Source organism: Candidatus Clostridium stratigraminis (assembly GCF_045310675.1).
In the GTDB taxonomy this organism is placed as follows: Bacteria; Bacillota; Clostridia; order Clostridiales; family Clostridiaceae; genus Clostridium_AT; species Clostridium_AT stratigraminis.
Map to the genome: position 1 here is coordinate 173,015 of NZ_JBJHZZ010000004.1, position 53,308 is coordinate 226,322.

65 protein-coding genes, 1 pseudogene, 1 riboswitch and 1 other annotated feature (1 of these 68 only partly in view) are annotated in these 53,308 nt (G+C 31.2%); of the genes and pseudogenes, 6 read left to right on the top strand and 60 right to left on the bottom strand.

Translation table 11 applies throughout. The annotated features are described in order from the left end of the window. The 35 genes from alaS to ACJDUG_RS09105 all read right to left on the bottom strand — a co-directional run. Nucleotides 1–1,298 carry the start of an alanine--tRNA ligase gene (gene alaS, locus ACJDUG_RS08935; protein ID WP_406769539.1) on the bottom strand. It extends 1,342 nt beyond the left edge of the window, so 1,298 of the gene's 2,640 nt are visible here — the first part of the coding sequence; its start codon is at nt 1,296–1,298; its stop codon lies beyond the left edge, outside the window. A gap of 127 nt (nt 1,299–1,425) precedes the next feature. Beyond that, nucleotides 1,426–1,599: a binding site (T-box leader), on the bottom strand. A 189-nt stretch (nt 1,600–1,788) separates the two neighbouring features. After that, a complete protein-coding gene (locus ACJDUG_RS08940) occupies nt 1,789–2,802 on the bottom strand; it encodes an AI-2E family transporter (protein WP_406769540.1) in 1,014 nt (337 codons plus the stop codon). Beyond that, the gene (locus ACJDUG_RS08945; RefSeq protein ID WP_406769541.1) at nt 2,786–3,295 is read right to left on the bottom strand and encodes a PRC-barrel domain-containing protein; all 510 of its coding nucleotides are present in this window, start codon (nt 3,293–3,295) and stop codon (nt 2,786–2,788) included. Before ACJDUG_RS08945 ends, ACJDUG_RS08940 begins: the two co-directional genes overlap by 17 nt. Nucleotides 3,296–3,428: 133 nt before the next feature. Then, a complete protein-coding gene (gene nifU / locus ACJDUG_RS08950; protein ID WP_406769542.1) occupies nt 3,429–3,854 on the bottom strand; it encodes a Fe-S cluster assembly scaffold protein NifU in 426 nt (141 codons plus the stop codon). A gap of 2 nt (nt 3,855–3,856) precedes the next feature. Then, nucleotides 3,857–5,041, bottom strand: coding sequence for a cysteine desulfurase NifS (gene nifS / locus ACJDUG_RS08955; RefSeq protein WP_406769543.1), 1,185 nt, complete (start codon nt 5,039–5,041; stop codon nt 3,857–3,859). Continuing rightward, the gene (locus tag ACJDUG_RS08960) at nt 5,034–5,480 is read right to left on the bottom strand and encodes an RrF2 family transcriptional regulator (RefSeq protein ID WP_406769612.1); all 447 of its coding nucleotides are present in this window, start codon (nt 5,478–5,480) and stop codon (nt 5,034–5,036) included. The genes nifS and ACJDUG_RS08960 overlap by 8 nt, the downstream gene beginning before the upstream one ends. A 152-nt stretch (nt 5,481–5,632) precedes the next feature. Then, on the bottom strand, nt 5,633–6,838 hold the full coding sequence (locus ACJDUG_RS08965; protein WP_406769544.1) for a hypothetical protein: 1,206 nt from the start codon (nt 6,836–6,838) through the stop codon (nt 5,633–5,635). A gap of 19 nt (nt 6,839–6,857) precedes the next feature. Continuing rightward, nucleotides 6,858–6,942, bottom strand: a riboswitch (cyclic di-GMP riboswitch). 66 nt (nt 6,943–7,008) lie between these two features. Continuing rightward, entirely contained in the window at nt 7,009–7,629 is a 621-nt protein-coding gene (locus ACJDUG_RS08970; RefSeq protein ID WP_406769545.1) for an HAD family hydrolase, read from the bottom strand. A 37-nt stretch (nt 7,630–7,666) separates the two neighbouring features. Further along, nucleotides 7,667–8,158 (bottom strand): Csac_0668 family 2Fe-2S cluster-binding (seleno)protein, encoded by a 492-nt coding sequence (locus tag ACJDUG_RS08975; protein WP_406769613.1) that lies wholly within the window; start codon nt 8,156–8,158, stop codon nt 7,667–7,669. A 122-nt stretch (nt 8,159–8,280) separates the two neighbouring features. Continuing rightward, nucleotides 8,281–8,751, bottom strand: a complete 471-nt coding sequence (locus ACJDUG_RS08980; protein ID WP_406769546.1) for a hypothetical protein — start codon at nt 8,749–8,751, stop codon at nt 8,281–8,283. A gap of 85 nt (nt 8,752–8,836) precedes the next feature. Further along, nucleotides 8,837–9,382 carry a PadR family transcriptional regulator gene (locus ACJDUG_RS08985; protein ID WP_406769547.1) on the bottom strand — a complete coding sequence of 182 codons (546 nt, stop codon included), beginning with the start codon at nt 9,380–9,382 and terminating at the stop codon, nt 8,837–8,839. Between the two features lie 12 nt (nt 9,383–9,394). Next, nucleotides 9,395–10,117 carry a 4Fe-4S binding protein gene (locus ACJDUG_RS08990; protein ID WP_406769548.1) on the bottom strand — a complete coding sequence of 241 codons (723 nt, stop codon included), beginning with the start codon at nt 10,115–10,117 and terminating at the stop codon, nt 9,395–9,397. A 158-nt stretch (nt 10,118–10,275) separates the two neighbouring features. Continuing rightward, the gene (locus ACJDUG_RS08995; protein ID WP_406769549.1) at nt 10,276–11,205 is read right to left on the bottom strand and encodes a hypothetical protein; all 930 of its coding nucleotides are present in this window, start codon (nt 11,203–11,205) and stop codon (nt 10,276–10,278) included. Between the two features lie 56 nt (nt 11,206–11,261). Next, a complete protein-coding gene (locus ACJDUG_RS09000; RefSeq protein ID WP_406769550.1) occupies nt 11,262–11,630 on the bottom strand; it encodes a hypothetical protein in 369 nt (122 codons plus the stop codon). Nucleotides 11,631–11,736: 106 nt separating this feature from the next. Then, nucleotides 11,737–12,105 (bottom strand): YkvA family protein, encoded by a 369-nt coding sequence (locus ACJDUG_RS09005; protein ID WP_406769551.1) that lies wholly within the window; start codon nt 12,103–12,105, stop codon nt 11,737–11,739. A 232-nt stretch (nt 12,106–12,337) separates the two neighbouring features. After that, nucleotides 12,338–12,484, bottom strand: coding sequence for a hypothetical protein (locus ACJDUG_RS09010; RefSeq protein WP_406769552.1), 147 nt, complete (start codon nt 12,482–12,484; stop codon nt 12,338–12,340). 57 nt (nt 12,485–12,541) lie between these two features. Beyond that, complete coding sequence (locus ACJDUG_RS09015; RefSeq protein WP_406769553.1) at nt 12,542–12,766, bottom strand: hypothetical protein; 225 nt, start codon at nt 12,764–12,766, stop codon at nt 12,542–12,544. Nucleotides 12,767–12,888: 122 nt separating this feature from the next. Then, complete coding sequence (locus ACJDUG_RS09020) at nt 12,889–13,398, bottom strand: hypothetical protein (protein WP_406769554.1); 510 nt, start codon at nt 13,396–13,398, stop codon at nt 12,889–12,891. 20 nt (nt 13,399–13,418) lie between these two features. Next, entirely contained in the window at nt 13,419–15,080 is a 1,662-nt protein-coding gene (locus ACJDUG_RS09025; protein ID WP_406769555.1) for a hypothetical protein, read from the bottom strand. Between the two features lie 107 nt (nt 15,081–15,187). Then, nucleotides 15,188–15,976 carry an ABC transporter ATP-binding protein gene (locus ACJDUG_RS09030; protein WP_406769556.1) on the bottom strand — a complete coding sequence of 263 codons (789 nt, stop codon included), beginning with the start codon at nt 15,974–15,976 and terminating at the stop codon, nt 15,188–15,190. 214 nt (nt 15,977–16,190) lie between these two features. Continuing rightward, nucleotides 16,191–16,757, bottom strand: a complete 567-nt coding sequence (locus ACJDUG_RS09035) for a methyltransferase family protein (protein ID WP_406769557.1) — start codon at nt 16,755–16,757, stop codon at nt 16,191–16,193. Nucleotides 16,758–17,035: 278 nt separating this feature from the next. After that, nucleotides 17,036–17,743: a B3/B4 domain-containing protein gene (locus ACJDUG_RS09040; protein WP_406769558.1), complete on the bottom strand. Its 708-nt coding sequence runs from the start codon at nt 17,741–17,743 to the stop codon at nt 17,036–17,038. 146 nt (nt 17,744–17,889) lie between these two features. Beyond that, entirely contained in the window at nt 17,890–18,057 is a 168-nt protein-coding gene (locus ACJDUG_RS09045) for a hypothetical protein (RefSeq protein WP_406769559.1), read from the bottom strand. Between the two features lie 498 nt (nt 18,058–18,555). Continuing rightward, nucleotides 18,556–19,860, bottom strand: coding sequence for a CitMHS family transporter (locus tag ACJDUG_RS09050; RefSeq protein ID WP_406769560.1), 1,305 nt, complete (start codon nt 19,858–19,860; stop codon nt 18,556–18,558). 380 nt (nt 19,861–20,240) lie between these two features. Then, nucleotides 20,241–20,630: a hypothetical protein gene (locus ACJDUG_RS09055; RefSeq protein ID WP_406769561.1), complete on the bottom strand. Its 390-nt coding sequence runs from the start codon at nt 20,628–20,630 to the stop codon at nt 20,241–20,243. A gap of 30 nt (nt 20,631–20,660) precedes the next feature. Next, on the bottom strand, nt 20,661–20,894 hold the full coding sequence (locus ACJDUG_RS09060; protein WP_406769562.1) for a hypothetical protein: 234 nt from the start codon (nt 20,892–20,894) through the stop codon (nt 20,661–20,663). A 31-nt stretch (nt 20,895–20,925) separates the two neighbouring features. After that, entirely contained in the window at nt 20,926–21,333 is a 408-nt protein-coding gene (locus tag ACJDUG_RS09065) for a DUF3997 domain-containing protein (RefSeq protein ID WP_406769563.1), read from the bottom strand. A gap of 44 nt (nt 21,334–21,377) precedes the next feature. Further along, nucleotides 21,378–21,896 (bottom strand): hypothetical protein, encoded by a 519-nt coding sequence (locus tag ACJDUG_RS09070; RefSeq protein WP_406769564.1) that lies wholly within the window; start codon nt 21,894–21,896, stop codon nt 21,378–21,380. Nucleotides 21,897–21,999: 103 nt separating this feature from the next. Further along, on the bottom strand, nt 22,000–22,611 hold the full coding sequence (locus ACJDUG_RS09075) for a LysE/ArgO family amino acid transporter (protein WP_406769565.1): 612 nt from the start codon (nt 22,609–22,611) through the stop codon (nt 22,000–22,002). A gap of 113 nt (nt 22,612–22,724) precedes the next feature. Next, entirely contained in the window at nt 22,725–23,309 is a 585-nt protein-coding gene (locus ACJDUG_RS09080) for an MBL fold metallo-hydrolase (protein ID WP_406769566.1), read from the bottom strand. Between the two features lie 62 nt (nt 23,310–23,371). Further along, complete coding sequence (locus ACJDUG_RS09085; protein ID WP_406769567.1) at nt 23,372–23,743, bottom strand: GNAT family N-acetyltransferase; 372 nt, start codon at nt 23,741–23,743, stop codon at nt 23,372–23,374. Beyond that, nucleotides 23,682–24,221: a GNAT family N-acetyltransferase gene (locus tag ACJDUG_RS09090; protein ID WP_406769568.1), complete on the bottom strand. Its 540-nt coding sequence runs from the start codon at nt 24,219–24,221 to the stop codon at nt 23,682–23,684. The genes ACJDUG_RS09085 and ACJDUG_RS09090 overlap by 62 nt, the downstream gene beginning before the upstream one ends. 183 nt (nt 24,222–24,404) lie before the next feature. After that, on the bottom strand, nt 24,405–25,151 hold the full coding sequence (locus ACJDUG_RS09095) for a FlxA-like family protein (protein ID WP_406769569.1): 747 nt from the start codon (nt 25,149–25,151) through the stop codon (nt 24,405–24,407). A 103-nt stretch (nt 25,152–25,254) separates the two neighbouring features. Then, nucleotides 25,255–25,869, bottom strand: coding sequence for a class I SAM-dependent methyltransferase (locus ACJDUG_RS09100; RefSeq protein WP_406769570.1), 615 nt, complete (start codon nt 25,867–25,869; stop codon nt 25,255–25,257). An 88-nt stretch (nt 25,870–25,957) separates the two neighbouring features. Then, the gene (locus tag ACJDUG_RS09105; protein WP_406769571.1) at nt 25,958–26,770 is read right to left on the bottom strand and encodes a hypothetical protein; all 813 of its coding nucleotides are present in this window, start codon (nt 26,768–26,770) and stop codon (nt 25,958–25,960) included. Between the two features lie 234 nt (nt 26,771–27,004). Between ACJDUG_RS09105 and ACJDUG_RS09110 the strand changes: the two genes are divergently transcribed. Continuing rightward, on the top strand, nt 27,005–27,724 hold the full coding sequence (locus ACJDUG_RS09110) for a hypothetical protein (RefSeq protein ID WP_406769572.1): 720 nt from the start codon (nt 27,005–27,007) through the stop codon (nt 27,722–27,724). 139 nt (nt 27,725–27,863) lie between these two features. On the opposite strand, the gene ACJDUG_RS09115 is transcribed toward ACJDUG_RS09110, so the two are convergent. From ACJDUG_RS09115 to ACJDUG_RS09140, 6 genes are all read right to left on the bottom strand, one after another. Next, nucleotides 27,864–28,781, bottom strand: a complete 918-nt coding sequence (locus ACJDUG_RS09115) for a serine hydrolase domain-containing protein (protein ID WP_406769573.1) — start codon at nt 28,779–28,781, stop codon at nt 27,864–27,866. 2 nt (nt 28,782–28,783) lie between these two features. Then, nucleotides 28,784–29,587: a DUF4046 domain-containing protein gene (locus ACJDUG_RS09120; protein ID WP_406769574.1), complete on the bottom strand. Its 804-nt coding sequence runs from the start codon at nt 29,585–29,587 to the stop codon at nt 28,784–28,786. Nucleotides 29,588–30,059: 472 nt separating this feature from the next. After that, a complete protein-coding gene (locus tag ACJDUG_RS09125) occupies nt 30,060–30,596 on the bottom strand; it encodes a hypothetical protein (RefSeq protein ID WP_406769575.1) in 537 nt (178 codons plus the stop codon). Nucleotides 30,597–30,687: 91 nt separating this feature from the next. After that, nucleotides 30,688–31,071: a hypothetical protein gene (locus ACJDUG_RS09130; protein ID WP_406769576.1), complete on the bottom strand. Its 384-nt coding sequence runs from the start codon at nt 31,069–31,071 to the stop codon at nt 30,688–30,690. Nucleotides 31,072–31,433: 362 nt separating this feature from the next. Continuing rightward, complete coding sequence (locus tag ACJDUG_RS09135; protein WP_406769577.1) at nt 31,434–32,345, bottom strand: hypothetical protein; 912 nt, start codon at nt 32,343–32,345, stop codon at nt 31,434–31,436. A 141-nt stretch (nt 32,346–32,486) separates the two neighbouring features. Then, entirely contained in the window at nt 32,487–32,702 is a 216-nt protein-coding gene (locus ACJDUG_RS09140; RefSeq protein WP_406769614.1) for a DUF4177 domain-containing protein, read from the bottom strand. Nucleotides 32,703–33,021: 319 nt separating this feature from the next. Here ACJDUG_RS09140 and ACJDUG_RS09145 point away from each other — a divergent pair, with 319 nt between their 5' ends. Then, a complete protein-coding gene (locus ACJDUG_RS09145; protein WP_406769578.1) occupies nt 33,022–33,153 on the top strand; it encodes a hypothetical protein in 132 nt (43 codons plus the stop codon). A gap of 143 nt (nt 33,154–33,296) precedes the next feature. Here ACJDUG_RS09145 and ACJDUG_RS09150 read toward each other — a convergent pair whose 3' ends face one another. The 7 genes from ACJDUG_RS09150 to ACJDUG_RS09180 form a co-directional block, all read right to left on the bottom strand. After that, a complete protein-coding gene (locus ACJDUG_RS09150; RefSeq protein ID WP_406769579.1) occupies nt 33,297–34,100 on the bottom strand; it encodes a hypothetical protein in 804 nt (267 codons plus the stop codon). A 79-nt stretch (nt 34,101–34,179) separates the two neighbouring features. Then, a complete protein-coding gene (gene cydC, locus ACJDUG_RS09155; protein ID WP_406769580.1) occupies nt 34,180–35,907 on the bottom strand; it encodes a thiol reductant ABC exporter subunit CydC in 1,728 nt (575 codons plus the stop codon). Continuing rightward, on the bottom strand, nt 35,907–37,622 hold the full coding sequence (cydD, locus tag ACJDUG_RS09160; protein WP_406769581.1) for a thiol reductant ABC exporter subunit CydD: 1,716 nt from the start codon (nt 37,620–37,622) through the stop codon (nt 35,907–35,909). The genes cydC and cydD overlap by 1 nt, the downstream gene beginning before the upstream one ends. Before the next feature lie 12 nt (nt 37,623–37,634). After that, the gene (gene cydB, locus ACJDUG_RS09165) at nt 37,635–38,639 is read right to left on the bottom strand and encodes a cytochrome d ubiquinol oxidase subunit II (RefSeq protein ID WP_406769582.1); all 1,005 of its coding nucleotides are present in this window, start codon (nt 38,637–38,639) and stop codon (nt 37,635–37,637) included. After that, on the bottom strand, nt 38,630–40,021 hold the full coding sequence (locus ACJDUG_RS09170) for a cytochrome ubiquinol oxidase subunit I (RefSeq protein WP_406769583.1): 1,392 nt from the start codon (nt 40,019–40,021) through the stop codon (nt 38,630–38,632). The genes cydB and ACJDUG_RS09170 overlap by 10 nt, the downstream gene beginning before the upstream one ends. Nucleotides 40,022–40,268: 247 nt before the next feature. Further along, the gene (locus ACJDUG_RS09175) at nt 40,269–40,805 is read right to left on the bottom strand and encodes a superoxide dismutase family protein (RefSeq protein ID WP_406769584.1); all 537 of its coding nucleotides are present in this window, start codon (nt 40,803–40,805) and stop codon (nt 40,269–40,271) included. Nucleotides 40,806–41,000: 195 nt separating this feature from the next. Then, nucleotides 41,001–41,681, bottom strand: a complete 681-nt coding sequence (locus ACJDUG_RS09180; RefSeq protein ID WP_406769585.1) for a YczE/YyaS/YitT family protein — start codon at nt 41,679–41,681, stop codon at nt 41,001–41,003. Nucleotides 41,682–42,075: 394 nt separating this feature from the next. Between ACJDUG_RS09180 and ACJDUG_RS09185 the strand changes: the two genes are divergently transcribed. Continuing rightward, nucleotides 42,076–42,810 carry a GntR family transcriptional regulator gene (locus ACJDUG_RS09185; RefSeq protein ID WP_406769586.1) on the top strand — a complete coding sequence of 245 codons (735 nt, stop codon included), beginning with the start codon at nt 42,076–42,078 and terminating at the stop codon, nt 42,808–42,810. Between the two features lie 118 nt (nt 42,811–42,928). Here ACJDUG_RS09185 and ACJDUG_RS09190 read toward each other — a convergent pair whose 3' ends face one another. Then, the gene (locus ACJDUG_RS09190; protein WP_406769587.1) at nt 42,929–43,300 is read right to left on the bottom strand and encodes a PH domain-containing protein; all 372 of its coding nucleotides are present in this window, start codon (nt 43,298–43,300) and stop codon (nt 42,929–42,931) included. Between the two features lie 352 nt (nt 43,301–43,652). Between ACJDUG_RS09190 and ACJDUG_RS09195 the strand changes: the two genes are divergently transcribed. After that, nucleotides 43,653–44,297, top strand: a complete 645-nt coding sequence (locus ACJDUG_RS09195; protein WP_406769588.1) for a hypothetical protein — start codon at nt 43,653–43,655, stop codon at nt 44,295–44,297. A 143-nt stretch (nt 44,298–44,440) separates the two neighbouring features. Here ACJDUG_RS09195 and ACJDUG_RS09200 read toward each other — a convergent pair whose 3' ends face one another. From ACJDUG_RS09200 to ACJDUG_RS09225, 6 genes and pseudogenes are all read right to left on the bottom strand, one after another. Beyond that, on the bottom strand, nt 44,441–44,848 hold the full coding sequence (locus ACJDUG_RS09200) for a hypothetical protein (RefSeq protein ID WP_406769589.1): 408 nt from the start codon (nt 44,846–44,848) through the stop codon (nt 44,441–44,443). 78 nt (nt 44,849–44,926) lie between these two features. Beyond that, nucleotides 44,927–44,986: pseudogene (locus ACJDUG_RS09205) on the bottom strand (hypothetical protein); the annotation flags it as partial. Continuing rightward, complete coding sequence (locus tag ACJDUG_RS09210; protein ID WP_406769590.1) at nt 44,976–45,344, bottom strand: G5 domain-containing protein; 369 nt, start codon at nt 45,342–45,344, stop codon at nt 44,976–44,978. The pseudogene ACJDUG_RS09205 and the gene ACJDUG_RS09210, both read right to left, overlap by 11 nt. A gap of 245 nt (nt 45,345–45,589) precedes the next feature. Next, nucleotides 45,590–46,507 (bottom strand): hypothetical protein, encoded by a 918-nt coding sequence (locus ACJDUG_RS09215; protein ID WP_406769591.1) that lies wholly within the window; start codon nt 46,505–46,507, stop codon nt 45,590–45,592. Then, a complete protein-coding gene (locus ACJDUG_RS09220) occupies nt 46,504–47,007 on the bottom strand; it encodes an SPASM domain-containing protein (protein ID WP_406769592.1) in 504 nt (167 codons plus the stop codon). The genes ACJDUG_RS09215 and ACJDUG_RS09220 overlap by 4 nt, the downstream gene beginning before the upstream one ends. A gap of 36 nt (nt 47,008–47,043) precedes the next feature. Further along, a complete protein-coding gene (locus tag ACJDUG_RS09225; RefSeq protein WP_406769593.1) occupies nt 47,044–47,889 on the bottom strand; it encodes a radical SAM protein in 846 nt (281 codons plus the stop codon). A gap of 324 nt (nt 47,890–48,213) precedes the next feature. Here ACJDUG_RS09225 and ACJDUG_RS09230 point away from each other — a divergent pair, with 324 nt between their 5' ends. Both ACJDUG_RS09230 and ACJDUG_RS09235 read left to right on the top strand, forming a co-directional pair. Next, nucleotides 48,214–49,341: a DEAD/DEAH box helicase gene (locus ACJDUG_RS09230; RefSeq protein WP_406769594.1), complete on the top strand. Its 1,128-nt coding sequence runs from the start codon at nt 48,214–48,216 to the stop codon at nt 49,339–49,341. After that, entirely contained in the window at nt 49,328–49,966 is a 639-nt protein-coding gene (locus ACJDUG_RS09235; RefSeq protein WP_406769595.1) for a pentapeptide repeat-containing protein, read from the top strand. Before ACJDUG_RS09230 ends, ACJDUG_RS09235 begins: the two co-directional genes overlap by 14 nt. 150 nt (nt 49,967–50,116) lie before the next feature. Here the strand turns inward: ACJDUG_RS09235 and ACJDUG_RS09240 are convergent, their stop codons facing one another. The 5 genes from ACJDUG_RS09240 to ACJDUG_RS09260 all read right to left on the bottom strand — a co-directional run bounded on the left by ACJDUG_RS09240 (nt 50,117) and on the right by ACJDUG_RS09260 (nt 53,244). Next, nucleotides 50,117–50,284, bottom strand: a complete 168-nt coding sequence (locus tag ACJDUG_RS09240; protein WP_406769596.1) for a hypothetical protein — start codon at nt 50,282–50,284, stop codon at nt 50,117–50,119. A 506-nt stretch (nt 50,285–50,790) separates the two neighbouring features. After that, nucleotides 50,791–51,132 (bottom strand): hypothetical protein, encoded by a 342-nt coding sequence (locus ACJDUG_RS09245; RefSeq protein WP_406769597.1) that lies wholly within the window; start codon nt 51,130–51,132, stop codon nt 50,791–50,793. A gap of 79 nt (nt 51,133–51,211) precedes the next feature. Beyond that, nucleotides 51,212–51,388 (bottom strand): hypothetical protein, encoded by a 177-nt coding sequence (locus ACJDUG_RS09250; protein ID WP_406769598.1) that lies wholly within the window; start codon nt 51,386–51,388, stop codon nt 51,212–51,214. Between the two features lie 837 nt (nt 51,389–52,225). Next, the gene (locus ACJDUG_RS09255; RefSeq protein WP_406769599.1) at nt 52,226–52,645 is read right to left on the bottom strand and encodes a hypothetical protein; all 420 of its coding nucleotides are present in this window, start codon (nt 52,643–52,645) and stop codon (nt 52,226–52,228) included. A gap of 224 nt (nt 52,646–52,869) precedes the next feature. After that, a complete protein-coding gene (locus ACJDUG_RS09260) occupies nt 52,870–53,244 on the bottom strand; it encodes a hypothetical protein (RefSeq protein ID WP_406769600.1) in 375 nt (124 codons plus the stop codon). Nucleotides 53,245–53,308 lie beyond the last annotated feature (64 nt).

Here is a 53,308-nt window from a genome sequence, read left to right on the forward strand (position 1 = left end):
GCCCTGGCTCTTTCTCTTTGACTCTTCATTTCTGAATTAAATTCTTCTATGGAAACTACCATCCCTTTTTCTTCTAATATTTCTAAAGTAAGCTCAAGTGGAAACCCATAGGTATCGTAAAGCTTAAATGCCTTGTCTCCAGGTAAAGTTTTGTTATGAGATTTCTCAAGGTCTATAATGTACTGCTTTAAAATTTCAATACCGCTGTCTATAGTTTCTTCAAATCTCTCTTCTTCCAGTTTAATTACCTTTTTAATGAAGTCTCTTCTTTCCATTAATTCTGGATATGCTTCTTTTGAGTTCTCAATAACTATATCGCAAAGTTCATGTAAGAATATATTGCTAATGCCAAGAAGTCTGCCGTGTCTAGCAGCCCTTCTTAATATTCTTCTTAGCACGTAACCCCTGCCTTCATTTGAAGGTAGTACTCCATCACTAATCATAAAGGTCATGCTTCTAATGTGATCTGTAATTATTCTTATAGAAATATTGTTTTTATCATCTGCTCCATAAGTAACCTTGGAAATTTTACATACATTATCTAGGATGTTTTTTATTGTATCAACTTCAAATATATTGTTTACGCCCTGCATAATAGTTGCAATTCTTTCAAGTCCCATTCCAGTATCAATATTAGGATTTGGAAGCAAGTTATAAACTCCGTTTTCATCCTTATCAAATTGTGTAAATACTAAGTTCCAAAATTCTACTATTCTATCTTCATCAGCAGCCTTTACGAAATCCTCTACAGTTGTAATAGGACCGTTTCCTCTATCAAAATGAATTTCAGAGCAAGGTCCGCAAGGTCCCTGGCCTATTTCCCAAAAGTTATCATCCTTGCCTAATCTGAAAATTCTAGATGGATCAACGTCAGTTTTAGTGCTCCAAATTTCATAAGCTTCATCATCTTCAAGATATATAGTTACAAACAATTTATCTTTTGGCAGGCCAAGAGTAACAGTAACAAACTCCCAAGCCCATGGAATTATTTCCTTTTTAAAATAATCTCCAAAGGAGAAATTTCCAAGCATCTCAAAAAATGTACCATGCCTTGAGGTTTTGCCTACATTTTCTATATCTCCTGTTCTAATACACTTTTGACAGGTAGTTACTCTTTTGCTTGGGGGAACTTCAAGACCTGTAAAATAAGGCTTTAAAGGAGCCATACCAGCATTTATCAGTAGTAAACTCTTATCATTTTGAGGTATAAGCGGAAAGCTTTTAAGTCTTAAATGCTCTTTACTTTCAAAAAAACTTAAATATTTTTCTCTTATTTCATTTAGTCCCATAGTTTTCATAATATTTCCTCCTTTAGTCGGAACACTGAGTAATTTAAGATTACTCGCTCCCGCTCGCAAATTACTCGTAAATGTCCATTTAGGACATTTACCTCCGTAAAATAAAATAAAAACAACCTTCAAATCCCAAAGGGACGAAAGTTGTTCGCGGTACCACCCTAATTATACAATGTAAATAATTGTATCACTTTAGCATAACATGGCTCAAAGACAGCTTCATAATATCTCCTAAGAAGTTTTCACCAGCCACTTCCTCTCTTAATACCTCAATATTATTACTCCTTCTTGTCATTACCATATATTAATTTAATAAAAATTATAAGTTAAATTGTACCACATGTCAATATTTGATTTTTAAGAAATTGCCTTAGTGTTTTTGAAAGCTTCAATCTTATTTAGTAAAAGCAGTAAAACAGTTAGCTATAGTTCCTTTATATAAGCCTATCTTTATTAAAACAAATAATGTTTAAATTCTAATAGTATATTTTTACTAAAATAGATAATAATTTAAATCCTCATAAATTATCTTTATAACAACTCCTATAGGAACAGCCAGCACCATACCTATAAAACCTCCTACTTTACCTCCAATTATAAGAAGAATTATTACAGTTAAGGGATGCATGCTAACACTATCCCCCGTAATCTTAGGCGAAATAATATTACCTTCAATTGTCTGTATGATATTTAAACAGATAAAAGTCCAAATACCAATCTTTGTAGATCCTAAGAAGGCAATAAGCACTGCAGGGATACCGCCTAAAAGAGGGCCAAAATAAGGAATTATATTAAATACAGCATTTAAAACTGATAAAAGTAAAGGATAATCTACGTGTAGGATTATAAGTACAATAAAGGTTAATATACCAACTATAATACATAAAATAAATTGGCTTACTATATATCTCCCTAGAATTTTATCTATATCTCCAATTATCTTTTTAACTATTGCTCTAATTTTAACAGGAAAAATAACAAGTATCTTATTGAAAATAATTTCACTATCAGCTAGAAAATAATAAACGATAATAGGAACAACGGATAAAGTTAGAAGATTTTCTCCAACATTTAAGGCAGCTTTAAAAATATTGTTAAGCATATCAGAAAGCATCTTATTAATATTTGAATTTATGCCATCGAATAAGATAAACATGGTCCTATTATTTTGTAGAGGTTTTAAGTTATTATAAATTCCTTCTAGATAGCTTTGAATTTTATGTAATGTATCACTTATATTTAAGCTTTCCTTAAATAAGGAGGGTATAATTACAATTATAAAAACTATAGTGAGCACAATAGCAAGTAAAATAATGCTTAAGGCAGCGAGCTTTCTGTTTATTCCCTTTTCTATCATTAAATTTATTATTGGTTTCAAGGAATAGGCTGCGATAAAAGACATTACTAATAGATATACCATTTCCTTAAAAAGGGCACTTTTAAACAAAACATAGATTATTAAAAGTAGGACTATAAGCATTAATAAAATTTTAAATACCTTCTTCATGACACTCTTCTTCCGTAAATATTTTATGAGGAACACTTAAGAAACTTATATCACTATCTAAGGAAGTACATAGTATACTTTCATCTCCAAGTATCAAACTTTTCATTAAAAGTATTCTCTTTCCTTTAAGAATATTTTTTAAAAAACCGGTAGAGACAATAAGTCCTGTTATTTTAAAGGAAAATTCATAGAATAAGATATCCTCAACCATTCCTATAATATCACCGTATCTATTTACTATATCCATATTTTTAATAGCTGAAAACTTAAGGAGGCTCTCTTTACTATAACTTGAGATAATCATTGCTTTATTAAAGGAAATAATATCCTCTTTTAAAACCGTTATTGTCTTTTGAGTTAGTTTATAAGTTGAAACAACAAAACCCCGTACTTCTCCTCTATGAAAATCAATAATTATATCCTTTACAAAGCCAACCTTTTTCCCCTTAATATCAACTACATCCATCATTTCAAAATCTTTTGTTCTAAACATAGTACCACCTAAATAATTTGCAGCATAATAATATATTATTTTTTCCCAAATAATTAAAATTATAACTAAAAAAAGAAGAACTTTTTGAGTATATTATAAAACTCTAAAGTTCTTCTTAATATAAAATTCTTAACTACTCTCCATGAACCTCATCATGAATATCATCATGTTCTTTATAGTCCCATGGTTCCAGTCCCTTACTAATTCTATAATTGTTTATTGCCTTATGGATTGCTTCCTCAGCAAGAACTGAGCAGTGCATTTTTACTGGTGGCAGACCATCTAGGGCTTCAGCTACAGCTTTGTTTGTAAGCTGCCATGCATCAGAAACTGATTTTCCCTTTATAAGCTCAGTAGCCATACTAGAGGATGCTATAGCAGATCCGCATCCAAAGGTTTTAAATTTTGCATCAGTTACTATTTCATTTTCTATTTTAAGATATACCTTCATTATATCTCCGCATTTTGCATTTCCAACTTCTCCCACACCATTGGCATCTGGAATATCTCCAACGTTTCTAGGGTTCATAAAATGGTCCATTACTTTTTCACTGTACATAATTATTTTTCTCCTTTCTTTAAAAAGTCATCCCACAATGGTGACATCTCTCTTAATCTAGTTACTACCTTGCCTACTGTTTCAATAGCGTAATCAATTTCCTCTTCTGTATTACCTGCCCCTAAGCTTAATCTTAAGGAGCCATGTGCTATTTCATGTGGAAGTCCTATTGCTAAAAGAACATGTGAGGGATCTAGAGAACCAGAAGTACATGCACTTCCGCTAGAAGCACATATTCCCATGCTGTCAAGTAAAAGAAGAATAGCTTCTCCTTCAATAAATCTAAAACAAATATTTGAATTTCCAGGTAATCTATTTTCCTTAACTGGTCCATTTAATCTGCTATATGGTATTTTTAATAATCCTTCAACCAATCTATCTCTAAGAGCTGCAAGTCTCTTTGTATTTTCTTCTAAATTAGAGGTAGCAAGTTCTATAGCTTTTCCAAGGCCAACTATACCTGCAATGTTTTCAGTTCCAGCTCTCCTTGCCCTTTCCTGGCCGCCGCCGTGAACTAAGTTATCTATTTTAACACCTTTTCTAATATAAAGGGCACCAGTTCCCTTTGGTCCATAGATTTTATGAGCAGCCATTGAAAGTAGATCAATGTTCATATCTTTAACATCAATTGGAACGCTTCCAACTGCCTGAACTGCATCTGTATGGAATATTATCTTCTTTTCTCTGCAGAGTTTACCAATTTCTTTAATTGGTTCAATAGTTCCTATTTCATTATTAGCAAACATTACTGAAACTAGTATTGTCTTATCAGTAATGGCATTCTCCAAATCCTTTAAGGAAATAAAACCATATTCATCAACTGGTAAATATGTAACTTCAAAGCCATGTTTTTCTAAATACTCACAGGTATGAAGTATAGCATGATGTTCAATTGTTGTAGTTATAATATGATTTCCCTTATTAAAATTAGCAAAGGCAACTCCTTTTAAAGCCCAGTTATCTGCTTCTGAGCCGCCAGCTGTAAAAAATATTTCATTAGAATCAGCATTTATTGCCTTAGATACTCTGTCACGAGCCTTATCAATAGCCTTTTTTGTTTCTCTTGATAAAGAGTAAATAGAAGATGGGTTACCAAACTTCTCTGTAAAATATGGAAGCATTTCTTCTAGTACCTCTGGCTTTACATAGGTAGTAGCAGAATAATCCATATAAATTGGTTTATTCATTTTTGTTCACTCCTTCTAAGTCGCTAGTATTAATATTCTTATAATCATTTATTATATCCTGAAGTGTAGTAGTTTTTGTTACACTATCAATACTATTTTTTATCTTTGCCCATAAAAGCCTAGTGGCACAGCAATCAGCATTGTCACAGCTCTTTTCATCCAAACAGTTAGATATTTCAATTGGACCTTCAAGCACTTCCATAATTTCATCTATAGTAATATCTTTCGGTGCCCTGCTTAAAGTATAACCACCTTGTGCTCCACGAATGCTATTAATTAAGCCTGCCTTTCTAAGTGGTGAGAAAAGCTGCTCCAAATAATATTCAGAAATATGCTGTCTTTCAGACACATTTTTAATAGAAACCGGTTCGCCGCCATAGCGCAGAGCTAAATCCACCATTGCTTTAACTCCATATCGTCCTTTAGTAGAAAGCTTCATATATTTCACTTCCTTATGTTCATCGTTATCATTCATACACATAATAGCAAATCAGAGTGAAATTGTCAACAATAGTGTTTATATAGCAGTAATGTAAAATGCCCCAAAATGTCCTTTGTGACGACATTTTGGAGCACTGCATAATTTTATAATTAATTATTTTTAGTATTATCTTCTAGTGAATCTGGCTCAACATATTTCAAGGTATAGTTTATTATTATTGTTTGGCCATTATAGGATGCACTATAAGTTAAGTCCTGACTGCCATATAAGCCTGATGAATTTTTAGTAAAGTTAGTAGTTAAATCCTCACTATAAAATACACCATTTATGTAAAAACTCAAGATGTATTTTTCTTGAACGTTTCCACCATTACCATGATTTCCAGTCCACATAGAGTCAATATTACTTACTACAACATCTGATATAACTGGGCCTACTGGCACAGGTGCTGCTGGTGCTGTGAAGTTAAAGCTTTGTGAAAATTCAGGTGATCTTCCATCCTTTGCAGTATAAGAGCAAGTAGCTAAAGGAGCTACACCTTCTGTAGCCACTGCAGCTGTTTCGGAACCACCGTTGCTTAAATTCTTAATTAAATCAAAGGTTAAATCATATTTTTTAGTAGCCTCATTATAGGTCCAAACTGGACTTTGTGTTTCAAAACTTCTAATATTTACTGGTGGAACTTCTGTACCTAATAATGCAATTCCACCATCATAGGTAGCATCAGCGCCTTGAATTATCACTGAATCTGTACCTGGAATAGCTCCTATTGTAGGATCCTGCATAACTTCTTTGCCATCATCCCAAACCTTTACAAGATTATAAGAATATGGGTACTCATTGTTTTGTCTGTCGTAAGCACCCCAGGTAAAATTAGTGTAATTAAAATGATCAACATAAGAAACATGAATTGTTTGAGTAGTAACTGGAGCTGTAGTATGAGTTTGCCCTGCATTCTTCCCATTAATATAAACTGTTTTTGCCTTTAAAGTATAATTTACGTAACCCTTAAAGGAAGATGGGTTTACAGTAATGGAATAATTATAAGTTTTATCATCAGCCTTTACATAGGTGATGTTGCTAGATGGAACCTCAGTACCGTTTGGTTCTAAAACAGTTAATACTAATTGAGGTCCGTCAATAATAATAGTTCCGGTAAGAGTTACTGAGTTTGTAACATTGTGATTTATTTGCTTAGTAACTACAGCAGGCAGAATAACTCCTGACTGATTACCTTGCTCCGTTCTCCCAGTAATAACTGTGTTTGCAGATGCAGGTGCTGCAAAGGCAATAGAAGCTGTGTTTAAAACCAAAAGACTTGAAAGTACTGCAACAAATGGTAATTTCTTGTTCATTAATATCTCCTCCTAGAGTTTGCTAAGAGGCCGGTTACACTACTAGCTCAATATAGTTTAAGTGTCCAATTTGCCAACTATATATCATTGCTTCCACTTTCCAATATTATACTATATATTTATAAAGAGGAAAAGGGGAATTTTAGTAATTTTATATTTTTTGAGCTAAACTAAAAAGAATTTAGTAATTCATCTATGCTATCGATAGCTAAATAACAGTCCTCAGGACTTCCAAAGCCATATTTTGCATATATAAATGGAATTTTAGTAAATACTGTTGCTTCATAATCACCTTGGGTATCCCCAACATATACAACATCTTCTAAATTATTTCTATCTATAACACCTTTGATATTTTCACCCTTACCTCTGCCAGTATTTCCATAGCATTCATAATCAGTAATATATTCCTTTACTCCGGCCTTTTCCATGAAGAGTTCTATATAACCTGACTGACAATTACTAACAATAAATAACCGGAAGCTCTTAGATAGCTTAATTAGAGTATCCTTTACATTGGGATATAACAGATTATCAGTAACCTCACTTAAAGCTTCTTCTTCGTATTTACAGCATAATTCAATTAACTTCACTTTTTTCTGTTTATCTACGTCGTAGAATAGATCCTCTGCTATTACTTCCATGGTTTTCCCAAACTCTTTTTTTAAAATCTCAGGAGAAATTATTGCAGAGGTGGCACCTATTTCTTTAACTGCTCTGCTCCAAGCCTTTGCAACAACTTCTGTAGTGTCCCATAATGTACCGTCAATATCAAATATAATATTTTTCATTAGTAATCCTGCTTTCTTAATAAGTACTATTTACCTTCTACTTTAACTTCAATGTTTTATTAATTGTTTCTTGAATAATTGGACTGCAGCATTTGCCTAAGGGATTATTTAATTCACAGTTACCGTTTTTCATTGCTCCGGTAAGTCTTATAATATCTTTTATATCTTTTGCTCCATCCTTTAATACACCATTTATAATTTGCTGCTCAGTAACTTGATTACAATAGCATATATATTTTGGGTTTGCATCTTTCTTATACCATATAGGGACTTTTATCTGCTGCTTATTATAGGCTTCATTTAACTCTGAGTTAAAATAGACTATATTGCATTCTTCATTCATGCAAATTAAATAAGAAGCTTCTTTAATTTCCTTCGAAAATTCCTCTTTAATTAAATGCTTAACAGTAATATTTTTTACCTGAACGCCTTTTCTATTACATTCAGGGCATAATATATTTCCTTCTACTGCACCAGTAGATTTCTGCTCACTTCCTCAACAGGACTTTTTTAAATCTCGAACATCCATTGTAAATAATCTCTCCATTTCTTATTTAATAATTAGCTGTGATCTATCAAACATTTCCTTAAAAAACATTTTAATTCTATTTTAATAATATCATAATACTTCATAGGAAATTCAAGATAATCCTATCTTATTGCTTTTAAGTGCTGAAGATGTATCCCAATATGTCCTATTCCAATAAGAATAGCTGACATAATGAGCCAAATTACCTTACCGTAAATTCCTAAAAGTAAAAAAGCCATAACAGGAAGGCTGGCACCAGGTACCGGAATGCCACAAAAGCTTCGGTAAAAGTTTTCTTCAGTAGGTTCATTTATAAAATACCTAATCCAATAAAACTCATATAAAAGCATCAATAAAAATGATAATACAAGCCACAAGCTCCATGGTGAAAAGGCTCTAATATTGAAATCGGAAAAAATAAGTATACTTAACGTACAGCATACTTGCCCAGCACGCTCAAAAAATAATAAAATTTTATTTTCCTTTGAAGTATCATAATCTACTGGCCTCCTCTTACTCCAAAAGGTATTAGGAATCCAAAGCATCAGTAAATATATGAAGCCAACATAGGAAAAGCCTAAATGACCTAACATTAAATATCCTCCTGAAAAATTAATATTACCTATCTTAAAAATATTATAAGTTTATAGGGTTAATTTAAGAAAATAGCAGTACTTACTATTCCCCTCTTTCCAAATTCTTTAAAATCTCCTCACACCAGTCTATATATAGCTTTGCTTGGCGTTTGCCGAGGTCTAATACTGAAAGAATCTGTCTATGATTGTTATGAAGCTCAATCATTTGTTCTAATTCTGAACTGAATAAATTAAACAGCTTTAGTTTTTCTTGGGATTGTTCCTTAAATTTAATTATATGTCTTCGCATTTCAGAATCATTTTTAGTAGTAGATAAAAATAACTTTAAAAGAAATTCAGACCTAACAGTATCCTTTTCATTTTCTTGCTCCATCCACTTTTTAAACTCATTTGCACCCTTAGGAGTTATTTTATAACTTATTTTCTCACGCTTTAGGTCTCCTTCTGGGTCCCTATTAGAAATCTCAACTAAGCCTTCAGCCGCCATTTTACTCAATTCAGGATATATTTGTCCATAGCTTTCCTGCCAGAAGAAGGACATTCTTATGTCTATAATTTTTTTTAACTCATATCCGCTTAAGTTTTCTTCTTGAAGTAATCCAAGTAGTACATACCTTGTTTTTTTCATTTACGTATCACCCTACTCTATTTTATAATTGATTGCCCTTTTAGGGCAGTTATCAATGCACGCCCCACATAATATACACTCATTGTCATACATGTTTCCCATTTTAACTTTCTCTGCTACCTTAAGACTCATAGGACAATGCTTGTCGCATATATGACAGTTTACACATGCATTTTCGTCTGCATATAACCTAAGTCTTTTAATATGCAGCTGGTTCCCTATTTTGCTTCCTATTACCATAAATGGAGCCATCCAGCAGAAATAATGGCATATGATTCTCTTACCGAATAATATACTTGGAGCAAAGAATAGTAGTACTACTCCATAATATATAACATAATCACTTATATTAGCTATAGATATTCCATGATCTGTCATACTGAAAAAATCTACAGTTAATTTTTGCTTACTAAATATAAAACAAACAATTATTATAATAATCCATATTAGCCAAGTTACATACTTTATATTGTTCTTCCAACCTTGTTTAGGACTTTTGTTATTAACATGCATTGCACATTCCTGTAAGCCGCCAGCAGGACATAAGTATCCGCAAAATAGCCTTCCAAAGAAAATTGAGCCTACAAGCATCGCTACAAATACAAGAAAGCTGCCAGTTACTATCCCTTCCATTGCCCCCTGAATAATAAGGGCTGGTGAAAAATAATAGATGGTAATTGGAAAAAGCAGCATTGCACTTAACAAAAGCAGCATTCTAAAATTTTGCCTCTTCATACTTATCCCCCTAATATATCTTTTAGATATGTATCTTATAGATATATTATCACATGCCATTTAATAATTCAAGGGATAAAAATAAAAGAGACGCAGTCGTCTCAAATATAATTGCAAGAGTTTATAAAAATTCTTTTTTTAAACACCTCTTTCCAATATTACTTTTCTATTCGATTATAGTTGTCTAAAATTTTCAAAATTTTTAAGGTTAAAACTCCCATCCATTCATTATAAGCTGGAGATAAGCTGCCTTGATAAAAACTATCTCCCCAAGGTGGATTTATGAGTTTATCTTCAGAGCCTTCTATTAAGTGTACATAATAATCAAGATTCTCATCTATTTTATCACTTCTTACTTCAAAGCTTTCCTTTTCAGGACTTGGAACAAAATCTAAGGGAAGCGGAACATACCCTTCCCATTTCTCACGGTCATATTCTATAACCTCAGAAATACCATAAGAAATTAGTTTCTTTAAGTTGCTTTTCAGTTCCTCCGGTAATACTTCATATAATTTTATATAACAAAACAGCTCATTTTCAGAATCGAAGATTCTTTTATTCTCAAGATAATGAATTGCATAATCAACTAGATAATTTATTTCTATTTTATTTAGATATTCCTTATATTTATATAGATATGCTAATATTTCAGCAGATGGATTTCCCCAGTTTTTATCTATTATAGTCATGCCTTTTTCATCATCATAATGCCACCATGGGGCATGAGGATAATTATTAACTTCTTTTGAAAGAGCATACCATCCGTTTCTTTTATTATTAAAGGCGAATTCCAAATATTTTAAAGCAGATTTTATAATGTCTCTTGTCTCTTTTGTTTCTTCTATTTCAGTTAAAATTCTTATTCCAATTGAGGTGGCCATAGGCGATGAATTAGGCAGCCTAAAATCTGATTCTAAAGCTTTACCAAATCCACTATCTGTATTTTGATATTTTTTTAATTCGTCAACAACATTTTCACTGCTTCCTGCTTCAAAATAATATTTATATAAAGATTTCTCTAAGGCTCTTGCTTCAATTTTTAGTAAACGACTTACTTTAAGAAAGGATGTATTAGATAACTTTAACACGTAATCACCCCTAATTTTATGGCTTTAACCATAATACTTTGGACAAAATTTACTTTTTAGCCTTTAAGTTTCTCTAAATCCCAATGCTTTTCTTCTTTTGGTTTTTCCTTTTTACTCTTTCTTTCTATAATTTTTAATATTATATAATTAAATGATAGAACTGCATAACCAATCACAAATGCAATAATATTTTGATTTTTTATTAATGCTATTTCGTTTGAAGACAAAAACATCAAATCAAGTTTTATTGCTCCAAAGCCACCAATGGCGCTGCAAAATATGCTTATTACAGCTAGTGTTATAACAAGTAAAATAATTGCTCCAGTATACCTATCATTGAATCCAATAATGAATTTTTTTACTAATAGTACCATTGCGGCTGTTGTTAGAAATATACTAAGTACATAGCTAATAGTTGTAAACAAAATACCCCACCACCTTAATAATTATCATAAAATATGGGTAAACATAAACATCTAATGTGTCTTAATAATTTGTAATAATCCTTCGCATATCTCAGGTAAATTTACATTATAAAATTACTAATTTAATAATAAAACATACTAATAGCACCCATATTAGTATAATTGGAATTGCATAATACCACTTTTTAGGCTTTCCATTATTCCATAAGTTCTCTGCTTCAACTCTACATTGCTTAAATATTTCTTCTGGTATAAATTTTATTGTTAAAGCAACAAATATTGGAACTAATATTATATCATCTATCATACCAATAACTGGGATAAAATCAGGTATAAAATCAATAGGTGATAATGCATATCCAATTGTAATTCCTGCAAATAGCTTTGCAATGATAGGCGTTTCTTTCTTTTTTAAAGCAATGAAAATTGCAGGTATATCTGATTTTAGTTTTTTAGCTCTATATCTTAAGTCCATGTATAAATCTCCTATGTTTTGTGTTTTATGTCAATAATGAATTAGCTTCTAATTAGTTTAAAATAAACTCCTCCACCGAATAAATTTTACTACTATTGTTCAATATTTTAAATTCTAGCAACTTTATCTCTAACTTAATTATAACGTTTCTTCACCAGCTGCAAAACATCTCTTTATTTATATTTATCAATTTTCTTTAACATAGTTGGCATATTTCATAAATAACTCTTTGCTATTTTTTATATGCTTCATATGCAAGATAGCCAACTGCAATAAACAAGCATATAGCAACTGCTACTATATTATATAGATATAAAAAACAACAAACAAGAATAAATACTACAATATTTAATATTCCATAAGGCTGCTTCTTCTGCATACTTATTTCACCTGCCTACATTTAATTTAATGATATAAAAGTAAGTAAAATGTATTATTAGAAAGTTGAGATTTGTCTTAATCCTACTGCAGCTTCTAAGGTTGCAACAAGATTTCCGTCCTTTTTACTAACATTTTTTATAATAAATTCATTTACTGCTTCTCTTGATGCGTCAATGAATATTAAGGATCTAATCTCTTGCATTTTATTTTTTAATGCTAGGCTCTTGTTATGACTATTTATTAATAATCTAATATCATTCTCGTTAATTAATAGCTCCATTTTAATGCTTTTTTATTTTCTCCTTGTAGACTGCGGAGAGTTTTTTTCTTTGTTTTGTAAAATAAACTTTTATATTATTATTAAATTCATAAATGGTAGTTTCCATAATATTATTCACTTCCTTAACTAATAGAAAGATTCTCTCCTTTTATTCTATTTTTAATAGCATCTTGAAGATTAAAGCTGCCATCATTACGAATTTTATTTAATACATTTCTTACATTTTTCGGAAAAAGTCTTTTCAAATCGATGCTACCTTCTTCTCCATCTCTAGGGTACTTATGCCCAATAATTTTTATTTTCCCATCATTAGTTTGAACGTTAAGAACCATGGGTGCAGAAACCCCGCCATTTTGAATCATTTCATTACCATGTTTTATAAATTCTTCTTTTAACATTAAAATATAAATTTTATTATCATCTGTCCCTAAAACAGTAAAAGCGCTATATAGCTTTCCTCCTAAGGGAGCAAGAATATCATTTGTTTTCGTATCTAGGTATTCTAGAATTATTTTCTCATCATCTTTTGAAATTTTTAAAGAGTTTGAAGAAGTTTTTGCAGTTAAATTATATAAGCCAAAAATTAAAATTATTACTAATAAAATTATTGAGGGCAGAACTACTTTCTTCATTATATTCCTCCTGAAATTTTTTACAGTTCAACTCTACTCCACCCAAAGTCAAAAGTATACTTCCACAATAAAATTAAGGCGCTTAAACATAATATACCTAAGATTAATGATCCGTAAGTAAAATGGCTTATGCCAAAATGAGTTAGTCCAACTGCTGCGACTATAGCCAAGGTTAAGAAGCCCTTACCTGTCTGGCCCTGACTAACAGTGAGCATTTCTTTACTAAAAGGCAGTTCTTTTTTATTGATATTTAATGATATTAATGTGATTAAAAACATATTTATTAAGATTACAATTATGTTAGGTAAAATACTGACTCCACAAAAGGCAATAAAGACAACTGACTGCAGTAAAAGAACAGGTATGGAGTATTTAACAATTACTGTCTTTACACCTGCCCTGTATATATCTGATGGACTAATAATAGGCGCCGTTCTATAAATCCAAGCAGCTTTGTAGCTCTCACTTCTTGTAATTATCGAAACATAACTTACATTAAATAATGCAGAAAGGTACATAAAAAAGTAAACCTTGCTGCCCCTAAGATTACTTATAGTATCAACAAGTGAGCCACTCATACTGGAGAAAGATATGAGCATTATCAAAGGAAATATAATACTCATCATCATTAAAGGATATATTTGAAGCTTAAGTTTTCTCTCACTTGAAAGCATATTAGTAATAAATCTAAAAAAAGCTTTTTCGATATTACTATGGCATAATAGTTGTACTTTCTTTTCTTCCCACCATTTCTTAATTCCTCCTTTTCTCCTTAAGCCGTAAGAAGAGCTCATTTTCAGAAGCTTGTGTTCGAAGGAAGGTGCTATTAACTTAACATAAAGAAGGAAAAGCACAAAAGGTATTAGAAGAAAACAAAGCATAAGATAAATATAGCTGTTATATTTTACACCTTCTTTAAGTATTGTAAGTGGTGACGCCATCCACATTGAAGGTAGAAAATAATGCCACCATCTAGGTGTATAACTCACCTTGCTGCCTGCCAAAGAAAATATTCTACTGGAAAATTGCTGTGCAATGAAAATTAGCATTGTAAAAACGATTTGAAAATAATTAATTATATCCTTAAGCTTTTCGCCATCGTATATGGATAGTATTACATAATAAAGAATGGAAGTAAAAAACACTACGAACAATGACATATATGCAAGCTCAAATATAAAAATAAGCGCAAAAACTATTCCAAATTTCACAGTTGTAATAATAATAGAGACTAGCGATAAGGCAAAAACTATACTTAACATATATACTGTTATATGAATTGTTTTTGCCATGTTTAAGGTTCTATTACTCACAGGTCTTGAGGATATTATGCTTCTATCCCTAATATCAAGCAGTACAGCTGAAAAATCTGATATCATGATAAGAGTTGTAAACAATAATATTACAGTGAATATGGTGGTCATTGTATAAAATATTGGCATAGGCAAAAGTGCAACCATTCCAAACATTAATCCATAAAATGCGTACATGAGTAAACTCATATTGAAGTTATTCTTGTATTCCTTCTGCTTAGCGTTGTTATTTATTATTGTAGTAGGCCTTCTTGTATCCATTGTTAGTTTCACCTGAAGAATAAGCCGCATTACTTTATAATCAACGCCTAAGCTTATAAAGATACCCTTAAAAATATCCAAAAACTTTAGCAACTTAAAGTCAATCATCTTCTATTCCTCCTTATAGTCGGAACACGGGGTAATTTAACCCACTCACTCCGTTCGTAAATTACCCGCTGAAGTCCATTTAGGACTTCAGCCTCCTCATTTAGGGCTTAAACCTCCGTTAGAGCTGCTATAAATTCTCCAGCTACCTGTTTTTGCTTATTAAAGCCTGTCAGTTGATTAAATATCTGCTCTAAAGAACCCTCGCTTGAGCTTCTTTGAAGCTCTTCAAAGGTACCGTCAGCTGCAATTTTACCATCATTGAGAAGTATTATTCTGCTGCTGATTCTTTCTACAACCTCCATTATATGGGATGAATAAAAGATAGTCTTTCCCTGCTGTGCTAGTTCACCGAGAAGCTCCTTAAAGACAATTACACTGTTTGCATCCATACCATTAATAGGCTCATCTAAAAATAGTATATCTGGATTATGAATCATACTAGCTATTATGAGCACCTTTTGTTTCATACCCTTAGAAAAAGAAGAAATTCTCGATGTATAAACCGCTTCCATATCAAATATTGACATTAGTCTTTTAGCTCTCTTGTCTGCAGTTATATGTTCAAGTCCATACAATTCTCCTACAAAGGTCAAATATTCCTGGGCAGTAAGGCTATCATATATATCAGCAATTTCAGGAACATAGCCTATTCTTCTTTTATAATCTATTAATGATTTTGCTATATCTTCACCCAATACTTTAACTGTTCCCTTATATCCAGTTACAAGCCCTAGAATTATTTTTACCGTAGTACTTTTACCTGCTCCATTTGGGCCTATATAACCTATAATTTCTCCCCTATGAACATCAAGATCGATTCCCTTAAGTACTTCTTTTGAACCAAAATTCATGGATAAGTCTCTGATTTGGACTATAACCTCATTTTGTTCTTCCACATAAACCCCTCCCCATGGTATTTCGAAATATTACTTTTTAATCATTTTAATTATTATTTGCAGTATTATTTATCATTCCGTATTATGTAAATTATACCATATATAACATCAATGTTATATATTTTGTTACTAATCTTATTAATAAAAAAGCAGACCTGCTACCTTCTAAAAGATAGGGACCTGCAATACTTTTTTATCATGTAATTCTTATCCATTAAAGATACCTATGGACCTTTTTAGAATATTCCATGTATTCCTTTCCATAAATCCTTTTTAAAGAATCTTCCTCACGAAGAACTTGCCGATTAAATAGCCATAGCCCCGCAATTAAGTACAACAATAATATCCAGTTTGCGAAAGTAAGAAATATACCAAGTAATACCAGTCCAAATGCAGTATAAATTGGATTGCGGCTAATTGCAAAAGCACCGGTAGTTATTAATGCACCTGGCTTATCTTCATCTATTCCCACTCTAAAACTTTTTCCAAATGAAATTAAGCTATATAAAAATAATAGTAGTCCAAACATACACAATACTACACCAATCCAACTGATAATCTCATTTCTAAGCAGATCAATACTCAGCCATTGTAACTTAAGTGTATTTGAAAATATTAAAAAGAAGAAAAGCAAAACAAATGGAATAATAATAAAATCTTTTTTGTCTATACCACCAAATTTCATAGCCTTAATACCCATTTTACGCAGCATAAAAACTCTAAATATAACCATTATCACAAGTAAGACTATTGTAATAGCTGCAAAATATCTTTGCATCATTTCACCCACCTTCTTCTACATATACTATTAACTTTAATCATACATTATTTTCCTTTTAGAAATCAATATAAATAGTTTTTTATTTACTTAGGAAAATGGAAAAGCTAGCGATGCAGCTTGCTTATGATATGGCTTTATAAAAAATTATTTATTTAAACTTTTATGTTTTATCACTATTAAATGCTTGTCAGCAAATTTGAAATTCCCCGAATCTTTCATTAGTTATACCAAATTTTTTCTTATATCTTTGAAACCACCCATCAAATTTTCACCTCAGATTAATCTATTGATACTTCTTTATTGTTAATATCAAGAATTGAGATCCTACAGGTTCCACCTAAATTTTCCTGTATTCCTTTTGCTAGATCTTGCAGCGCATTTTCAAAATCAGCTGTTCTTTTTTCATCAACTAATTCAATGCACATAAAGGCATTCTTTGTATTTTCAGTAAGCATTGTTCTTACTGATTCACGCCAATTCCAACACCTGCAGATTGCTCCTTCATTATCTTTATATACTATTTCACCTTCATATGGCGGTTCACTTTTATCCGTTCCATATGTAATAAAACCTTCATTTCCAGCTGCCTTAGTAAGTATTATATCTCCAACAAATTTATCTATATCCTCACCACCGCAGGGTAATGCATATCTTAAGGAAATAGAGTTATAAATATCAACTAAAGGGTTAATTGTTCCTAAGTGATTTCCATTATTCACTCGCTTTAGTAATGCTTCGATAGAGGACCTTGCCCCCTTCTTTGTTTTAAACTTTTGGAATGCTTCTCTCCATACTTTTATAACTTCATTACTGCTAAACTCCGGGTTCTGCAAGTACTTTAGTGCTTCCTTCTCTGAGGTTAAAATCTGTTCCTTAAACTTCTCCTCATCTTTTATGGAGTTATCTATACCATTACAAATAACAACTCCTATTCTAGCATTAGGAAATAGACTCCAAAAATAATCTTCAACTATAAAATTCTTCATTACTATTCCTCCTTGGTTATTATAAAAATTATTATCTTAATATTTTAATTTCAAATTTTACATTTAATAATTAATATTATCTTCTAGAAATAGGCATTAAGCCTATTATACATAAAAATTATAGTAAAAGAAATTTTCTATACTTATTAGTAAGTAATTATAAAAAAAGCCAATGGAAATACTATTAAAATATCTCCCAGGCTAAAAATATAATCTATATTGTTTTTCTTACAATACTTGATTAACTCATCTGTAAATTCTCTTGGATTAGTTATTGGATTATCTGGTTCAAAATAAAATGTGAACTTTTCCATTTACCCCAATCTCCCTTTATATAAAATATTAATATTTTTATTATACCGTATAATTCCATGATTTCTATAGATTTTTATTTTTTCTTTTTTCCATCTGAAATTTTTTTATTATCTGTATTATATAAATCAAAAAACCAGAGCAGCATTATAACAAATAGCCCTGAGAGAATATAGGAATATATAGCTGATGAGCCTGCTCCAATAAATCTTGAAACAAAAATTATAATTAAACCTAAAGTAAATATAATCCACTTATTTAAATTTATTTTTCGAAATAAAATATCTTTAAAAGTAAAAGTATGTAATATATGCCGCAAGAGAAACCAAAATAATAAGTCCAATGCCTCCTAAAGACATTTGAATCACCCTTCCTCTGAAAATAAAAAGTTTAAAATGAATAATAAGTAATAAGTCATATGGATGCCATTAAAAAACCCCTCAAAAATGAGGGGTTTAAGGTAAGGCCATGAGTAATCATAATATGTCATGTATAAGCCATTACAGAGGCAATGCACCTGTTAATGTTAATGTTACTACGTATATTACAAATAATACCATTGTAATTGGGAAGCAGAACTTCTGCCATTCGCCAAGGTCTTGATCTGTCAAATTTAATAGTAGGTATATTGATGCTACTAATGGGCTTAGTAAGTGAACTGCTTGTCCAGATAATGCAGCAATTCCAACCTGTAAATTGCTGAAGCCATAAGCTGAGCCTGCCTTTAAAAGTACAGGTAGTACACCGAAATAGTAAGCATCGTTTGATAAGAAGAATGTACCTGGTATACTTAACAAACTAGTAATTCCAAGGAAGTGTGACCCCATAGATGCTGGCACCATTCCAACGATTTGATTTCCAATAGCATCTGCCATTTTGGATTCTGTTAATATACCCATGAATACACCAGCTGCTAATATCATTCCTACTGTATGAATAATACTGTCAGCTTGAAGTGATATAGCTGCTCTTTGCTCTTTTAATGTTCTGAAGTTTATTACTAAAGCTAAAGCTGTACCTATTTCAAAAGCAACGTTAGCTGGAACCTTTTGTGAAAGAAGTGCAATTAGAACTAAAACTGTTATAATAAAATTTACTAATACAAGCTTTGGTCTCTTAAGTGCAAGTTCTTCTTCTGTTAATGTTGCTGCCATTTCACCATGTGATGCTTCATCAAGGATAGTAATTCCAAGACGCTTACGTTCCTTTAATCCTAAGTAGTAAGCAACTATCAATATCCATATTATGCCAACAACCATACCTGGAAGGAAAGGTTTCATTAAAACTGCACCATCGATTTTTGTAACTGCAGCAACACGGGCTGTTGGACCTCCCCAAGGAATGAGGTTAAGTATTGTATTCATAGTTATAACTAATGCTGCTAAGTACATTTTATTAATCTTAAGCTTGTTATAGATTGGAACTAATGCTGCGCATACGATTATATCTGTAGTTGCACCATCACCATCTAAAGAAACAATTGCTGCTAAAACAGCTGTTCCAATAAGTATTTTAAGTGGGTCACCTTTTACTATTTTTATTACCTTATTAACAAGAGGATCGAATAATCCTACTGTTAACATTATACCAAAGAAAAGAATTGCAAAGAATAACATATAGGATGTTGTTGCTACACCTTTAAGACCAGCTTGTATAAATGCTGGCAACTGACCAGTAAATCCACCAATCATAGCAAATATTATTGGTACAATAATAAGTGCTGTGAATGGACTTAATTTCTTAGTCATTATTAATACCATGAACACAATAACTGTTAAGTAACCTAACACAGCTAATAACGTCATAAAATTATTCCCCCTAAATTTCTTAATATAATTAAATGATATTGCGCGCATGATATCGTTTAATTTATCAGTTTAAAATACCATTTTCAGGTTTGTTTTAATTATATTAGCATAAAATAACGTTTTCAACTGGTTTTAAGCAGATTTCACGAAGTGGCAACATAAATTTTTTAAATATTAAAATGATTTTAAAATATTCTTAAAATAATCTTAGAAATTATGAATTTAATAATATTTAAATGGTTTCAAAACTGTTTTAAAATCTTTTTCTAAGAAAAGCTGCATAAAATTATTAATATAGCAAAGTAAATTTCATAAAAAAATTAGCACTAATTAAATAATTAATGCTAATTTTATGGTTAGTTTTATGCTTATATGTATTATTGACATAAGTTCCTTATATAAATCGTTAAGTCTTTTCCTGTTATTTTATAATGTTTGTTATTTACATAAACATATTGAAAGGATTGAGTGTTTCCTTGAATAGAAAGCTCTTTATTATCTTTCAATTGAAAAACAATATCTATTTCGGGTGTTGTATCCCCATCTTGGTAACTTCTTTTTGATCTATTATACATTGAGACAAGATTTTCTATTTCTACTCTATTATTAACAACATCCAGTTCTTTAATGGGAACTAGGCCCCTACTTATATTTACTGATTTTATATCATTAATGCTTAATTTAGGTAATCCATTTCTAGTTATTATAAAAAATACTGCAATTATTATTGCAATTGTTATTAAAAAATAAATTAATAACTTTTTCAAATGTTTCACCATCCTTGCTTATTATAATATCTACTTGTCTATGTTTTTCTCATACCATCTATCAGCAATTTTCACAGCAAAAAAGTTTAATACTAAAGCAATTACAAATATAATAACAAGGTTTAGTAAAGTATTCACTGAAATTATTTTTTTACCATATATGCCTAAAGCAGAGCTTATTCCGTTTCCAGTAAGAATAGCCATTATAGCTGCTACAGTCTCAAGCCTACCTCTAACCTTTCTATATTTTTCATACTTATCCATAAATTCCTCCATATTATGAATTTATTTATTTTTAAGAATTTACTTCTAATTTTTTTTCTAAGCTTTTATATTTTTCAGGAGCTTCTAATTTTAAGCTATTATCAACTTTTAATTCTGTTCTTCTTGAAGTAAAGTCTTTTTCATCAAGTGGGCCATATAGCTTTGGTGCTTGTACATCTACAATCCAGTAGTTCGTTTTGTTATTTTGTATTTGTCTTACTAATATAAAGTCGTTATTCCATGCTATTCCATTTACATTACCCTCTATGGCCTTTACACTGTCTTTGTTTATAAAGTTATCACCACCTGCATGAAACATGGAATATCCACCAGGTAAGTCATAGTTAAAATCAGCCATTCCAGGTCCAAAAAAATCACAACCAATAAAAGTAAGTGTTAATGCTATTATACAACCTAATATACTATATTTTTTTGGCATACATCTCCTCCTAATAAGTTATTTTATATCTATTAATAATATTTCTATTGGAAACTTTTCAAAATGTTTATAAGAGTATCCTTTTTCACATTTACCCATATATCATAAGCTCTGTCATTATTCGTAGGTATAATAGCATGTATTTCCTTCCATGTTTTAGGATTATTAGAAGCAGCAGGATTACTTAGTTCAAGAGTAAAAAGTTTGCCCTTTCCAAGACTGCTATCGATATTCTCTGTACTCAATATTTCACTGTGGTTAGGTAGTGAAGCACCATAATCACCATAATATCCTACTACTGAAATTCCCCCTACTGTTTGTTTATTTTCATTATCAAAAAATATCTCACTTTCATTTCCTCTTTTCACCCAGTTTGAAGGAAGTGTAAAATTAAGATTATTAAGGTTTATTTTATTATCAGCATCAATATTATTACCAGTTTCAGCTACAGTCTTTGGAACAGCAGTAACCATAATGCTTTTCTTCTCGCTGCATCCTGCTAATCCTAATATTAAAAGTCCAGAAATTGCCACCGTTAGAGTTCTTCTAAAGTTATACATCATTCAATCTTCCTTTCGATAATTGCTTTTCAATTTTTTATTAGCGTGTCTTAGATGAAATTAAAATATATTTTAATCCCTATGATAATAATAAAAATGTCATTTGCTACTTTATCAATTGAATAAAAGAGTATCCTAATTTTAACCCATAAAATATTAATATTCCTCCACAAGAGATATTAATCCATTTAATTATATTATTAAATTTACTTCGAAATTTAGAAACAAAAGTTGCCAAAAAATTAAACCACGTAAAAGATGCAATACAAACTCCTAATATGAAGTATTTTGACATTGAAAAAGGAAGTGAAGCACGAAATCCACCCAATAATAAAGATCCATCTATTATTGCTTGAGGATTAAGCCAAGTAACTGCAAAACTAGTAGCTATAGTTTTAATTAAAGATTGACCTACACTTTCATTATCAGTAATTTGTGAGGTAGAACGAATCAATCCAATTCCTATATAAGTTATAATTATTCCACCAATTAAAAGTATGATTTCTTTAAGTAATAAGAATCTCTCAATCAACAATCCTATTCCAAAGAAGCATGAAAGAGCAAGTGATATGTCAAAGAAAACAGTTATTTGTGCAACTTGATAGGTTTTTAATTTACTTTCACGTGCAGCTGTGTTTATTACATATAAATTTTGTGTTCCTATTGGTGCTACATAAGCAAGTCCAAATAAAAGTCCTTGCAAAAGATATTTAAACATTTCTTCCCTCATCTCTGTTGTTTCATTTAAAATTTACTAAGAATTTATTTATTTTTAATTACTTCTTCATAGTTGCTTTAAATAGATTATTATTAATAATCATTTTTTTACCTTTATATCATATAAGAGGCACCATGAGCGGAATATATTTCTGTTATATTTTGTTCTTTAATTAATTTCCAACTGTTTTTTATTGTTTGATCATCGTAGGCTTCTATTAAATCAAATGCAGGAAGGTCACCAGTAAATACACAGCAGCCATCTATAACAAGGCTTATACTATCATCTGTATGCCCAGGTGTTTTGATTATCTCTCCATCTATACCCAAGACTTTAAGAAAGCTTCTACTTTTATCATTATAAATTACAATATTATCTTCTAGAATAATATCTGTAAAATTAAATTTAGGATTCTTCTTAAAAAAATCGTTTAATTTATTCACATAAGGAATCTGGCATTCATGAACAATTAATTTCACCCCAAGATTTTTTAAGTTCTGTGCAAAGCCAGCATGATCTGGATGAAAATGTGTTACAACTAGGTATTTTATATCACTTATTTTAATATCATACTGTTTTATAAGGTGCAGCATTTGATTTAGAGTCTCTGGAAAATCTGTATCTATCATAATCCAGCCAGAACTATATTCAACCAGATAACAATTTGTCATTTTACAAGTTAGCTTCAATATATTCATCTTACATACCTCATTATTAAATTCTATAGCAATAATATTCTCTATAAATTTTCCTAATCCTTCTAAAAAATAAAAAGAGTAGAAATTTCTACTCTAGCAATATGCTTTCTCATAACTACCTTGAAACAACTGTTTCTTAATACTGTAATAAATCCATCAAGTATCTGATGACTTGCTTTAAAGCCTTTCCCTTTATAGAATTCTAGTGCATTATCATTTCCATTTGAAACAAAAATGAATACATCATTTATCTCTTTAAATAAATCTAACCATTCCATAGACTTTTTAAATAAAGTTGAGCCAATTCCAATATTCCTATAACTTTCTTTTATGCAAAATTGAGAAAGGCAGCCCCGCTCCAATACTCTATTTTTATCTGTTAAGCCTATATACAACCATATGATAAACTTTATCACTGTAATAACCTTTATCATCAATTCGATTAGCTTCTTCAAATTTACAGCCTTTAAGAAGCATAATAGATTTTATGTTATTTTCTTCTGTATATGCTTCCAAAGCATCTAAATTCATAACCTTAAAGACATAATCTACTGCACTCAATAATGCTTCCTTCATAAATCCCCTGCCTTGGAATTCAGGGATAATTCCATAACCTAGTTCCGCACTTTTTTGCTCTAGGTTAATATTCCAAATACTGATTGAGCCAATGACTTTTTTAAATTGTTTATGCTCAATAGCCCAAATAACCCATTTATTCTCATCTATACCTTTGTTCATTTTATCAATATAGGACTTAGTTTCCTCTGGGCTTTCATCAAGTTTTGCATCAGTAAACTCATTCATTCTAGGGTCCTTGCGCATCAGGAAAATATCATAGATATCTTTATAATCCATTTTTCTAAGTATGAGATTATTAGTTTCTATTTCAGGGAATGGATTGTTTATAATCATATATTTTACTCCTTACTTAGTAATAATTTACCTCTAACTTCACATTATATAGCAATAATATTCTCTAAAAATCTTCTTAATCCTTTAAAAATATCAAATAACTTGCTAAGAAAAAAAGGCACCTCTAAGAGTGCCTTGACAAAATTCTTATATTTTATTACTTAACAAAACATTTATTAATAATTAAACTCTAACATCCACTCTCTTATTGTTTTTAACTATTTCTTTTATACCTTGTTGTTGATAATTCTCTTCATTATTAACCGATATTTCGTTTTGATAGCCCACAGAATCATTTATAGAAATATTTTCAAAATCGCTTGTTTCTTCATTTTTATCTTTATCATTTATTTCCTTATTTTTACTTACCGTTCTTGAAGCTTCCTTTACTTGTTTTCTTGAAATTCGAAGCGTTTCGCTCTCTTTATTATCCAGCATTTGTTTTCTAGATTCAGTATCATTAAGGTCTTTTATCTTTCTTTTAGGGTCTCCGCCTCTACTTCCGTCTAACTCGATTTCTATCTTTAAAACATTACTTTTTCCATTCAGGCTGTTATTAATTCTATGCATAATTTTAGCTTGGGAATATGTAGAGCTTGATTGAACTAATTGAGACATACCTGCTAAGTTACTGCTATCTTCTTTAGTACCAGCATCTGATTGCTTGCTATTATTTTCTTGATTTATATTTGTGTTTTGATTAAGCATTTCACTTCTCATTTGCTGGATTTCCATATCAATTTTTTCTATTTGATTTTGGATCGACTTAATTTTTTCCTGTTTCATTTTGTCATCCATTCTACTTGCACTGACCTTTTGTATCTGCTCCTGCATTTGCATCTTTTGCTTTTCAAGTAATTTTATAGCATTGTTTTCAGCAAGTGGTGAATAATTAGTTTTTAAGTTTGTAGAGACTGGTGCTATTCTCATTTTTATACCTCCAAAAATATGAATTGCTTTCTCTACCATAAATATCGAATATTTATTAAAATTATTTACAACAATTCCGAAGTAAGATTTGATGTTGCAGAAATCATTTTTTCCTCATAATTACAGCTTGGAAATCGGTATTTCTCCCAACATCAAACTGATGGAATTCAATAATATCGAAAACATTACTTAATACTTCTTTAATTTTACTCTCGGAATAATATGAAAAAAAGCGAGGAGTATCGGTTACTTCGTCTACATAATTACTTTCAGTATCCACACCACCATATACACCCATATAGAATAGTCCTTTTTCCTTAAGCACAAAGTTAATTTCATTTAAAACTTGAGGCAAATCATTTTTAGGAACATGCATAAGACTATTCATAGACCATATACAATCAAATTTTTTATTTAAATTTGAGATATTATAAAAATCTAGTTCATATGCTTGTATATTTTTTCCCTTGCACAATTTAACCATTTCACTTGATAAATCAACAGCTACAACGTTTAAGCCGCAATCCATAAAAAAACGACTGTCATTGCCAGTACCAGCCCCTATTTCTAATAAAGAGTTTTTGTTTTCTGATTTTACATAGCTGTAAAAATTAGCTCTTTGATCCTTCTTCCATTCTTGTTTTTCAGATAAATTCCTTAGTTCAGCTTCTTGGTTATAATATTTTTTTAAATTTAATTTCATCATTGATGAATCCATTTTTATACCCCCGCGATTTATTTGCTTTGCAATATTTGGTTTTATCTTATTAGGAAGTGAACTGTAGCTGTTAATAAGTACAGCTATGTTATTTTCTATAACCTATTGTAATGGGAAGCGGTACCTTAATATATTTTGCAGCTTCTTCATATTTATCAGAAGGTATTGGTATTATTAGTTTCTTAACGTCTTTCACATTTAAATACCTTCTATTAGAGTATTTATCTGAATATCTAGCAGGAACTGCATATTCAATTTCAATATTGCCATTCCTTATTTGCTTTTTCATCATTTCTTTTTTAAGCGGAATATCTAAATTAAAAATCTCTCCGTTTACTATAATAGTACCTTGCATCAAGATAACGCTGCGGTTTGTAAATAATAAATGATCAATCATGCTTATCTTATTCTTAATCATTACTGGTATAAAACAGATAAGGTAACTTGCTACAGCAATTAATATATAAGCTGGCATATTCTTCCTATCCTTAATGTTTGTTAAGAAATATAGAAAATAGGCTATAAATACAACAATACTAAAATATACAGCAGCCTTCTTAAATGATTTAATTTCAATTCTATTATTTATTCTGTAATTATTATTTATAAAACCTGTCCATTCATCTCTTGAATAACACCATTCAGCATAATGTTTTTCCTTATAATAAACCTTATTATATCTTACTGCCTTAACTATATGATAAATAGAAACTGCTAAACATGGAATTATTGCAAATAGGATAAAAGTAACGATAATGACAAGTATGATATCTCCAGCACCTATGTTTCTTATGCTGCCAGTAAGCAAGTGGTGTTTTCTTACAAACAATAAAACCGATATCATCAGCACAAAATAAAAAAAGTATAATAAAGAAATTCTAATCTCTCTTAAATTTATCAATTATTCACCCCCACTATCTTTATTAAATATCTTTTAATATGAATAATTAAAGAATATCATTAACCTATAAATTTATTATAGCCCTTAAATTTACATTATTCTATAAAAATGGTTCCTTCAAAAATAAATAGATTGTAATTTATACCATTTATTATAACTCTTTTGATTATAATCCGTAGATAAAAATATAAGCGGGGCATAGTTTTGGGCTAAAAGAAAATAAGGAGTGATTTTATGAAAAAGATTATTTCAATGTTAATCATATTAACTTTAGTTATTACTATATCAGGATGTGTATCTACCAGTGAGAGTGCTCAGCAATCAAACGTATCAAATATTGGTTATGGTTATGATTATACAATGAATTCATCACTAGATTTGAGCCTGGTTTATAAAAATATAGATACATTGATAGCTGATGCTGAAATCATTGTTGAGGGAAAGGTTTTGGAAACAAACTCAATAGTTGTAGGTAATAATGTATTAACAAAATTTAAACTACAAGTTACTAATTCCTTAAAGGATACTAAATTAAATGGGCAAATAATGGAACTTGCATCTGCTGGAGGTATTGTTTCAGTGGAAGATTTTTTAAAGGCAAACAAACAAGTGGAAAAGAGTTTCGAAATTAATTCTTTAGAAAAATTGACAGTTAACGAAAAAAAGGCAAAAAAAATAAAGTCTACAATGGGTGAGTTTCCATTAATTGAAGCTGGTAAGGAATATATTATATTTGGAAAAAAAGATCATTTAGCATCAGGTGAATCTATTTACGTGCCTTTAGGAATTGCACAAGGCGTATTTGAAATTGACAGTACTAATAATATAATACCTTTTTCAAGATATGGAAAAGATATAGTAAACATTAAGGAATCTAATGAAGACTTCATAAATAACATAATTAAGGTTAAAAATACAGCAAAGCAGCACACATCAATGGTGATAATAGATTAATTAAGGATGTGACTGCTATAATTTGCGTGATTTCATATGTCCCCAAAAAAGACGCTCTCATCAGGTATGGTACCTGCTGAGGTATCTAATATAAACAACGAAAATCCACAACATTTCTGTTGTGGATTTTTAATATCAACTACTCAAGATAAGGGATTATATCTTTATAAATTGCACGCAGAATATCATTTGCATTATTTTCTTCGTGGGAAGTAACAGTGACTACAGCTTTCTTGTCGGGGAATACTATGCAGAATTGTCCATACATTCCATCTGCACGGTAGGCTCCTTTATAAGAACACAGCCACAGCTGATATCCATAGCCTTTAGTCCCTTCTCCAGGATCATGACCGGCAGCTGCATTACTTATAATATCAGTTGTAGCAGCTTTAATATATGCTTCACTTACAATCCGCTTACCCTCATATACACCGCCATTTAAGAATACCAAGCCTAGTTTTGAAAATTCTTTATTAGTCAAATAAAGCTCATTGGCACCTAGAGTATGACCACCAGGGCAGGTATGCCATTGCGGATTAAAAATACCTAGTGGAGTAAAAAGGTGCGGTATAAGAAAATCTCTTAAGGAAATTCCTGATACTTTTTCAACTATACGGGAAAGCATATAGGTACATGCATTTGAATAAAAAAATTCAGCTCCAGCTTCACATTTCATAGGGTCTAAAAAAAATAACTTAGCCCAATCATTAGTCCTCATTTCTTCTACCTCACCTGAAAAATAAAACACCTTTTTTCCTGAGGACATATGTAATAGGTCTCTTATTCTTATGTTATCTGAATACTCAGATGCTATAGCTTTATATTCCGGAAAGAAGCTCAACACAGTATCTGATAGTTTTAGCAAACCTTCATCCTGACATATTCCAATAGCTAAGGAAGTAAAGGTTTTGGAACCTGAGTAAAGACAAACCTTATCATCAGACCGCCATTGGTAGGAGATTTCTCCTTTACCTTCTTGATATACGTTTATACCATATACTCCGTAGCCTTTTTCAAGTACAGTTAAGCGAAATTGATTTAACATAGATTCTTTCATTTTTAACTCACTCCTTGATGATATATAAGCATATTTTCACATTTATGTCTACCTATAAGGACAGAGTTTCCATAAGCTTCCTTAATTGCTCGTTTTGGGTTATCTCCATAGTATTCTGCAAGTAACCTACTTAAGCCATACTTGCCAAAGGTGTTTCTATTAATTCTATCTATTTTCAAATTACTTTTTTTAACTAGCCACTTAACAGCTTTAATTCTATTTCTTTTAGAAGACCAAGTTCCATTTGGAACTTCACTATTTTTTATCTCCCAAGGCAATATTTTTTTGTTTGGGTATGTACTTATAATTAATTCAAACAAGTTTGTATAATAACTGTGTAAAGTCATCAAGCCATTTTTCTCTAAGAGGTCCCAGCTTAACTTTTCCTTTACATCTTCAATGCTCCATTTAAAATCTCTATCAATTAAATAACGCACTGCATTAATTCTATTTTCCTCATTTGTCCAATAACTTTGCGGCACTTTATCTTTTCTAAACTTCCATGGTTTGTAGTCTGTCTCCGGAAATGAATTAATAATATACTTAATAGCACTTCTTCCAAAAAATTTGCTTGCTGTATGCAATTTATTTTTTGTTAAAAATGTTTTACAAACTATCGCTTCTACTTCTTCCTTATTTAATTTCATTTTCACATTAATCAAATAATAAAGCAGCTCTATGGCAGTATCCTTAGCTTCGGTTTCAGTTCTATTAGCCCAAAATCCAGATGGAAAGCTTGAAATTCTTCCGCTTAGTAAAAGCTCATATATTTCTTCATTACTTAAATTATAGAGATTATTAGACAAATTTAAAACCTCCATTTGCTAGAATTATAGACATGCCTTAATATAAATATTCAGTATTAAAATAATTTGTATATATTACTAATTTCTAAGCTGCAAAAAATAACATTATTTGGTTCCTTTTATATTTTATACGATTTAATGATATTAAATTGTGGTGTCGAAGGCTATAAAAAATACCCTGCTGAATTGAGTTATAAGCCCTCCCTACAGGATATTTTTATAAATATTCTCTACATAATTCAGATTTTGATTTGAAGTAAAGTTAAACCTTTGGTAAAAAAGTCCCACCATTTGAAACAAAGTTTTAATCAAAAATATATTTGTATTGCGACGTAAAAACACCGCAAAATTCAATCATAAATAATGCAGTGTTCAAAATAATTATTCGTTTTTTATTGTTGTGACGTTAAAGAAGAAGATTGTGTCTTAATGTCATTTTCTTCTTAGCCATTGGTTACAACTATTAAGAAAATCATTGGCCATTCCACGGTATATATTTGTTTACCATGTCCATTGAAAACATATGAAAGATATTACCATAGCATACATTAACCTCTTCATCACGGTAACCTGTTTTGGGAATCATAATTATGTTTTGGTTTGTTATTCCACCACCTGCAACTGGGGTTTCCAACATTACTGTTCTTTTAAATTTTTCATTATTAAAGCCAATTACTGTTACTGTTCCAATTGGACTGTTATATCTTTTATCTATTGGTACTGTCACTGTAATATCTGCAACACCATCTTCATCTGTTTTTGTTGTGCCTACGATTTTACCATCAGAATCAATTATAATTAAATTAATAGCTGGTATAACAACAGTACTATCAAGAGTATTTTCACGGGCTGTAATATGTAGTGGGTATGTTACTGTTCCATCTATGATTCCAGATTGAGATTTAACTGAGGTTTCAGGAGTGCCTTTGGTGTCGTTTATAGCAGAACAAGATGTAAGGATTGAGATTAATAAAAGGGCTGAAATTATCAAATAGATTATTCTTTTCAAATATATACCTCCTATAATTAGTGCGTCCTTTCTTACTGTTATGACGCAACATATAAAAATTGCGTAAATTGTTCATATGTCAGATTACTATTCACTTTGCATTTGATGATAAATTAATTTGTTTTAAATAAGGAAGAACCTTTGATTTGAAATCTTTGCTACTTAAATTATCATTTTCACTTATATAGTTGTAGATTAATTTTATATTTTCATTTAATAATTTAAAATTATTTATATCTTCTGGTTTCAATTCACCCCTTACAGATTTATCAAGTATATCCTTTAATGCTCTGGTATATAGGCTTGTATACATTTGGTCTATTATTTCAATTTGCCCCCCAGAAGCAGTCAATAAAGCAATGTTTGAATTACTTATACCTTCATACATATTCATCAATGCTAAGATAGTGTCCTTATCTCCTGTAGAAATTTTTGCAAAATCAATTTTATCAGCGTTGGAGATGCTATTACTCAAGTAGGTGCTTAAAATAGATTTTTCTCGTGCTTTGATACTGTTACTTTTTTGCAATAATTGTAGTTAGCGATAATTAAAAAATAATGAAATGACCACAAAAACACAGGTCAAAAATTTAATTATAGATTTTCTTTTCAAAAATTCTCCCCCCTCATAAACTTGTAATATTGAACTCTTGAGACACAAGATAAGAAGATTCCGTCTAAGTCAGTTTATAGAATCCACGCTGAATCCACATAGAACCAGCAAATATTTGAATATTTATATATTTAAATAGCTACGTTAATTTTACAAAAACGTATATATTGTATAATATACATACGCTTGAAAACACTCAAACTTTAAATTGAAATTTCACAACTTCAATTATTTATAGCAGTAATCATTAATTTAGAATTATTGCCAGTAGGTGTAACCTCATTTATCCACATTTCTCCATTACCAAGCATTACCCCCTGATAATTGGTAAATAAATACTTTGTAGAGGTATTAATAATTACATTTTTATAATTGGTATATAGAATTTCATCATATTTATTAACAACGTCATCCTTATTTTGTATTTTAGTAGCTTTACCATTAATTTTTACAGTGATAGGATATAGTATTTGTTCAGCTAACTTTTCCTTATTATCATTTGCTACATAACTTTGAATTTTATTAACAAAGTTTTCTACATCTTGGTCACTTGTGTTTTTAATTGCTAATCCGTATCTTTTCCCATATTCAGCTCCTATAATAATACTTTTCAGTGATAATGTTAATGGATAAAGACTTTTACCATCAGCACTTATCCATGTTCCTACGATTTTATAAACAGAATTCATTTTTCCTTGAAATATACCAGTATTCTTACCTGTTTCATCATATTCATATAGTATAATACTCTTTTCTCCTGCTTTTCCTTGCAACTTAATTTCCTTTCTTTGTTTCTCATAAAAATATGTGCCAACAATCTCATCTTTTATTGGATAAATACTCATTTGTATTGAGATATTATTATTTATTGTGCCTTGATAATCATAATAGCCCTTTTCAAACTGGCTTTTAGTAGTATCTATTCTTTCAAGTAAGGTAGTATTTTTATTAATATTTATATCTGTAGTATTTTGGGATATATTTTCTGATTGAGATTGTTGATTTTTGCTTGATGAAGCATTTTCGATTGAGGTATCAATAGCCTGTTTAGCTGTATCATCAACACCCTTTATTGCATTGAAACACCCTGTTAACATAATGATAAATGTAAGGCAAATTCCTATTACTTTTCCCATTTTCAATTCCTCTTTCATTGTCTTTTATTATTATATTTCATACAATTCTAAAAAGTGTTAATACGGCATAAATTACTATTCTTTATTTATCACTTAATAACCATTGATGAATCTTAGAAGAAGATTGTAAACAAACTTGATTTATATTTCTCTTTCAAAAATCAGATCATAAAAAGTAGCAGCACCACTACCAAATATGGGTGGGGCAAATACTTGTATGAATCTCCATCCCTCTTGAGTATACTTATTTATAACATCTTCATAATTTTGTTCAGGTTTCATCTCCAACATTCGCTGTTTTAAATTTATTCTTACAATTTTATTTTCATATATAATTAATTCCCCCTCTTCTATAATTTGTTATCTTAATCGCTTCCAATTATATCATTTAACAGTAATTAATACCATGTGCTTTACAGATTATAGGAAATCCTCATACTATTTTTTCACCGCATTATTAAATTTTCAAAGATCATTATTCGTAATATCAATTTCAATAGTTATGTCGCATTTTTCTCATATTTCTACTTAACTTTTTTAAGAAAATTTATTGATTATTATTTTAATTCTAGCAATTTTATTAATCTTTATTTCAAATTTCATTTACTCAAATAATATATTTAAGACTTTTATAAGTTCTTGTAAAATAACTACTTCTAAAAAGGATGGAAATGGTGTGCTTAATGGAAATCTTTCAAGAGTGGATGCTAATGAAGCTACTGTTGATATATACGAATATAAAAGCAGCCAAGAAATAGAACAGGACGCTAAAACAATAAGAGGCGATGGGCTCTATGATAGAAAATAAAAAGGCAACCTAACAAGGTTACCTTTTTATATCATTTAAATCCTTAGTCATGCATATTAAATTCCCCTTCGTTTTTTTAGTGAAGTTTGCTTTAGTACATAATATAGTATTACCAAATTACTTGTTACTTTATAACAACAATATTAATTTTTTTGTTTTGGCGGTTTCCAGGTTAATGAATATCGCGTCAGCATTTCTGGGTTTTTGGTTTCCCATTCTATTACCCCATCACTATCAAAGTATTTTTTTTCATAATAGATGGAATGACGACCATCTACCACAGGGTATATAGAAGCATTAGCAGGACCTTCTCTATAATCTTCACATACTTTAATTCTTATTATAAGTTTCCTTATGGGTTCATCAACAGTTGTTGAAACTGCAGTATCAGCCTTACGTCCTTTATCCTCCATTATAAATGATAGTTTTAAGTCTAGAACATCGCCTTTTTTATAAGTTCTGCCAAAATAAACCTCAAATGTATTATATGAGTCTCTTTTGGGTGTTGGAACTATCTCATGCATTTGATTAGAGCTAGTAATTATAGGGCTAGAGTCGCCAGTCCAATTATACTTATCATAGAACCTGTCAACATTATCACATAACATTTTAAGTTTTACCTTTTTCTCATACTTTATGCAATCCAAATTTGTATAATCATAAAACAACTCCTTTTCAAGGAGTATATATTGAAAATTAGTTTTTTTGTATATATTAAATATAGGGCTATTTTCTTTATAAATAAGTAAGCTTAATAAGCATATAGTAACTGCAGCTATAAAGGTTATTACAATTGCGTAAGGTAATAAATATTTACCGTGTAAAGCGAAGAAATTATAAAACAATCCAGCAATACCCACAATTAAAGTAAGCAGTAAATACTTTATAAGGTCGTAGATTCCCTTGCTAACGACACTTTCCAGTATCTTCTTTATGCTGTTTAGCATTCTATACCTCCGATATTATAGAGCTAACTATATATTATATTATCTATAATTCAAATATATACCATATACTTAATCTATTTTAATTTGTTTTTAGCTGCTGCTGGATACTCCAAAGCTTATAATATATTCCGTTTCTATCTATTAGCTCCTTATGAGTACCTCTTTCCACAACTAGCCCTTTATCCATTACTAATATTTCATCCATTTTATCCATACCTACTAATCTATGTGTTACCCATATACAGCTTTTATCTGCTATTTCACTTTGTATTGCAGCAATAACCTTTTTTTCAAGGTTTACATCTAGACTTGCTGTTGGCTCATCTAGAAGTACTATTTTACTATCCTTAAGCATAGCTCTTGCTAGAACTAGTCTCTGCTTTTCACCGCCGGAAAAGTTTAAGCCAAATTGGCCTACCATAGTATTAATACCATCAGGAAGCTCATCTGTTAACTCTTTTACATTAAACTCACTTAGCTTATTATATATATTCTCCTCATCTGAAGCAGGATTTGCTATTAAAAGGTTCTCCCTAATAGTTGTATTAAACAAATATGGATTTTGATCCACATAAGTAAAGTACTTTCTAATTTCCTCTTTATCCATTTCTTTGTAGGATACCTCACCTAAATTAATGTCTCCGCTACAATATTTCATAAATCCAAGCAGTGTTCTTAAAAGAGTGCTCTTGCCTGAGCCACTGGCACCTACAATGGCAAGCTTCTTTCCATAAGGAAGGTTAAAGCTTATATCCTTAATAATTTCACTGCTTTCCCCATCTTCCCTTACACTTAAATTATTTACAAATAAATTATAATTACTTATTTCTTTAATGTATTTGATTTCTTTTGGTTCTCCATTATCTATAATAGAGAAAATATTGGTGCCTGCATTACTAGATTCTCTAAATTTATAAAGTATATTTGGCATTGGTATAAGAGCTTCAAAGGATGCCATTATGGCAAGAGGAAGCATAGCATAATAAATTCCCTCCAGTGCTCCTGATTCAATAAGTGGTGCAGTGATAAGAAGAGTTAAAGCCATGATAATACTAGCTGAAAGAGAATAAATGTTGTCACCTATAGCAGTTAAAACATTCTTTTTCTTCTGCAGCTTTAAATATTCTTTACTAAGTGCAGCAAAGTCCTTTGAAAATTTATCTCTCATTGAAAACAGTGCTGCCTCTAATACTCCTTTAACTGAATCAATTATAGCTATATTCAGCTCCTTTTTTATATAAGCCTCCCGTTCAATATAGCCTTTACTAAAGTTAAAAAGTACCGCAGGAAGTACAAAGCCTGATATAGTGTAAATTATTATATATATTAAGGCAGCGGCTTTACTAAAGTATGAAATAAATATACTGGTTAAAATTCCAGTGAGTACTGCTGTTATTAGCGGATATATTCCTCTAAGGAATAACTCCTTTAGAGTATCAATATCATTTACTACCTTAGTGTAAATATCACCTGTTTTAAAATTTTTATTATTTTCAGAGTAGTTATCATTAAAATTTTTATAAAACCAGCCCCTGATTCCGCTTAAGATTCTAAAGGTGGTATCATGGGAAAATATTCTTTCTAAGTATCTAAAAATCCCTCTGGATATTCCAAAAAATCTTACAGCTACAATAAGTACCATAAGATCAAGCACATCTGGGTGCAGTGCAGCTCTTGATATAAGCACAGAGGAGGTGGAAAGCATTCCTACATTGCTCATTATTGTAAGTAGTCCCATTAAGAGAGATAGTATAACGAAAAATAGGTACTTTCTCATAAGACTACTCATTACCTTAAGTATCCTCATTACTGCACCTCCTTAGCTGTTATCATTTCATAGTATAAGCCCTTTTTATCTATAAGCTCCTTGTGACTGCCCATTTCTGCAATATGTCCATGGCTAAGCACTACAATTTTATCAGCTTTCTTTATGGTGTTTAGCCTATGGGCTGCTATTAAAACGGTTCTTTCCTTTAGATTTTCACTAAATATACTGGTAAGCATTTCTTCTGTTTCAGGGTCTAGGGCTGAAGTTGGCTCATCTAAGATAAGAAGACCTGAAGTTTTATATAGTGCCCTAGCTAATGCAATTCTCTGCTTTTCTCCTCCGCTTAATTCTACCTTCTCACCCTCACCGATTTGGGTTTTATACTTAGCCTCATAGCCCTCTGCAAAATCACTTACCTTAGTACTTTCACATATACTTAAAAGCTTCTCTAAATCAGCACTGCTGCCTAAAGAAACATTATTTTCAATACTCATATTATATATATGGGGAAATTGAGGGACTATGGAAATGCATTTAAAATATTCTTGCTTTTCTATTTTATTAATATCTATGCCGTTAATTAAGACCTTTTCATACTCCGGCTTTAAAAAACCGCTGATAATATTTATTAAGGTAGTCTTTCCACTTCCGCTTTCACCAACCAAGGCAACTTTTTCACCCTTATTAATATTAAAGGTTATATTATTTAAGGTTTCCTTTTCTTCATGAGCAAAGCTAAGATTTTTGATTTCAACAGCGATTTGATCACTATTAATAAAGACTTCCTTATGACTTTCAATTTCTTTAAAAGCTTCTTCAGCTGCTTGTACTTTTTCTATAGCCACTTGTCCATTTAAAGAAGCATGAAACTTCATTCCAAGCTGTCTCATAGGAAGATAAAATTCAGGTGCCAATACTAATACGAAAAATGCGCTAAAAAAATCGATTTTGCTATACACAAGTCTAAGTCCTAAATTAACTGCAAGTACTGCTGTGCTTATTGTAGCTGAAAGCTCTAATACCAAGGCTGATAGGAAGGAAACCCTTAAAACCTCCATGGTGGACTTTCTATAAGCTTCACTGATTTCAAAAACCTTTTTCTCCTGAAGCTTACTTCTTCCAAAAAGCTTTAGTGTACTAAGTCCTTGCAGTACCTCCATAAAGTGTGAGCTTAAAACATTAAGCTTTTTCCACTGCCTTTCATTAACCTCTTTAGCTTTATAGCCTATAAGTCTCATAAAAAATGGTATTATAGGATAGGTTATAAGCATTATAAGTGCAGAAAGTCTATCAGTAAAAACAACTGCAATACATATAGTAATTGGTATTAAAAAGGCTGCAAAGGCCTGAGGAATGTACTGTGAGTAGTATGGTGTTATATTCTCGATACCTTCAGTTAAGATATTTATAACCTCACCTAATTTTTGATTTTTAACTTTAAATGGATTTGAGGAGAGTATAAGGGTAAATGTATTTACCCTTATACTCTCCTTAATATCTTCAGAGCAATTTTTAATATACACATCAATTATAAAATTAACAAGGGATTTTAAAGCAGCATTTGCAGCAAACATTACAATATAGTTCTTAATATCCATAACCCCAAGCTTCTTTATAAATACTCCATTTACTATTAGCGCAAGGAAATAAGCATTTAATATTGTAAATGCAGAATTAAGTAAAGCTGAAAGGGTTGCTGCAGGAATATATAGTTTTTTTGTAGTGCTTTCTTTTAACAATCTCTTATTAAACATCTTTATACCGCCTTAATATTCTAAGTCTTTAACACTTACTCTCTTTCTAAATACCCAATAGGTCCAGGCTTGATATAATAAAACAATTGGTACAAATATTAATGCAACCTTTGTCATTAAAGACAGTGTCTTAGCACTGGATACTGCCTTTTGAATTGTAAGGCTGAACTCTGGGCTTAGACTGGATACCATGACCCTTGGGAATAAGCCAATGAATAAGGCCCCTACTCCAAGAACTATGGATAGACCATTTGTAATCATTGCTAGCTTAACTTTATCCTTCTTTGCTAAATACCAGCTTGCAGCTAATAATACTAATGCTAGTATAGAAGCAGCTAAAGCAAGCTTACTGTTATAAAGATCAGTTTGTACAAAGCTAAGTACTGCTAATATTAAAGCAGCAGCTATAGCATAAATTCCTACTGTCCCAGCGGTCTTAACAGCTTTCTTTTGCATCTCCCCTGTAGTCTTTAGAGAAAGGAATACAGCTCCATGGAATATAAACACAAGAAGTGTAGTTATTCCAGCTACCAAGGTATATATGGAAATTAAATCAAAGAAACCACCTACATAGTTCATAGTTTTATCAATTGGCACTCCCTTTATTAGGTTCGCCATAGCCACTCCCCATAGAAGGGCTAGTAGTGAACTGCTTACAAAAAGCACAGTATCCCAGTTTTTTCTCCAAGCCTTGCTTTCCTTCTTGCTTCTAAATTCAAAGGCAACTCCTCTAAGAATAAGTGCAACCAAAATTAAAAGCAGTGCTAAATAAAAGCCGCTGAACATAGTAGCATACCAGTTAGGAAAGGCTGCAAAAATTGCACCTCCTGCTGTTATGAGCCAAACCTCATTTCCATCCCAGAAAGGTCCAATGGTGTTTATAATAATTCTTCTTTCCTCATCCTTTTTACCTAAGAAAGGAAGTAAAATGCCTACTCCAAAGTCAAAGCCTTCTAAAAAGAAGAAGCCAGCAAACAATACTCCAATTAATGCAAACCATAAATTTCCTAAATCCATAATGACCCCTCCTTATCTTCCTTAACATTAACTTTTCCTGCATTTTTACCTAAAGGAGACTGTTTAGCAAATTTAAACATTAAGGCAACATCTATAACTATTAGTACAGAATAGACTAAGGTAAATACTATAAGTGAAGTAAGCACGTAGCCTGCAGAAACTGTAGGTGAAATTCCCTGATCTATCTTTAAAAGTCCGTATACAATCCAAGGGGAACGGCTCATTTCTGTTAGAATCCAGCCTGTAGAATTTGCTATATAGGGCAGTGCTATTGATAATACAAATATCTTTAAAATCCATTGTTTTTCTGTAAGCTTTCCTTTTATATAAAGGTACAAAGCTATCAGTGCTAATAAAATCATCAGCATACCTGAACCCACCATAGCTCTAAAGGTATAGAAGGATATAGTAACCGGTGGAATATAATTACCAGGTCCATATTGCTTTTCATATTGGGCCTGTAAATCATTTATCCCTTGTACTTTTCCAGTAAAGCTATTAAAGCTCATAAAGCTTAAGAGCTTTGGTATAGCTATTTCAATGGTGTTTTTCTTATTTTTTTCATCAATTATAGATACAATACTAAGTGGTGCTGGATCTTGACTCTCCCATAGAGCTTCTGAAGCAGCTGTTTTCATAGGAAGGTTTTTTGCAAGGTATTTTCCCTGTGCGTCTCCTGCACCAGCAACTAAAATAGTTGAAATAAGAGCAGTTATAGCTCCTATCTTTAGAGAAGTTTTAACCCACTGTTCATTATTCTTTTTAATTAAGTGATATGCACTTATTCCTAATACAAAGAAACCTCCTGTGGCTAGAGCAGCAAAGATTGTATGAGGAAATTGAACCCATAGGTGAGGATTTCCTATAACCTTAGAAAAACTCTCCATTTCAGCTCTTCCATTGTTAATTACATAGCCAGTTGGGTTTTGCATAAAGGAGTTTGCAACTAAAATCCAAAATGCAGAAAGCATTGTTGATATAGACACTATCCAAATAGATGCTAGATGGATTTTTTTCGAAACCTTATCCCATCCAAAAATCCATATTCCAAGAAAGGTGGATTCTAAGAAAAATGCCAGCAGCGCTTCAATTGCCAGGGGAACGCCAAAAATATCCCCTACATATCTAGAGTAATCAGACCAATTCATTCCAAATTGAAACTCCTGCACTAAACCTGTTACTACTCCCATTGCAAAATTTATCAGGAACAGCTTTCCCCAGAATTTAGCCATAACCTTATACTTTTCATCCTTGGTTTTAACATAAAATGATTCCATAATGGCTAAAAGAAAAGCTAATCCAATAGTTAATGGTACAAAGAAAAAATGATAAACCGTAGTTATGGCAAATTGTAGTCTTGCCAAGGTGATTACATTTCCCATTAATTTTTTACCCCCTAATATAATAATTATTATTTCGTAATTTCGCTTATTAATTAATTATATATCTATTTGGTAAATTTTAAAAGTCTTTATTTAAAAAAATTTAATATTGTATACTTAAATTGAGAAATATTTGCTTTTTGCCTTTAATAACAATACATAAAAAATTAGCACTAATATTTATTATAACTAGTGCTAATAGAGAAACTTCTTGTTATATCCACAGCGGCTTTCAATTTTTTCTTATTTACATCATTTCTTGAATAACTCCACAAGCCAGCTTCCTACCTGAGGCTCCTGCTGGCTGCGTCCTATAATCATCTGGGCTTTCATGGATGATTACAGATTTACCTATAATATCAGCTACAGTAAACTTGTTAGTGTAGAAAATCATTCTTGAAAAGCCGTTATTGGAGAAAAGGACAGGAAAATCCCCTGCATGATTACCATGAGGCTGATTTGTTGGATTCCAGTGTGAGCCTGCAGCAGCAAAAGGATCTGAAGGATTGCCTACAGTGCAGTTGCCATTCTCATGAATGTGAAAACCATGAGGTCCAATTTGTGGATTACCATCTGAAGCAGGCCTAAAGGAAGGGAGACCAAATACTTCTACTGCAACTTGAGTACCTCCTTGTTCATCAGTAAATGTAACCGTGCCACGAATAGATGGTGCCAATGGTCCTCCGGATATTCTAGCTACTGCTCTTCTAAAATTCGTTTGTGGTCTTGGGATTTTTCTGTAGTCATAGTAATAGTCATTAAAATATGGACATTCATATTGCATAACATCCTCCAAATTAAAATGGTACAATTTATGTTATGCTGGAATTGGGTAAAGCGTTACAATATATGTCATGAAATGGAACATAAAAAATTAGTCCATAATATAGAATAACTATTGCTAATTAAAAAAATAAGCATAGATATCTATCACTGAAATGATAGATTCCTATGCTTATTTTGCGCAAACCTAGCTTTATTAGCTGTTTACGGCTAATTTACTTAATTTTAAACTTTTAAGAACAGTCTTATCAAATACTTCTGATATCTTTTGTATAGTTGGTCCTGCCATAAAAGCAGCAATAACTGTTACAACTCCCACTTTTCCACCAAAGGCAAAGCCAATTATTATTGAGCATATATCAAAGTATATTTTTGCTGTTTTATATTGACTATTTATTTTATCTCTTATAAGCATAACAACACCTGTACATGGATCCATTCCAATATCCATGGCTATAAAAATACCAACCCCTAAAAATAACATTGAGCAGCCGCAGAAGGAAGTTAAGATTCTCCCTGTTAAAGAACTAGGAATATTAAGAATATCATGTATCTTAAAGCCTAGACTTACAAAGTTCCCTAGCGGAAGTGCATATATAAATGTTCCTATATTTATATATTTGCGATTAACCATAAATACTATAGCGACAAAAACTATGTTTACCATGTTTGTTACAAGTCCAAGTTTTTCTATTGGCAATCCAATTATATTTCGAACTCCATCATATAAAACAGCAACTGCATCATTTCCTAACATTCCTGCTGAATTAAATGCCAGCCCAAAGCCAACTAAGGCTATTCCCACTAATGCTAACGGCAGCTTTTTAAGTAAAGTTTCATATGCTTTGTTATTGCTTCTACTAATTGTGTTATCCATTTCTCAATACCTTTCCTGCTTTTTCACTTAGATAAAATATTCTATTATCAATTTACCTTTAGTAATTATTATTAAATATTCAATTTACCAAGGTACAATTTTATACATCACTTAACATGTCTATTAACTTGTATTTTTAACGATAATAAGTATAGCATGTCTACTTTTTTTCTGTCAAGCTTTATCTGAATTACTAATTCTACTTTCATTGCTTTTCAAGACTTATAACCTATGATAAAATACAAGTAAAATCATATTCTTAATTTTTATAATATCTCATTCAATTTTTATGACTATTTTTAAAATTACAGCTATAATTAATATTAATTGAACTTCTTGTAAGTTACATATACATGTTTAGACAAGTTAAAATTGTACGAAAGGTGTTAGTTTAATGGATAACTTTAGTTTTATAGAAAAGGATAAGGAATACAAATTTTTAACTGTATACAATGAGCTTTTTAAAATGATTAATGAAGATACTTTTCCTGAGGGAAGCAGATTGCCATCAGAACCTGAACTATCAAGAATACTCGGTGTTAGCAGAACAACTTTAAGACAGGCCCTTGCACTGCTCCAAGATGACGGTCTAGTTAAAAATATTAGAGGAAAAGGAAATTTTATAATAAGATCTCAATCTGATAAACGCAAAGGCTTAGAAACCATTGGTCATCCGGTCTACAAATGCTCAGCTGACATAATTGATGAAGTTAATATGGAGCTCAGAATAGAACCCTCAACAGACTATATTAATAAAACTTTAGGAAGAAAAACTGCTGTGGCCATAGTTATTGATAGATGGTATAAAACTCAGGGTAATGCTGCAGCATACTCTTTTACCTTAATACCAATTGAAACAATTTCAAAATATAATATTGACTTAAATGATCATGATAAGGTCTTAGGATTTATAGAAAAAGAAATTTATGAAATATGCAGTAATGTACAAGTAGAAATTAAATATTCTACTTCTGGAAATGTTTCAGCAAAGCTATCACCTATTTCATCAGAAAATGAATTTTATTTGATACAGGAAGCCATATATAAGGATTCAGAATTTCCTATAATTCACAACAAACACTACCTGCCAATAAAATCTAGTTCTATTGAATTTCATCAAAAGAAATGAGAAAGAAGCTGCTATAGGCATACAAAAAGCTCATATGCTAAACCTTAATTCGGCATATGAGCTTAGTTATAAATATTCTCTACATAAGACGTAGGAAAAACAAAACATAGTAAACAAATTATTTCAGCAGTGCATTGGCTATCAGTTTATCAAATTTACGTATGTCTACTCCCTTTTGTAGATTGACTTTAATATGTCCAGCTCTGGTCCATAATTCAACTTCAGCATTAAAATCAAAAAGCTTTCCTGCATTTTCTGTAGACCACATGTTGATGGAAGAGTAAGGCAGAGAATAAATCTCTACTTTTTTACCTGTTAGACCTTGTGCATCTCTTACAATCAACCTTTTGTTAGTAAAAATAGCACTGTCACGGAAAGTTTTGTAAGCAGCTACCGCTACTTCTCCTTCTACCAACAAATCGTTGACATCGTTTGGAATTGGACATTCAGAAACTAATGTCCATTGTAAAATACTTTGTGTTTCTGCCATTTTCATACCCCCTATAAGGAAATTATTACCTTCAATTATAGTTATTCTACAGAATTTTATGAAACCCTTCTTTTCTATAAATGTCGACATGTCCATATGTATTTTAAAATACTAAAATTCTCTCCAAAAGTTTATTTTTAATTTTTAGCTGTTGGATGCTCCAAAGCTTATAGTATATGCCTTTTTATTCTTCAAATCTAAAGCTATTATCGCTTCATTTATTTGTTAACCATCCCTATTTTATATCTGTAACTTTTGTTACAGTAAAAATAAATAAAAGATGGTATATTAAACTTAATGAAACAAAGAATAATTAGTATTATATTTAAACATAAAAGAGAGGATAGCTTATATGAGTAAATTTTTAGCACCAATTCATACATGGATATTTAATAAAATAAAATTCTACGAAAACTTGGAAGCAAATTTAGTGGAGGCTTATACTAAGCAATATGGAGAGGAAGTAAGTTCATTATATAATGAACTAATAGAAAAATATGGTCATCCCCTAGAAGAAAATCCAATTGAAGAATTGATTGATGTATCTAATATCCATGGGTGGCTTCAAAATAAAATAACTATTGCTGAAACTAGACAAGCAGCACTTCTTACTAAATTAATCGATAAATATGGTGAGGAAGTTAAAAATATAGCTTTAAAACTATATGCTCAGCAAGGCAGCAAATGTGGAAAAGAGTCAAAAGATAAACATAGTGTTACTAATGCCTCTATAATTTATAAGGCATTAAATGATTATATACTTGAAGGAATGCCTTGTGACAGAGTAAACAATATTACTGAAAGTACTGAAGATAAAATAGAATGGGTAAATGAAATGTGTTTACACAAAGGTTATTGGGATGCAGTAGATGGAGATGTAAACCTATTTTATGAATTAAGAGATGCTTGGATTAAATCCTTTGTTGAGAATATAAATGATAATTTTTCTTATATCCCATATCGTGACAGGGCAACTTTTGAAATTGTGAAAAATTAACTTTAAGAAAGCTGTAAAATGAAATGTTTTACAGCTTTCTTATACATAATACCTTTTAAAAAACTATATCTATTGAAATTCACAACTAGAACTACTTTATAATTAGGAAAGTCTGACAGTATTAAATAATACGGTACATTTAGTTATATTCGAGGGTAATGCTGTCCATTTGGTAATAACCTTAACGCAATCTCAATATGGTGCAATTCATATTGGTTTTTGTCTTTATTCCAAAATACTACTACATATGTAAAATTACTTTCTGCATCATCAATGAATGGGAAGTTTTTACCATACATTTTAGGGGAATCCATATAATCTACTATCTCTTGGTATTTAATAAATTGACATTCTTTACCCTGCAAGTCTTTAAATGGAGTCTTTATAGATTCCAAGACAGGTTTTCCCTCTGCTAAATTTATTACAGATTGAACTAAAGCATTAAAATGTTCATCATCATAGAACCTATGCAATAGAGCAGCATTACTATGATAATTTATTGGCCCTTCTGACGGATTATACAGGGAATTTATCCAATTAGTTTTTTCCATATCTATTCCGCTAGGTCGTACAGCGACCTCTCTTGTACCAACTTTAATAATTTTATTTATAGGTACTTTTGTTATTATGCTTGATTTAACATCTCTTGATGTTTCTTTCCCATTTGTAAGTGTTAAATTATATGTAATTGTTAATTGTTCTTACTCCATTTACTCCATTTTGTGCTACAACTTGTTTACCTTTATCTATAGCTGGATCATTTTGCTTTATTGTTTGAAACGCAATACTCTCTGTTTTAGTTTCTGTTGAATGTGTAATTATGGGTGTAGTAGTATCTTGTGTAGCCTCTGGAGTATCAGAAATAGCTTTTGTAGTATCATAGTTAGAAGAATTGGTCGAAGATGAATCCGTTATTTTATTAGTGCTGTTATTTACACTACTCAATGTGGTAGTCTCTTCATTTCGCTGTTTCTGCTCTGTTGTTTTTGCTGTACATCCAGTTAATAATAATGAACCTATAATTATTGCTATAAAAAATCTTTTCATAAAGTCCCCCTATTAAAGATAGATTAAAACTTTAAATTTCCGCAAATATACCTAAATACATGAAGTATTGTAACATAATTTCTGAATTAGTTATTAAATGCTCTACATGATAATTTAAACGAACTTCCACATTCTTAAGCTCATGAAGTATTATATTGTGTGAATTATATATTTTGCAGGTAACTTATTCCCTTTTGTTATATCAATACAAATATTTCAAGTGGTACAAGAATACCTCCTTTATATTATCTGCTGCAATAAGTTTTGTTTTTAATCAGCCAATTTAATATTTGATATCCTCGCTCTGAACAGCCTACACGTCCGCCACCAGCACATGCGCAGGCACAAGCGCATGCACATGCGCAGCCTCCACCGCCTCTGCCAAATGGTCTGCTTCCGATAATTCCAGCACCACCCCGGTAGCCCCCTCCGTATCTTCCGGATTTGTAGTTATTGCCTGAGGAAAATTTAATTATAATAAAACAAACAATAAATATAAAAATAATAATAGCTGCTATTATACCCATTGGAGAATTTTCACTCTGCACATCCTTCAAATCAGGGAACACTTTCATAGGATAAATAGCAGTAATCAAGTCAGCACGCTGATTTGCTTTCATATACCTGGTTATCCAGACAGCATCCTTTGAGCTTGTCTCATTGGGTTTAGAATCAAATTTAATAGGAGCAAATTTTTCAGTATTTAAAGTAACCTTCAACTCATTAATAACAGCAAAATCAAACCAGCCTGGCTGAAATTGCATTGAAACATTTTCATCTCCTGCATCATACATCATAGAGCGCTGATTAATGGTGAAATCAATTTTAAAATGGTCACCCTTATGAGGCAGCCTTTTGAAGTCAAGGTGCACCCCAGATGTACCTGATTTATTTTCATACCCCTTGGAGATTAATGATGATGGTGAGTAGTCAATAAGTGTAAAATTACTATTTGGTACACCAATCTCTAAATATTGAGTATCAGATGGGAAATCAGTTGTTGCTTCATAGTCAAGAGAATAATTTATATTTAAGCTTCCATCTGACTGAGGATCAATATTAACGATCATTTCATGAATAATATCAGGTGGTGTGGCCGCTGCAACATGTATGGGAATAAATGAAAAAAGGCATATTATTAAAGCCAATATTTTAATTTTCATAACTGAGCCCCCTTTAATGCACATTTTGGTTTTGCAGCATGATATCTTCTTATATTTTTACATCTCTTACTGTTCCAAATTTTATTCCAGGATTCATGCCTAATATTACCTAGGGTTTCACCTGCCAGCCAGCTTTGACATGGAACAACATCTCCTGAGGGCGTAATGGCCATATTGGAAAGACAAGCACCACATACTGGTGCGCTGGGAAGGCCAATCTCCAGTAGTTCCTTTGAGTCAATCCATCCTGGAGAAGTAAAGGAAATATCCATATTTAACTCATTGCAAAGGGCTACAGCTTCCTTTAAAATTCCCTTTAGCTCCACTGGGGATAGAGCTTTTCCTGTTTCAATCTGCTCAACTGCATTGCCGGTAGGAATAAGACTTGAGCAGCCAATGCAGTAAACTCCCAATTTATTAGCAAAACGGATAAGGCTTAAATAATCCTTATTTCTTTCAACTAAAGGAGTATTTATACTTACACTCAAGCCAGCATCCAAAGCATTTTTTATGCCTTCAATAGTTTTCTCAAAGGCTCACTTTCTGCCTACAAGTGCATCATGGATCTCGGGGTCATGGGAATAAAGGGTAATTTGTACTCCATCCAGACTTGCATTGCGTAATTCTACTGCAAGTTCTTTGGTTAACATATAGCCGCTGGTATTTAACCTAGTTACAAACCATGACGAATATCGGACTAATTCAACAATATCAGGCCTTGTTAAAGGCTCTCCTCCAGTAAAGGTTAGCATTGGTATACCTGCAGCTCTGCACTTATCGATTATTTCTTTCCATTCCTCAGTTTCCAAAGGCTTTTTTATGTCCATAATGTCGCCGTAATCTGCATAACAGCATACACATTCCAAAGGACACGCACGCTTACTGTTTAAAGACATAGGAGCAAGAATAATATCCATTCTATGAGGAGCAGTCATATATTGGCCGTATTCCTCAAGTGCTATTCCTGAAAGTACTTCCTCAGGAACATTACCCTTAGTAGCTATATTAACAGCCAAGGTAACAATTTTCTTTAAGTCTTCTAAAATCAAGTTGGAATCAGTTCCAGGATACAACTCAATAACCCTTGAAACTACTGCCTTCTCGATTAAATCAATTTCTTCAGGGCTAATCTCACGCTTGTTCTCGCAGTGTTTTTGAAGTTCTTCAAAAAATACACGAAGTACCAGAGCCCATGATGGTCCAAGAGGCAAGAACCATGTCCCATTAATAATTAGCAAACTTGGCGGGTCTTTAAACAAAAGTGGTTTTGGAGGCACTAAATGCATTCGTGCAACCCCAGGACCATCGGGGTCTAATGTAGCATGGGCTACTCCTTCATTCCAGGCTTCTCTTTTTCTTTTTAAGCTTCTAAATAAACTCATTATTTACCTCACATTGATACGAAATTACAATATCTATATTTTATACTTTTTGCCTGCAAATGTAAACTAAGATAAGTATACTCAAACATTCCCTTGCTTTTTTCTTTGTTTAGGAAACAATCATAAGGGACGGTTCCTTGTGGTTCATAAGCTAGAATCCCAATCATAAGGAACCGTCCCTAGAGATTATATTAGCAATAATCAATACAGTATGGTATTATTAACTAGCCAAAACATTAGGTTCACCTGTTGAAACCGAATGTATTAAGTAGGTATTAATTTAAATTTAGAAATGGAACCCTATAATTAGGGAGGTATACGATAATGAACTTTAATCAATTAGGTATTAATGAAGCTATAGTAAAGCTACTCAAAAATAATGGAATCACTGAGCCCACACCGGTTCAAGCAGAAAGCATCAGTCTTATAAAGTCTGGAAAAGATGTTATAGTTGAATCCCAAACCGGCACAGGTAAAACTCTTGCGTTTTTGCTTCCAATCTTTGAAAATATTTCACCTGAAGTTGAGGCAGTTCAAGCCTTGATTTTAACTCCTACCAGAGAACTTGCCCTTCAAATTACTGAAGAAGCACTAAAGCTTAAGAAGGCTAAGGATATTAATATATTGGCAGCCTATGGTGGAAAAGATATTGGCTCTCAGCTTAAAAAGCTGCATAAGGGTATTCATCTTATTATTGCCACTCCTGGAAGAATTCTGGACCATCTTGAGAGAAAGACCATAGATTTAAGCAAATTAAAGACCTTCGTACTAGATGAAGCAGATCAAATGCTTTTAATGGGCTTTAAAAATGAGGTAGAGACAATAATTAAAGAAACCTCTAGAAAACGCCAAACCCTTTGTTTCTCTGCAACCTTAAATTCAGATGTTAAAAGATTAGCCTATAGATATATGAAAGAGCCAGCAACAGTATCCATACATAAGGAAGAAGTAACTCTTGATGCAATTAAACAACAGGTGGTAGAAACCACAGACAGAAGAAAACAGGATGCACTTTGCTCTATACTAGACAAAGACAATCCCTATATGGCTATAATATTTTGCAGAACTAAAAGAAGAGCAGATGAATTGGAGATATCACTATATAAACGTGGCTACAACTGCGAAAAACTGCACAGTGACGTACTTCAGTCAAAGCGTGAAAAAATAATGAAGGCCTTTAGAAACGGCGATTTTCAATATTTAATTGCAACAGATGTGGCTTCCAGAGGACTTGATATAAGCGGAGTCAGCCATATTTACAACTATGACATACCCGAAAGCGTAGAAAGCTATATACATCGTATAGGCAGAACCGGAAGAGCTGGAGAAGAAGGTTATACCTGTCTTTTTATTGATCCAAAAGATCGCTTACGACTTGATGAAATAGAAAAAGCTATTAAATTTAAAATACCAAGAAGGGACATAGGTGAATACAACCATGGCTACAAATAGAAGTGTTCAAGGAAATTTCAACTACAATAATATAGAGAAAAAAGATAAGAACTTTATGTACAAAAACTTAGAGAGGAGTAATTGCTACAACTGCGATTTTTCAGGTTCAGTTTTTGATTATGTAAGCTTTAGAGGGGCCCATTTTAAAGCTACCAATTTCTTTAAATGCAGCTTTAAATATGCAGAATTTATTGGAACGAACTTAAAGGATAGCAACTTTAGAAGTGCTGTGTTTGAAAATGCTGTTTTTGACTCAGTGAAGCTTGAAGGCGCTAATTTCAAGGATGCAAAGTTTATAAATACTGTATTTTTATCTACAGATATAAGTAAAGCCAAAAATATAACTTTAAATACTCCCGGCATCAGAATATTTGAGGAAATGCCAAAACTTGAAATAAGTGAAGAGTTAAGAGGCGCTGTTTTTGGAGCTATGGAAAACCAGTACATAAAAAAATCACGAGTTCTTGATACAAAAGATGGCGGACTCAATATGTTAAATATTTTGCTTCTTTTAGAGAATTTTGAAGAGCAAACAATAATAACAGGACTAAAGTCAATTATTACAAAGCTGGATAGAGAGTTTTACACCTTAAGTTATATAATAAAATATTTGAAAAACATGTAATATTCCATTGTTTAAACTATTATAGAGTGAAAGGCTCCCCGCAGGAAGCCTTTTATTTCTCTGAATAAATATTATAAGATAAAGAATAATAGTTGCTACAGTAGAAGCTCCCTTTCTTTAATCAATGGCTACCAATAGTGCTGCTATCTTCTATAATTTATCTTCCTCAATATACTCTTCAATATCCAAGCCATACTGAGCAGCAATTTTTATAAGCTTATCCTCAGAAGCATTATCTACGTCAATTATTGCCGGCATAATACCTGAAGGACCCATTTCATTTAATAAATCTTTCTTTAACCTTTTGTAATTTATCATAAAAATTTCCGCCTCCTTTATTATTAAAATAATCCATCTAGTAGTTTGTATTATTATTAAGCTTTTTTTAGAATACTTTTTTTATATAATTACATTATAGATAAAATACTTAAATCTCCTTATTATTTCATTATTCTACAAATTAATTTAAATTCCTTCAAAAAAAACTAACATTGCTGCTAGTTTTATTTTAATAGAATCTTATTTACTCTACAATATAAGAAAAGTATTCATTACTATACAGTATTAAAAATTAGTCCTTTTAAAGATATTAATCCCCAAATAACTAAAGCCCCCTCAACCACGATTCCTAACACTACAAGGATTGGCTTAACCCTTTCAAATACCTTTTTCAAAGCAAATTGGTTCGCATTTTTTACCATTATGTCTTAGTGTTATTATTATATTCTGCATTAAACTTACAATTCCTTCAAAAAATAATAATCCCGAGGATTTCTCCCCTGGATTTATTAAGTTGACTTATAATAAAAAATGCGTAATAAATACTAACTAACATTGAAATATCTTTTAAGTTTATCTATCCTACTAGAATATTCTTCATCGTTAAAATAATCAATTTCTTTTAATTCACTTAGAACTTTTGCATATTTCTGGTATTGCTCATATTTTCGATTATGGGCATGTCTGTCCTGATATAATTTAATTACATATTCAAGTTCATCATTACTTAATATACCTATATCCCGCAACTTAACCAATCCAGATTCCTGCGTATTTGTGACATCTTCTTCTGGTTTATATAGCAATGGTATAATTGCTAATCTAACAGCAACATAAATAATAGTAAAAAGAAGAATCAATGATAAAAAAATTGAGCCAATATCCATTTTATTTACTCCCATTCAGAATATTATAAGTTTTATTTAAATTTACAATAGATTACTGTTGTGACACATAAGAAGAAGATTACTTCTTATCTTCTTTTCTTTTTATTTCTTTATATAATTTTTCTAAAACATATAAGCCTGGACTTAAAACTCCAACAACTGCAAATAAATATATAAATATTTCTGGTCCCCCAAGCATTCCTCCAATAGCAAAACCTACAAGCCCCATTATTAGTGAAGCGATAATTAAAAACATATTTTTTCCCCTTCTTAATTCGTCTTATTTTACTGTTGTGTTTTAGTATTATTATTATATTCTGCATTAAACTTACAATTCCTTCAAAAAATAATAATCCCAAGGATTTCTCCCCTGGATTTATTAATCCTACTTATATTAAAAATTATTTGTGTTCCTGTTTTATAATTTTAATTAACTTTTGAGTGCATATTACTGATAATGGAATGTTTATAACGATAAGGATAAAAAGCGAAACTATGTCCGTTAATGAATTTAACGGTACGAATCTAACCCATAAAAATTTTAGTAACTCGAAGTAAAGTATAAAGAAGGTGATGCAAATCATTCCAAAAATTATACGATTTGCCATTACTGAACCTCCAATTCAAATTTTTTAATTAGCCATATAAGAAGATTCTGTATCAAAAGAACTTACAAACTATTTATTTTACTTGAATTTAGTATGGATTTTTCTTCTAAAGTATATAAAACTACTTACAATTAATGAAAGCACCACTACAATGAATAAAATGTTTGTTAAAATGTTATGCACATTAAAGCAATTGGTAAGTGTATCCAGAAGGACTCCGAACAATAAGACTATTCCCATTAAGAAATTTTCTAATTTTTTATGCTTTTTAAAATCATATATTAAAATAACCAATCCAGCTGTCATCATCACAATTCTAATTATCCCCGTTGAATAAATAATTAAAATATGATCCCACTATCGATATTAAAACCCCAATTATATCCAACAAGCTCACCTCATTATTATTCTAAATATTAATTCGCAATATAAAACACTTGCATAGCAAGATAAGAAAAATGCGTAATAACTATTTAGAAGATTTGTTATCTATTTGCTGAGGAGATTAGATTTATAAAGGCAATATAAAAAGGATAGATAAGAAATATACCAATAAACAATAGACCTAAAACTGGCGGAGGTTCTTCCCCCCGAACCATTGCTGGAGATAAAGACGAGGTAAAGATAGCGTAATAAGGAATCCAAAGAATTGTTATTAAAAATCTTAGTTTAACTTTACTTAGGTATTTTTTTGTAATTAGGTAAAATAGAAACGATGTAAATATTAATAAAGTTAGATTTAAAATTCCAACCGCCACATTAACGGTGCTAATTAACCAATCTGTTATTCTTGCAATTCGATATATATTCCCCATAAGCTGAATCTGAATAAATAGAGTTAAGGCATATAAAGCACTCAAAATATTTAATTTAACAAAGATCTCCACTTTGCTATTTAAATTCATAAACATCCGCCTCCTATAAGGTTTGTCACATAAATTTCACATCATTATGTATTAGGATTATTATTATATTCAGGATTAAACTTATATCTTCTCTAAAAGTGAATAAACCCGAGGATTTTCCCCGGGACATATTAATCCTACTTATATTCAAAACATTATTAATGTTTTTGTTTTTTAATTTTAATTAGCCTTTGAGTGCATATTACTGATAACGAAATGTTTAATTACTCTTTCCCATAGGTGACGGGAACATTACCAACTTTCGTAAATAACTTGCTGACAATTCTGTCATTTTCAATTATTGGCAAGAATATAACATCATCACGTACTGCAACCTGGTATGTGTTGGACTCAGTTTTAATCAGGTAATTATTTTCTTTTTCATTTAATTCTAATTTCCCTTCAAATAATAGATTATCTTTCGTGCCATAAAGAAGAACTTTATTATCATTCATGATTGAAAGTTTATAGAATATCCCATTCTGATCGCGTGAAACATAATACCCTAGTGAAATAGACTCTGAATGTTTCTTCGGTACTAAGAAACCTATATTTAAAGTAATAGAAATTAAAAATATAAAACATATGTAGATTGTCAAGTAAAATTGACCCCTTTTTGCGTTTAAATTTGACCCCCTACGGGTTAAATTTCAATCAGTTCAA

Coding starts and splice junctions, on each gene's coding strand:
- ACJDUG_RS09040 (WP_406769558.1), bottom strand. CDS start 17,743: ATGAAGAATTTTATAGTTGAAGATTATTTTTGGAGTCTATTTCCTAAT.
- ACJDUG_RS09045 (WP_406769559.1), bottom strand. CDS start 18,057: ATGGAAAAGTTCACATTTTATTTTGAACCAGATAATCCAATAACTAAT.
- nifU (WP_406769542.1), bottom strand. CDS start 3,854: ATGTACAGTGAAAAAGTAATGGACCATTTTATGAACCCTAGAAACGTT.
- ACJDUG_RS09085 (WP_406769567.1), bottom strand. CDS start 23,743: ATGATAAAGGTTATTACAGTGATAAAGTTTATCATATGGTTGTATATA.
- ACJDUG_RS09135 (WP_406769577.1), bottom strand. CDS start 32,345: ATGGGAAAAGTAATAGGAATTTGCCTTACATTTATCATTATGTTAACA.
- ACJDUG_RS09195 (WP_406769588.1), top strand. CDS start 43,653: ATGAGTAAATTTTTAGCACCAATTCATACATGGATATTTAATAAAATA.
- ACJDUG_RS09180 (WP_406769585.1), bottom strand. CDS start 41,681: ATGGATAACACAATTAGTAGAAGCAATAACAAAGCATATGAAACTTTA.
- ACJDUG_RS09240 (WP_406769596.1), bottom strand. CDS start 50,284: ATGATAAATTACAAAAGGTTAAAGAAAGATTTATTAAATGAAATGGGT.
- ACJDUG_RS08990 (WP_406769548.1), bottom strand. CDS start 10,117: ATGAAGAGGCAAAATTTTAGAATGCTGCTTTTGTTAAGTGCAATGCTG.
- ACJDUG_RS09005 (WP_406769551.1), bottom strand. CDS start 12,105: ATGGACTTAAGATATAGAGCTAAAAAACTAAAATCAGATATACCTGCA.
- ACJDUG_RS09095 (WP_406769569.1), bottom strand. CDS start 25,151: ATGAGAATAGCACCAGTCTCTACAAACTTAAAAACTAATTATTCACCA.
- ACJDUG_RS09200 (WP_406769589.1), bottom strand. CDS start 44,848: ATGGAAAAAACTAATTGGATAAATTCCCTGTATAATCCGTCAGAAGGG.
- ACJDUG_RS09115 (WP_406769573.1), bottom strand. CDS start 28,781: ATGAAAGAATCTATGTTAAATCAATTTCGCTTAACTGTACTTGAAAAA.
- ACJDUG_RS09210 (WP_406769590.1), bottom strand. CDS start 45,344: ATGAAAAGATTTTTTATAGCAATAATTATAGGTTCATTATTATTAACT.
- ACJDUG_RS09245 (WP_406769597.1), bottom strand. CDS start 51,132: ATGGATATTGGCTCAATTTTTTTATCATTGATTCTTCTTTTTACTATT.
- ACJDUG_RS09020 (WP_406769554.1), bottom strand. CDS start 13,398: ATGAAGAAAGTAGTTCTGCCCTCAATAATTTTATTAGTAATAATTTTA.
- ACJDUG_RS09175 (WP_406769584.1), bottom strand. CDS start 40,805: ATGCAATATGAATGTCCATATTTTAATGACTATTACTATGACTACAGA.
- ACJDUG_RS09090 (WP_406769568.1), bottom strand. CDS start 24,221: ATGATTATAAACAATCCATTCCCTGAAATAGAAACTAATAATCTCATA.
- ACJDUG_RS09250 (WP_406769598.1), bottom strand. CDS start 51,388: ATGTTTTTAATTATCGCTTCACTAATAATGGGGCTTGTAGGTTTTGCT.
- ACJDUG_RS09235 (WP_406769595.1), top strand. CDS start 49,328: ATGGCTACAAATAGAAGTGTTCAAGGAAATTTCAACTACAATAATATA.
- ACJDUG_RS09080 (WP_406769566.1), bottom strand. CDS start 23,309: ATGAATATATTGAAGCTAACTTGTAAAATGACAAATTGTTATCTGGTT.
- ACJDUG_RS09185 (WP_406769586.1), top strand. CDS start 42,076: ATGGATAACTTTAGTTTTATAGAAAAGGATAAGGAATACAAATTTTTA.
- cydB (WP_406769582.1), bottom strand. CDS start 38,639: ATGGATTTAGGAAATTTATGGTTTGCATTAATTGGAGTATTGTTTGCT.
- cydD (WP_406769581.1), bottom strand. CDS start 37,622: ATGTTTAATAAGAGATTGTTAAAAGAAAGCACTACAAAAAAACTATAT.
- ACJDUG_RS09150 (WP_406769579.1), bottom strand. CDS start 34,100: ATGCTAAACAGCATAAAGAAGATACTGGAAAGTGTCGTTAGCAAGGGA.
- ACJDUG_RS09050 (WP_406769560.1), bottom strand. CDS start 19,860: ATGACGTTATTAGCTGTGTTAGGTTACTTAACAGTTATTGTGTTCATG.
- ACJDUG_RS09010 (WP_406769552.1), bottom strand. CDS start 12,484: ATGCAGAAGAAGCAGCCTTATGGAATATTAAATATTGTAGTATTTATT.
- nifS (WP_406769543.1), bottom strand. CDS start 5,041: ATGAATAAACCAATTTATATGGATTATTCTGCTACTACCTATGTAAAG.
- cydC (WP_406769580.1), bottom strand. CDS start 35,907: ATGAGGATACTTAAGGTAATGAGTAGTCTTATGAGAAAGTACCTATTT.
- ACJDUG_RS08965 (WP_406769544.1), bottom strand. CDS start 6,838: ATGAACAAGAAATTACCATTTGTTGCAGTACTTTCAAGTCTTTTGGTT.
- ACJDUG_RS09035 (WP_406769557.1), bottom strand. CDS start 16,757: ATGATGCAAAGATATTTTGCAGCTATTACAATAGTCTTACTTGTGATA.
- ACJDUG_RS09225 (WP_406769593.1), bottom strand. CDS start 47,889: ATGAGTTTATTTAGAAGCTTAAAAAGAAAAAGAGAAGCCTGGAATGAA.
- ACJDUG_RS08970 (WP_406769545.1), bottom strand. CDS start 7,629: ATGAAAAATATTATATTTGATATTGACGGTACATTATGGGACACTACA.
- ACJDUG_RS08940 (WP_406769540.1), bottom strand. CDS start 2,802: ATGAAGAAGGTATTTAAAATTTTATTAATGCTTATAGTCCTACTTTTA.
- ACJDUG_RS09060 (WP_406769562.1), bottom strand. CDS start 20,894: ATGGATAAGTATGAAAAATATAGAAAGGTTAGAGGTAGGCTTGAGACT.
- ACJDUG_RS09230 (WP_406769594.1), top strand. CDS start 48,214: ATGAACTTTAATCAATTAGGTATTAATGAAGCTATAGTAAAGCTACTC.
- ACJDUG_RS09170 (WP_406769583.1), bottom strand. CDS start 40,021: ATGGGAAATGTAATCACCTTGGCAAGACTACAATTTGCCATAACTACG.
- ACJDUG_RS08980 (WP_406769546.1), bottom strand. CDS start 8,751: ATGTTAGGTCATTTAGGCTTTTCCTATGTTGGCTTCATATATTTACTG.
- ACJDUG_RS09215 (WP_406769591.1), bottom strand. CDS start 46,507: ATGAAAATTAAAATATTGGCTTTAATAATATGCCTTTTTTCATTTATT.
- ACJDUG_RS09190 (WP_406769587.1), bottom strand. CDS start 43,300: ATGGCAGAAACACAAAGTATTTTACAATGGACATTAGTTTCTGAATGT.
- ACJDUG_RS09075 (WP_406769565.1), bottom strand. CDS start 22,611: ATGTTTAAATATCTTTTGCAAGGACTTTTATTTGGACTTGCTTATGTA.
- ACJDUG_RS09015 (WP_406769553.1), bottom strand. CDS start 12,766: ATGGAGCTATTAATTAACGAGAATGATATTAGATTATTAATAAATAGT.
- ACJDUG_RS09065 (WP_406769563.1), bottom strand. CDS start 21,333: ATGCCAAAAAAATATAGTATATTAGGTTGTATAATAGCATTAACACTT.
- ACJDUG_RS09070 (WP_406769564.1), bottom strand. CDS start 21,896: ATGATGTATAACTTTAGAAGAACTCTAACGGTGGCAATTTCTGGACTT.
- ACJDUG_RS09110 (WP_406769572.1), top strand. CDS start 27,005: ATGAAAAAGATTATTTCAATGTTAATCATATTAACTTTAGTTATTACT.
- ACJDUG_RS08945 (WP_406769541.1), bottom strand. CDS start 3,295: ATGTTTAGAACAAAAGATTTTGAAATGATGGATGTAGTTGATATTAAG.
- ACJDUG_RS09025 (WP_406769555.1), bottom strand. CDS start 15,080: ATGATTGACTTTAAGTTGCTAAAGTTTTTGGATATTTTTAAGGGTATC.
- ACJDUG_RS09255 (WP_406769599.1), bottom strand. CDS start 52,645: ATGAATTTAAATAGCAAAGTGGAGATCTTTGTTAAATTAAATATTTTG.
- ACJDUG_RS08960 (WP_406769612.1), bottom strand. CDS start 5,480: ATGAAGCTTTCTACTAAAGGACGATATGGAGTTAAAGCAATGGTGGAT.
- ACJDUG_RS09100 (WP_406769570.1), bottom strand. CDS start 25,869: ATGGATTCATCAATGATGAAATTAAATTTAAAAAAATATTATAACCAA.
- ACJDUG_RS08985 (WP_406769547.1), bottom strand. CDS start 9,382: ATGAAAAAAACAAGGTATGTACTACTTGGATTACTTCAAGAAGAAAAC.